The following is a 48,452-nucleotide window of genomic DNA, read 5'->3' as shown; positions in this document are numbered from 1 at the left end:
GCAAGAGTAGTACAGATAGCTGCAGTTAGAGTTGTTTTACCGTGGTCAACGTGGCCGATAGTACCAACGTTTACGTGTGGTTTTACACGTTCAAATTTTGCTTTAGACACAATCGTGTTCCTTCCTAGTTATGATTCGCCGTGATCATTATTGATCGACGACGCGCCAGAAATTGTTATTTTATGCTCCAACGTCCGTTAGCGCAATATTTGGACGGCTTGATCCGGCAAAAAGTCATAAACTTTTTGCCGTTTAACCGTCAATTAGTAACCACGCTCTGCAATGATTGCTTCTGCAAAGGTTTTAGGCACTTCAGCATACTCGTGGAATTCCATTGAGTAAGACGCACGGCCTTGAGTTGCAGAACGTAGGTCAGTTGCGTAACCAAACATCTCAGATAGTGGAACTTGAGCACGGATGATCTTAAGACCAGCCACACCTTCGTCCATACCTTCGATCATACCGCGACGACGGTTTAGGTCACCAACAACGTCACCCATCCAATCTTCCGGAGTAGTTACTTCGACATTCATCATTGGTTCTAGAATCACAGGTTGCGCTTCTAGAGCACCTTTCTTGAATGCCATTGAGCCAGCGATCTTAAACGCCATCTCACTTGAGTCTACATCGTGGTAAGAACCATCAAATAGTGTAGCTTTAATATCTAGTACAGGGTAACCCGCTAGAACACCACTATTCATTTGCTCTTCGATACCTTTCGCTACCGAGTTGATGTATTCCTTAGGAACTGCACCACCCACGATTTCGTCTACGAACACGAAACCTGCACCAGGTTCTGAAGGCTCAAGTTTGATCCACACATGACCGTATTGACCACGACCACCTGACTGGCGAACAAACTTACCTTCCACTTCCGCTTTACCACGAATGGTTTCACGATAAGCAACCTGAGGTTTACCAACGTTACAGTCAACGCTGAATTCACGCTTCATACGATCGACGATGATATCCAGGTGAAGTTCACCCATACCCGAGATCAGAGTCTGACCTGTTTCGTCGTCCGTTTCCACGCGGAATGATGGATCTTCCGCAGCCAGTTTACCTAGCGCGATACCCATTTTCTCTTGGTCTGCTTTAGAACGAGGTTCTACAGCAATCTGAATAACTGGCTCAGGGAATTCCATGCGCTCCAGAATCACCTTGTGGTTCTGATCACACAGAGTGTCACCTGTCGTTACGTCTTTCAGACCGATAGCAGCAGCGATATCACCAGCGCGAATTTCTTTGATCTCTTCACGCTTGTTTGCATGCATCTGAACGATACGACCAAAACGCTCTTTCTTCTCTTTTACCGAGTTGTAAACGCCATCACCTGAGTTTACAACACCTGAGTAAACACGCATGAAAGTAAGCGTACCCACAAATGGGTCGGTCGCGATCTTAAACGCTAGCGCAGAAAATGGTTCGCTGTCATCTGCATGACGTTCAACTTCATTTTCGTTTTCATCGACACCTTTAATTGAAGGCACGTCGGCTGGCGATGGTAAGAAGTCGATCACTGCATCTAGTACCGCTTGAACACCTTTGTTCTTAAACGCACTACCACAAGTGGCCAGTACGATTTCGTTATTTATTGTACGGGTACGTAGCGCTTGCTTGATCTCAGCTTCAGTAAGCTCACCTTCTTCAAGGTACTTATCCATCAGCTCTTCGCTAGCTTCAGCAGCAGATTCAACCATATGGCTGCGCCACTCTTCAGCAAGTTCGATCATGTCTGCTGGAATGTCTTCGTATGTGAACGACATGCCTTGGTCGGCTTCATTCCAGTTGATCATTTTCATCTTGATAAGGTCGATAACACCTTTGAAGTTCTCTTCTGCACCAACGTTTAGTTGGATAGGAACAGGATTCGCACCAAGACGATTCTTAATTTGGTCCACAACGCGTAGGAAGTCTGCGCCTGCACGGTCCATCTTGTTCACAAATACCATACGAGGAACGTGGTACTTGTTTGCTTGACGCCAAACCGTTTCAGACTGAGGCTCAACACCAGATGAACCACAGAACACAACCACTGCACCATCAAGTACGCGAAGAGAACGCTCTACTTCGATGGTAAAGTCAACGTGTCCAGGGGTATCAATGATGTTTACGCGATGCTCTGGGAATTGTGCTTCCATACCACGCCAGAAAGTAGTAGTCGCCGCAGAAGTGATAGTGATACCACGTTCCTGCTCCTGCTCCATCCAGTCCATGGTTGCTGCACCATCGTGAACTTCACCGATTTTATGAGACAGACCAGTGTAGAACAGAATACGTTCAGTAGTCGTTGTTTTACCTGCATCTACGTGAGCACAGATACCGATGTTACGGTAGCGCTCAATAGGAGTTTTGCGAGCCACGATTGAATCCTCTTATTAGAGATAGGGACTATTGCTATAGCTAAAAAACTGTCAGCTAAACAAACTATCTTCGAGAAAAACTGTCTTCGAAAAAAGCTGTCCTCTAGATATAGCAATAGTTCCTAGCATAGGCATAGGAACTAAAGAAGTGCTGCAAGGAACCTTGCAGCACTGAAAAGGTATTACCAACGGTAATGTGCAAACGCTTTGTTCGCTTCTGCCATACGGTGAACGTCTTCACGTTTCTTAACAGCAGTACCTTTGTTCTCAGACGCGTCTAGCATTTCAGCAGCTAGGCGTTGAGCCATAGATTTTTCACCACGCTTGCGCGCAGCTTCAACCAACCAACGCATAGCAAGTGCGTTACGGCGAACCGGACGTACTTCTACAGGTACTTGGTAAGTTGAACCACCAACACGGCGAGATTTAACCTCTACCGCAGGGCGTACGTTTTCAAGAGCTTCTTCAAAAATAGCTAAGTGGTCTTTACCAGACTTTTCAGCCATAGCATCTAGTGCAGTGTAAACAATTTTTTCTGCAGTAGATTTTTTACCGTCAACCATTAGGATGTTAACGAATTTTGCCAGCAATTCAGATTTGAATTTAGGATCTGGAAGGATCTTACGCTGACCAATGACGCGACGACGTGGCATGGAATATTCTCCGTTGTCTTCTTCAGGTTTTATCCAAAACTTTTCAGTTTTATCAAAAAATACAATTAATTTAGTGTTTGGCCTTACTTAACGCTTTCTTTACAGAGAAATATTAAGACTTAGGACGCTTCACACCGTACTTAGAACGACCTTGTTTACGGTCATTTACGCCAGCACAGTCAAGTGCGCCGCGAACAGTGTGGTAACGCACACCTGGAAGGTCTTTTACACGACCGCCACGGATTAGAACAACTGAGTGCTCTTGAAGGTTGTGACCTTCACCGCCGATGTACGAAGTAACTTCGAAACCGTTTGTCAGACGTACACGACAAACTTTACGAAGTGCTGAGTTAGGTTTTTTAGGTGTAGTAGTGTAAACACGAGTACATACACCACGTTTTTGTGGGCACGCTTCTAGTGCAGGCACGTTGCTTTTAACAACTTGCTTTGCACGAGGTTTACGTACCAACTGGTTAATAGTTGCCATTAACTAGCTCCTGATTTACTTGAAAGTAAGCTTTGTGAAAAATCTATCCCAAACCACCGTTGGTAGTTAGGGACGCAAAATTCTATGCAGCAGTGAGAGGTGTGTCAAGAATTAAACGGATCTTTTTTGTTCAATTAGAGCAATTCGTCCGTAAAGCGTTATCGACAGGAAATAACCATTAATCCCAAGTCAGGGATTTCTCTTGTTTTACCGTGAGTTTAACAAAGCCTGAGTCGTTCACTACCGTTACCGACGGGCTGATTCGATTCGCTATCCCACGCGCCTGAATATCGCTCTCTAGCGCAAACACTGAGATATTTTTGACATAGCGGAAAGCTTGATGCTGTGGGTTAGCCGCATACACCGCATCTTCGATGAGCAAAATGTCGTCTTGCTCACTGTACACGACCACTGCCTCTTCTAAGGCAGAGACGGTTTTGATGATATGTAACATGACTTCCTCAGAATGACAGCAGTTTACCTGCTTGTTGCAGTTTCTCTTTTACTTGCTCAACGCATAGTGCCTTCGCATCGATGACCAGGTCGGCTTGAGCTAACCCTCGCTGAGCCAGTGATTCTGAGCACACAAACACTTGTTCGATATCATACAGATCGAACAACTTAAGCATTGGTGCGTAATCTTTGCTTAAAATCGCACTCGGGTCCTGACCCAGTAAAAGCTGGTAAACGCCATCTCCGATGAAAATCACACTGATATCTTCGCAGTAAGCCGAAGCGGCAAGCAGGGCATCAACCCCTTCTCTGCCAGAAGAGCGACCATGCGGCGCACTGCGAAATAGATAAGTTAACTGACTCAAAACTGCACCACTCTGTCTTGGGTTAACATCGCCTCGGCTAAGCTGCCTAAACCGGCCTGAACAAAACCTTCAGCCAGATTATTTTGCACTAAACCGTGCAAGTTGGCCTCTTCCTCACTAATGACACCGCGTCGCAAAGCCGCTGCCACGCAGGTTTCCAGCCGCACATCATGCTCTTGGGCTAAGGTTTGCCATGCTTTACCCAGATCAAATTCATCATTCGCAGGTACGCTAAGTGAGCTGCCGTTTGTCACGCCGTCTTGGTAGAAAAACACACTCACCAGCGTATGACCTTGCTCAATCAGGGCCTTAGCAAATTGATAGGCGCTGCGAGCAGATTGGCTACCGTAAACCGGGCCATTCACAACTAACGTGTAAGTTAATCCACTCACGCTTATTCATCCTCAGTTTTACGCTGACGGATGTACAAATAAACGGTGTGTTTGGAGATATTCAGACGATCAGCCACTCGATTGATGGCGTCTTTAATATCAAAAATACCTTTGTCGTACAGCTCCATGACGATCTGACGGTTCTTGGTATTGTTCGATACTGATTTATCCGCATTAATCTCCTCAATCGTACGCTCAACCGTCTGATCCACTAGCTCTTCAACATCGCTTGCGAAGTTCACCGATGAAGCGGCTTCTTTTGCCTCTTGTGTTGGCATGAATGATTGCAGGACTTGTGAGAATGGCGCATCGAGGTTGACGTTAATACATAGCAGACCGATAACACGGTTCTCGCCGTTGCGAATCGCCACCGTAATCGACTTCATTAATACGCCGCCTTTCGCGCGTGTGAAGTAGGAACGGGAAAAGTTACGCTCAGAACCTTCGATGTCCTTGAGCATTCTGAGTGCTAAGTCAGTAATAGGCGAACCAACCTGACGGCCAGTATTCTCACCATTGGCAATTTTAATCGCAGAGGTATTTAGATCTTCCAAAGAGTGAAGAACGATCTCACAGAACGGGCCAATCAGGCTGGCAATACCATCAACGACCGCTTCGTATGATCTCAAGATGATTTTATCGTGCTCGGTGAATGGCATCACGTGAACGGATTCCATTTCGAGCAGCATCTCCGCATTTATTGTATCTGTAGTTGTCATAAGCCTTCGAGCGAAAAATCAACAAATTGGTGTAAGTTTATCAGAAAATTTGAAAGGCAACCTAGCAAACTCTCCAACTAGTGACCTAGAACAAAAAAGGCCCGTTAAACGGGCCTTTTTCAACAACTTAGCGTAAGTTTTTCAGATTACTCAGCTTTGTCATTCTCAACTTTTAGTAGCTCAACTTCGAATACTAGCGTTGAGTTAGCTGGAATACTTGGCGTGTCCTGGTCACCGTAAGCTAGCTCTGGCGGGATAACGAACTTGAATTTAGAACCCACAGGCATTAGCTGTACGCCTTCCGTCCAACCTGGGATTACACGGTTTAGAGGGAATGTTGCTGGCTCGCCACGATCGTATGAGCTGTCGAACTGAGTACCATCAGTCAGTGTACCTTTGTAGTGCACCTGTACTGTGTCAGTATCTTTCGGCTTCTCGCCTTCAGCTGGAGTAATCACTTGGTAAAGAAGACCAGATTCCGTTTTCACTACGCCTTCTTGCTTCTCAAACTCAGCACGGAAATCATCGCCAGCTTTCTTCGCTGCCGCCGCTTTCTCAGCTGCTTGTACCTGCATCTTATCTGCAACGCGCTTATCCAGAGATTCCAGCGCGGCACGTGTTTCTTCTTCGTTTAGCTCTGCGCCACCTTTAAATACATCTTCGATGCCTTTAAGAACAAGATCTTTGTTTAGATCGATACCGATTTCGCTTGGTTTCTCAATGCTAGCGCTTAGGTAGTTAGCAAATGAAACACCGATTGCGTATGCCGCTTTATCATCGTCGGTTTTAAAGTGAACTGCTTTGCCGGTTTCTGCTTGCACTTGCTCAGCTTGAGGTGCTGATTCTGCTTTTGTTTCTTCTTCTTTCTGACAACCTACCGCTAGCATTACTGTTGCTGCAAGTAGCGACACTTTTAAAACTGATTTCATTAAATTCTCCCAATAATGGCTTCGCCATTGGTTGTTGTGCACAAATCTTCCATGAGACTAGTGAAGACAATCGTTATACCAATATACTAGCTATATGTCTCAAGACACAAACCGGATTATTAGATGTGATGCAAAGAATTTCTCATTTATTCCTATATTTAATTGTCATCACCACGTTAAATGGTTGCTTTTTTACCGAGCAGAATGTGCAACGCTGGCCCCTGGAACCACAAGGCTCGACCAGCTTTGCTCTTAGCCGGGATGGACGGTTCGCCCTGGTTTATTCTCAGCAGAACCACTTGATGCTGTGGGATCTTGAGAAAAATGTGCAATTAGCCCAGCTTGGCGAACTGGATGCCGACGCCAATGTGGTATCCCATATTCGCATCTCAGACAACGGCCGTTATGCGGTGACCGCAGGTCAGATGAACTTTGCTGTATGGGATCTCGGCTGGACGCAAGCCAAAGGCCTGTGGTCGGTTTCAGACGCTTTGATTCGCGCCGTTGATATCACAAGCAACGGCGAACAGGTGCTACTTGGACTCTCAAACGGTAAAGCAATTTACGTCAACTTAGTCACCGGGCGACGTCTTGAGTTCCTTGCTCATCAGGAAAAAGTCAATTCCGTCGCGATATCGCCCAATGGCCGATTCGCACTGACAGGTGGCAATGACTACAAAGCCTACCTCTGGGATACCGAATCCGGCCAGATACTGCGTTCTTTTGAACATGAACAAAGAGTGGTTCGTGTTGCTTTGCAGCGTGACGGGAAACTGGCCATGAGCTCCGATGGCGGTGAGCAGGCGGTAATCTGGGATCTAGAGACTGGAAAAGAAGTGTCGAATCTGAGTAGCTGGTCTCGTCAGCTTATTTTCTCCAGCGCACGATTCTCTGATGATGGCTCGCAACTGGTCACCGGAAGCCCTTCTGGACAGGTTTCCATCTGGGATACTCAAACTGGCAAGCGAATTGATGGATTTGAAGTTGAGCCGAAAAAAGATACTCGCCCTCCTCGCGCGGTCGTGTATGATGCAGCCTTTGATTCCAAACAACGTGTAATTACTGCCACTTCAGCAGGTATAGCTCAAGCCTGGCAGCTAGAGAACGGATCATGACAGAAAAACTTATTCAGCAACTCGAAGCACGGATTAATGACCTTGAGTGTCAGGCTGCGTTCCAAGAACAGACGATTGACGATCTGAACCAAGCTTTATCTCAGCAACAATTGCTGATTACCAAAATGCAGGATCAGATGAAATACGTGGTGGGCAAAGTAAAAAATATGGATTCATCCAATATGGAAGATCCGGCAAATGAGCCACCACCGCCACATTACTGATATTCAGTATTAAACAAAGCCCAGCTCTCGCTGGGCTTTGTTCTTTATAGCCTTTAAATACCTAATCATCGACGTAGATTTTGACACTCAATTCGCCTTGAGTGTTGATGCCAGCCCTGTACATGCCGGAACTGTTCATCGCAAAATGCAGTTCTCCCTCGGCATCAATAGCAATCAAACCACCTTCACCGCCCATGGTTTTGAGATCCCCCTGAATCACCGCTTCACAAGCCGTATGTATGTCTTCTTTGAGGTAACGAATTCTCGCTGCGACATCTTCCGCAACACGCTTACGAATGAAGAACTCACCCACACCTGTCGTTGAAACTGCCACCACGCCATTTTCGGCCACCGTGCCACAGCCAATCAGTGCCGAATCACCGACCCTACCGTATTTTTTATTGGTTACACCGCCAGTGCTGGTTGCCGCAGCCAGGTTCCCATGCTGATCCAGTGCCACCGCACCGACTGTTCCGTGTTTACGATCATCTGGATAGCGGGATTCAGAAAGCGCAAACTCGCCCTTTTCACGCATCGACAAAAGCTGCTCATAACGGCGATCGGTAAAGAAGTAATCTTGTTCGGTATATTGGTGTCCATTTTCAAAGGCGAATGTTTCGGCCCCGTCGCCAACCAACAGGACATGATTGCTCTTTTGCATCACATCACGCGCCAGCTCAATTGGGTTTTTGATATGTCGAATGCCAGCCACCGCACCTGCTGCCAGAGTTTTACCATCCATAACAGAGGCATCCATCTCAACCATTTCATTATGCGTTAACACTGACCCTTTACCGGCATTGAAGTGGGGTGAATCTTCCAGCACTTTGACCGCAGCAACGACAGCATCGAGAGCTTCTCCGCCGTTCGATAATATTTGATAACCAGCTTTTACTGCAGATTCCAAATCCGCCAAAATCGCTTGTTGCAATGTATCGCTCATTTGTTCACGCAGGATGGTGCCCGCACCACCATGAATGGCGATAGAAAATGGTTTGTTCATAACGTTACCAACAACTTAATTAACTATTCAGCACTAAACATCAGATAAACAAAAAGCGCAAGTTGGTCATCAACTTGCGCTTTTATAATTCAGAACCTAGATAGTGTTATCTAGTTTTGGGGCTGCGAATTAGTGAGAACCGCAGCTACCACCGCCACAACAGCCGCCTTCATGATCGTGATCGTGACCATGGTCGTGATCATGACCACCACAGCAGCCACCACCTTGGTGGATGTGACCGTGTTCGATCTCTTCAGCCGTAGCTTCGCGAGTTGCTACTACTTCCACTTCAAACGTTAGTGTTTGACCAGCTAGCATGTGGTTACCATCAACCACTACTTCGTCACCATCTACTTCAGTTACTTCTACAGGGATTGGACCTTGATCAGTGTCTGCCAGGAAACGCATACCAACTTCGATTTGGTCAACACCCTGGAATACTTCTGCAGGAACGCGCTGTACTAGAGCGTCGTTGTGCTCACCGTAAGCATCTTCAGGAGCTACAGTTGCAGAGAACTTGTCGCCAGCCACTTTACCTTCAAGTTCTTTTTCAAGACCAGAGATTAGGTTGTCGTGACCGTGGATGTAATCTAGCGGCGCTTCAGCTGTTGACTGATCAACCACTACACCGTCTTCCAACATGACTTTGTATGCAATGCTTGCAACAACGTTCTTTTCAATTTTCATACTAACTCCAGAGAGATTAACTGACTTAACCAAAATGGGGTTAAGTACCAAGATGGTAGTATTATGGGGATCTATTATCGAAGTTCAATTATTCCGGCTTAAAAATACCGATCATTTCCTGTTCTGAGTGTTTATTTTTCTCTACAGATTGCGGTTTACGCTGCTCAGTGTAATCACACTCAACGCACTCAACCAATTCTATGTTGTTCTCGATCCACCAGCGTAGGGTATCTTGCTGGCTGCACTGTGGACAACTTGCACCAGCAATAAAACGTTTCTTAACTTTCACGCTATTTCCTTATCTTGAGCCTGAGCTCAAGTACTACTTCCAATGATTGGGCGACTGATGATCGCTTTCCATTTCACGACCAAAAATTTCTTCCAGCTCTTTACGAGCTTCTTTCGCTCTTTGAGCGAGTTTCTTATCTTCACTGTGCTGAGGCAGCAAGTCTTTAAGCATAGCATTATCCAGCCTGCGAAAATGTGCTTCTGCCCGCTTTGCTTGATATGGATGCATGCCGAGTTCAACGAGCGTCTGGCGTCCAAGATCAAGGGCACCTAAGAAGGTTTCACGTGAATAGTTCTGCACGCCATGGCTCATTAGCTGATAAGCTTCTACCCGGCTTCGGGCACGGGCGAGTAATTTGAGCTTAGGGAAATGCGCACGGCAGATATCAACGATAGCCATCACCTCATCCGGAGAGTCGGTACAAATCACCAACGCTTCCGCTTTATCAGCACCAGCGGCACGTAACAGGTCAATCTGTGTTGCGTCACCATAAAACACCTTGTAGCCATACTTCCTCAACAAGTGTATCTGGCTGGCATCACTCTCTAAAACGGTGACTTTAATTTTATTGGCATACATCAATCGACCGACAATTTGCCCGAAACGGCCAAAACCAGCAATGATGACCCGAGGGCGGCGATCGACCACATGACTGGTGACGCTTTCTTCCTCTTGATTCAACGTATGCGCAAACCACTTCTTTTGCCCCATCAGTAAAAGGGGTGTGGTGACCATCGACAAACTCACTACGACCAACAGGAACGCCACTTGTTCTTTGGTTAAGATCCCTTCCTGACTGGCTGCAGTAAAAATAACGAAGGCAAATTCACCGCCCTGGCTCAAAATGGCAGCCATGCGGCTACGCGCTTTAGGTCGAACGCGGGCGCAGCGAGCCAAGGCATACAACACCAGCCCTTTAACTATGACCAATGCCAAAACAGCGGCGAGAATTTCTAAAGGTTGTAACGCCAGTAAACCAAGGTTCACAGCCATACCAACAGCGATGAAAAACAGTCCCAGCAGTAGTCCTTTAAAAGGTTCGATGGCGATTTCCAACTCATGTCGGTATTCACTTTCTGCCAACAGCACGCCCGCTAAGAAAGTTCCCAAGGCCATCGACAACCCAAGCTTTTGCATCACTACCGCGATTCCGAGAACTACCAACAAAGCAGCGACCGTGAAAAGTTCGCGTACCCCACTCATCACGACAAAACGAAACAGTGGTCGCAACAAGAAATGGCCGCCAATCAGCAACGCGATCACACTGCCTAATACAGTCAGCGCGTCGAACCAGCTGCCGACATTTTGTTCTCCAGCCAATAAGGGCAATGCCGCTAGCATTGGAATCACGGCTATATCCTGAAACAGCAGAACAGCAAATCCGGATTGGCCGGTTTCAGTACCGTTCAACCCTTGTTCTTCGATCACTCTTAAAGCGATCGCAGTCGAGGACAACGCTAACCCCATGCCGATAACCAAGCTTACTTGCATACTAAAACCAAACAAGCTGATAATGCTACCAATCACCGCAGTGGTCACGACAACCTGAGCGCCACCGAGCCCCAAAATCGGCCCGCGCATCTGCCATAGCTTCTTAGGATTCAGTTCTAAACCGATCAAGAATAGCAGCAGTACAACCCCGAGCTCGGCAAAGTGTAAAATCGCATCGACATCGCTTATCAATCCCAGTCCCCATGGACCAATCAAAACCCCGGCCAATAGGTAGCCCAGCACTGATCCCAACCCAAACCTCTGGGCAAGTGGCACCGCAACAACCGCAGCGGAAAGAAAAACCACACTGCTTTGGAGAAACTCACTGGTGACTGCCATGCTGAACTCCCTGTTCGTTTGACGCGTTCCAATCTTTTAGCGGATCGCCTAGCCATCGACGATACTGCTCCGCGTGCTCATAACGCTCAATATCAGAGACATTCCGCGACCAATAAAGCACCAACGGTTCTAACCAGTGCATTTGACACAGAGCCGCCGTCAATTCAAACGGCTGCAAAATCTGCTCTAGAGGATACTTGTTGTAACCTTTGATGCTGAACGCTTCCTCTTTGCCTCCAGTGGTGATCACACTGCGCCAATATTTGCCTTTCAATGCGCAGCCTTCACCGAAAGCAAAGCCCTTACCCAGCACCCGATCCAACCACTCTTTTAACAGAGCCGGGCAGGAATACATGTAGAGAGGATGATGAAACACGATCACATCATGCTTCATGAGGAGTTCATGCTCGTGGTTTATATCAATAAAAAAGTCCGGATAGGCACCGTAAAGATCGTGCACAGTCACGTGCTCAAGCGGTTCGATTCTTTTGATCATCACTTGATTAGCTATCGAGTTGTGTGGCTCTGGATGAGCGTATATGACCAGAACTCTTGGGAGAATTGACGATGCGACAGTCAAATGGTCGTCCTTGTGGTAAATATTATCCGTTATCAAATTGTTATACTTTTTTGTACAGCATAATGCAATTCACGGTCAGAGATCGACTTTTAACGCCAATACCCCTACTATTCACCGCTAGATATATACCCAAGTGGCTTCAAAAAATAGGTTGAGGTCACTTCGCTATGTGACCAAGCAACGCGCACTGCGCAAAGTGAATGACAACTTTATGATTACCTTCTCTGATATTCAGTTACTGCGTGGCGGTAAACCTCTTTTAGAACAAGCTTCTGCAACTATCCACCCGGGTGACAAAGTAGGCTTAGTCGGCAAAAATGGCTGTGGTAAATCTACCCTGTTTGCCTTGATGAAAGATGAACTGTCCATTGATGCTGGCTCATTTAGCCAACCACAACACTGGGAACTGGCGTGGGTGGCACAGGAAACACCTGCTCTGGAACGCAGCGCATTAGAATATGTCATTGATGGCGATCGTGAATTTCGTGATCTTGAAAAACAGCTCGCAGTAGCCGAAGAAAAAGACAACGGCACACTGGTTGCTGAAATCCACGGTAAGATTGAAACCATTGGTGGTTACAGTATCCGTGCTCGCGCTGCTGAGCTACTTGATGGCTTAGGGTTCAGTCAGGATCAGATGAGCTGGAGTCTGACTCAGTTTTCTGGTGGCTGGCGTATGCGCCTCAATCTGGCTCAAGCGCTGCTTTGTCGCTCTGATTTACTATTGCTCGATGAACCGACCAACCACCTGGATTTAGATGCGGTCATGTGGTTAGAACGCTGGTTACAGAACTACCCAGGCACGCTTGTCCTGATCTCGCACGACCGTGATTTCCTCGACCCAATCGTTGGACGCATCATTCACATCGAGAACCAGCAATTAAACGAATACACAGGTAACTATTCATCGTTCGAGAACCAGCGTGCGCAGAAAATGATTCTGCAACAAGCGATGTACCAAAAGCAGCAGAAACAGATGTCGCATATGCAAAGCTACATCGACCGCTTCCGCTATAAAGCTTCCAAAGCTCGTCAGGCACAAAGCCGAATTAAAGCACTGGAACGAATGGAGAAAGTGTTACCTGCACAGTTTGATAACCCATTCAGTTTTGAGTTCCGTCAACCAGCAGCACTGCCAAACCCAATCATGATGATGGATGACGTCTCTGCGGGTTACGGCGACAATTTAATTCTGGAAAAAATTCGCCTTAACCTCGTTCCGGGTAGCCGAATTGGTCTTCTGGGCCGCAACGGCGCGGGTAAATCAACCCTAATCAAATTGCTTTCCGGAGAACTGAAAGCGCAAGGTGGCGATCTGACCTACTCACAAGGGGTGAAGATTGGTTACTTTGCTCAGCATCAACTAGAAACTCTGCATCCTGAAGAAACTCCACTGCAGCACATGATGCAAATCGCCCCAGATCAAACCGAACAACAACTGCGTGACTACTTAGGTAGCTTCGGTTTCCAAGGCGATAAAGCACTAGAAAAAGTGGCCCCGTTCTCAGGCGGCGAAAAAGCACGTTTGGTCTTGGCATTAATTGTTTGGCAAAAACCAAACCTATTGCTACTCGATGAGCCTACCAACCATCTTGACTTGGATATGCGTCAAGCGCTGACCATGGCACTGCAGACTTTCGAAGGCGCGATGGTGATTGTCTCGCACGACCGCTACCTGCTGCGTGCCACAACCGATGACTTGTACCTTGTCCATGATCGCCAAGTTGCTCCATTCGATGGTGACTTAGTTGATTACTACAAATGGCTTACTGAGCAGCAAAAAGCAGAGCGTAAAGAAGCGCAAGCGGCACAACCTGCCAAAGATTCAGCCAACAGCGCTGCTGCAAAAAAAGAGCAGAAACGTCGCGAAGCAGAATTCCGTAAGCAAACCGCACCAATTCGCAAAACGCTGACACAATTAGAAAATAAAATGGATAAGTTAGGCGTAGCACTAGCAAAAGCTGAAGAACAATTGGCGGATAACTCACTTTATGAAGCCGAAAATAAAGCTAAACTAAATGAAGTGTTGGCACTTCAGGCATCGAGCAAGTCGGAGCTTGAAGAGGTAGAAATGGAATGGATGTCTGCTCAAGAAGAACTGGAGCAGATGGAGCTCGAGTTTAACCAATGACAGATAAACACGCGGAATACACTCTAACCTTAGAACACCTGTGGCAATTCAGTCTGCAGTTTTATGGCGTGCGAGAAGTAAAAGAAGCGTGTTTATCATTGCAAAACAATTATCACGGCAACGTGAATCTGCTACTGCTGCTCCGTTGGCTTGACGAGCAGCAGCTCATTTTCCAAGAAAAAGACTGGCATCTGGTACAGAGCTGTATTGGCCGCAGTGAAACGTTACTGCACTCTTTTCGCGAACTGCGACGTCACCTCAAGTCACAGGTAAACGATGCTTTATATCGAGAAACTTTGCAGTTTGAACTGCAACTTGAGAAGCAACAGCAATCCGATCTGGTGGACTGTATTAACTCCCTCTCCCTGATAGCCAATGAAGGCGATCCACTCACGCTCAGATATTGTCGCCAGCTTGGTGGTGAGCACTTGCAACACGCTTTTGCCATCCCGGTACCAAACATTCATCCGCCAAAACATCCATAAATCTGTAAAATACCTATACTACTTGTAAAGGATTATATTAATAAGTTCTCCAAAAGATGATGGGGAACGTGCAAGAGCAGTAAGGTATGACACAATTTTTTGCAGCCGCAGGGATGAAAAACCCGCATATTCAGACCCTTCTCCCACGCTTTATTCGTAAAAAAGCGCTGTTTACTCCTGTCTGGCAGACACTGGATACTGAGGATGGTGACTTTCTCGATCTCGCCTGGAGTGAAGACCCAAACAAAGAACCCGCTCAACGCAAACCAATTTTCATCCTGTTTCACGGCTTAGAAGGCTGCTTCTACAGTCCTTATGCCAATGGGTTAATGAATGCCTTTGCGCATTCAGGCTGGCTCTCTGTGATGATGCACTTTCGAGGCTGTAGTGGTAAGCCAAACAAAAAGGCCCGAGCATATCATTCCGGAGAAGTCACGGATGCGCGTTATTTCCTGGAGCATCTTGAGCAACGTTTTCCACATAACCCCAAAATCGCGGTTGGTATTTCCCTTGGCGGCAATATGCTGGCGAATTATCTGGCGCAATACCGCGAAGATCCTATATTGAAAGCGGCAACCATAGTGTCCGCACCACTCGATCTAGCCGCCTGTGCTAACCGGATTGAACAAGGTTTTTCCAAGGTATATCGACGTTATTTACTTTCTTCACTCAAACGCAACGCCTTACAAAAGCACAAACTTCTGCATGGCGAACTGGCGCTCTCTTACAACTCGATCAAACGCGTGACGCGCTTGCAAGAGTTTGACGATTTGATCACTGCGCCGCTGCACGGATTTAAAGATGCTCACGACTACTACACCCAATGCTCTGGCTTGAGCAAATTGCAGCAGATCAAACTGCCGACCCTGATTATTCATGCCAAGGACGATCCCTTTATGACCGACGAGGTCATTCCAAAATTCGTCCTGCCAGACAACATCGACTATCGCTTGTACGAACATGGCGGTCATGTTGGTTTTATCTCTGGCTCAGCATTAAAGCCAAAGTTCTGGCTGGAAGAAGCACTACCTTCCTACTACCAGTGCATCGCTGCCGGCCACCTTTCTGCTGTTTCAAAACGTAAGACACAGTAAACTGCAACCCCATCATAAAATTTCGAGGTATTTATGATCATTCCCTGGAAAGACATTCCGCCGGATACGCTGGAAAATCTGATTCGTGAATTCGTTCTTCGTGAAGGAACGGATTACGGCACGGTAGAAGTATCCCTGCAAGATAAGATCGATCAGGTAAAGTCACAATTAGAAAAAGGTGAAGCTGTCATTGTGTATTCTGAACTGCATGAAACTGTAGATATTCAAAGAAAAGCAAAGTATTAATACCTTTTCCTAACGCCCTCACATTTTACCGTACCCCAGTCGATGACAAGCAGTTGTTACGTGCTATAGTGGGTTATCAATTGTGCAGTAGGCACCTGCTGCACCTTAAAGGAACAACTTTCGACAAGGTTTGTCATGTCAGCTAAACACCCAATTATTGCGGTTACCGGCTCATCTGGTGCCGGTACAACTACTACATCTGAAGCCTTCCGCAAGATGTTCAATATGATGAACGTCAAACCGGCATGGGTTGAAGGTGACAGCTTCCATCGCTTTACTCGCCCGGAAATGGATATCGAAATTCGCAAAGCGCGTGAGCAAGGCAGACACATCAGTTACTTTGGTCCACAAGCCAATGACTTTCCCGGCCTGGAAAAGTTTTTCCAGCAGTATGGCGAAAACGGAACGGGTAGCATACGTCGCTACCTGCACACATTTGATGAAGCGGTCCCATACAATCAAATGCCAGGGACTTTCACTCCTTGGCAGGATTTGCCAGAGAACAGTGATGTACTTTTCTATGAAGGCTTACATGGTGGCGTTGTCGATGGCAACGTGAATGTGTCGCAGCACGTCGATTTTCTGATTGGCATGGTACCGATCGTAAACCTTGAGTGGATCCAAAAGTTCGTGCGCGATACGCGTGACCGTGGCCACTCACGCGAGGCCGTCATGGACTCCATTGTTCGCTCAATGGATGACTACCTGAACTTCATCACTCCACAATTTTCACGTACTCATATTAACTTTCAGCGTGTACCAACAGTGGACACCTCAAACCCGCTCAACGCGAAAGGCATTCCAAGTTTGGATGAGAGCTTTGTGGTGATCCGACTTCGTGGTATCAAGAATGTCGATTTCCCATATCTTCTGGCCCTGATTGATGGTTCGTTTATGTCGCGCCACAATACAATCGTTGTACCTGGCGGAAAGATGAGCTTTGCGATGGAGCTGATCGTTAGGCCTATCCTACAACAACTGATAGAAACAGGAAAAATTGGCTAAAAATCTCGCTTTCGTAGTGTTTACTTTTCATACCGTGATCATGTGCACAGTTTTGCGTACAAAATAGCAACCATGGCACGATTAAAATCAAGAAATCATCCTAGAAAAAGGATACTATTTCTTACCGAAACACAAGATAGCTTGCAGCATATAAAAAGTGCTCTTATTCTAGTAAACCTGATTCAGGCTTAGCTAAAATATGGATAGCGCAAGCGTACCCTGCAGAGGAAGTGAGATATTATGGTTCTAGGTAAACCTCAAACCGACCCAACATTAGAGTGGTTTCTTTCACACTGTCATATTCATAAGTACCCATCAAAGAGCACGCTAATTCACGCGGGCGAAAAAGCGGAAACTTTGTACTACATCGTTAAAGGTTCTGTTGCGGTTCTTATCAAAGACGAAGAAGGTAAGGAAATGATCCTTTCTTACCTAAACCAAGGTGACTTTATTGGTGAACTTGGTCTATTCGAGGAAGACCAAGAGCGTACAGCTTGGGTTCGAGCTAAATCTCCTTGCGAAGTGGCTGAGATTTCTTTCAAGAAATTCCGTCAGCTTATCCAAGTAAACCCGGACATCCTAATGCGTCTTTCTGCGCAGATGGCTCGTCGCCTTCAAGTAACTAGCCAAAAAGTGGGTGACCTAGCGTTCCTAGACGTAACTGGTCGTATCGCTCAGACGCTTCTGAACCTTGCAAAACAACCAGACGCGATGACTCACCCAGATGGCATGCAAATCAAGATCACTCGTCAAGAAATCGGTCAAATCGTTGGCTGTTCTCGTGAGACTGTAGGTCGTATCTTGAAGATGCTAGAAGAGCAGAACCTAATCTCTGCGCACGGTAAAACTATCGTCGTTTACGGTACTCGTTAATCTCTGATAAGAGTAACGTAAATCAAGAAATGAAAGCCACCAATGACAACATTGGTGGCTTTTTCTTTAGGTATGGAAAAACATGTTGTTAGCCGAAATGCTAACTGTTGGTGCTCTCAAAGATTTTATCTGCAGAAGCTGCAACGAATCCCGGATAAAGTTCACCATTAGCCATTGGGTAACGTTTAGCAAACTCGTAGAAGCCACCAGGAATAATCTCTGAGCCCTCGGTAAAGTTAACCGGCACTTTATCCGCCATGGTGGAAGACTGCTCAAGCAAAACCTCTGGCGAGCCCTTAACTTCTCCACCTGATTCGTTAATCACAAATCCAGCCTGGCGTAGGTGATCATTCACTTCTTTGACTTCATCGTGCTGGTTTAACTGATTCACACTGACCGTAAAGTGGTTGGCGCCGTAACCATGAGCCGCTAGCCAGGACGCGTATTCACTCTCTTTCGCCAGAGCCTGATAATCAGCAAAACTTAGATCCCACAAGCGACCGCCATGCAAAAATGCACTATCTGCTAGTTTATCTGCATCGACTTGTGCCACCAGCTTCGCAACAATCGCTTGAAGCTCCGGTGAACACTCTTCAACTTTGAGCTCACTGATAAAGACTTTTGGCTGTTTTGGATCTGGGTGCTCGTAGTGCTTAGCAACGAGTTTCTTGCTTTCAAACACATAATCACCACACGCCTTGTAGCCGATCGCTAAGAACGGCTTAGCCAGCGTCTCGATGCCAAGAGGCTCAACATTGAATGTACGCAGAGCAATATGATCGTTGATTAACAGCTCATCTTCCTGAAGAAGCTGATGAACTTTAGCAGCAGAAGGACATAGACGTTGAATGTAGTCTTGCCATAGTGATTCAAATAACACATCAGGGGTCATAACGGCTCCTTGTTACGAGAGGTAGGGTAAGAGTGTTGGCGGCTCCTTCACGGCCTTAACGGCAGAACGAGCAGCCTAACCAGTGATGGAATGTCAGTCAGTCGCACACTCTTTATCATTTTTCGCCTGCTAACCCCATTAAGACTCCATACTTTAATGATGCGTCAGCAGGCCTGGCCACAGTTCATCGCCGTGGCCCTATTATTGAAACTTAAAGCGTGACACCAGGGCTCAATGTCGCTGGTAGTTCAGTCGCGCTACCTTCCATTGATGCCATTGGGTAAGCACAGTAATCCGCGGCGTAAAATGCGCTTGGGCGAAGGTTGCCTGATGCACCAGGACCACCAAATGGCGCGTCACCACTTGCACCTGTCAATTGACGATTGCGGTTTACAATGCCAGCTCGAATGTGGTCAACGAAGTATTCCCATTCTTGGTCATCGGTTGAAACCAAACCAGCTGATAGACCAAAGCGAGTGTCATTAGCCAGTTCTACTGCCTTTTCCAAGCCTTCGTAACGCACTACCTGCAGTAGCGGACCGAAGTACTCTTCATCAGGTAGCTCAGCAATATTGGTGACATCGATAATGCCCGGAGAAACAAATGCCGCTTCACCTGCTTTGGCTAAAACCAGACTCTCTCCACCTAATGACTGTAGGTTTGCTTGAGCATCAAGGATGAACTTCGCCGCTGCCACAGAAATTTGCGGCCCCATAAACGGCGCTGGTTCAGCGAACGGCTGATCAACGCGGATATTATTGGTCGCTTCAACCAATCTAGTAATTAGCGCATCGCCTTTCTCACCAAATGGCACGTACAGGCGACGAGCACAAGTACAACGCTGGCCTGCACTGATGAATGCTGATTGAATGATGGTGTAGACCGTTGCATCTAAATCGCCGTAGTCCTCAGAGATAACCATTGGGTTGTTGCCACCCATTTCCAGCGCCAGCATCTTGCCAGGTTGACCCGCGAATTGGCGATGTAGAATATGACCAGTGTTTGCACTACCAGTGAACAGTACGCCATCGATACCTTTCGCATCAGCCAGAGCAATGCCTGTCTCTTTGGCACCTTGAACCAGGTTAATCACGCCTTTAGGCAAACCAGCTTCTTCCCACAGCTTCATCGCCACCTCACCCGTCCATGGTGTTTGTTCTGATGGCTTAAATACCACGGTGTTACCCGCCAAAATTGCAGGAACGATGTGACCATTTGGAAGGTGACCCGGGAAGTTATAAGGGCCGAATACTGCCATTACACCAAGTGGACGATGGCGCAGGACTATCTGGTTACCTGCTGCTTCACGAGTCGCTTCACCCGTGCGTTCATGGTAAGCACGAATCGAAATGGCAATTTTACCCGCCATTGCAGCCGCTTCAGTGCGAGTTTCCCAAATAGGCTTACCCGTTTCTTTAGCGATCACTTCAGCAATCTTTTCGCTGTTTTCTTTTACTTTTTCTGCAAAAGCAAGCACGATCGCTTCACGTTCTGCGAATGGACGATTTTTCCACTCTACAAAAGCAGCTCGAGCCGCGGCTACCGCTTGGTTAACCTGTTCAGCAGTCGCACCCTTACCTCGCCAAATCACTTCTTGGTTGTACGGAGACAGAGAGGTGAACTCTTCACCCTGACCTTGTACCCACTCACCTGCAATCCAATGTGTCATTGTTACTATCCTTAAAGTCTGTCTTCTATTACTGCGGTAGAAGGCGAACGAAGTCCCCTTCCTCAACCAATAGTGCATCCGCGAGTTCTGGCGCAAGTACGACACTCTTGCTCTCTGCGTCATACGCCGCTTTTGCCGCTGCGGCACGGAAGTTTTCGAACGATGAGTTACACATCAAGAAATCTTGTGTGCTGTTGTGAGATGCGATTTTTACGCGAGCGCGGAATGAATGACGCACCGATTCGATATTACGTATGTCACACTCAACCGTTGGACCTGCATCAAAAATGTCTACGTAACCACGGTTGGTAAAGCCTTCCCGCTCTAGTAACTTCAATGCTGGACGAGTTTTGTCATGAACCTGGCCGATGACAGCCTGTGCTTCTGGGCTAAGTAAGTTGATGTAGATTGGCAGCTTCGGCATTAAGTCAGCGATGAAGCCTTTCTTGCCAATACCAGTCAGATAATCCGCCAGAGTGAAATCAATCGAGAAGAAGTGCTCTTGCAGCCATTGCCAGAATGGAGAATTACCGTTGGCATCAGAAACACCACGCATCTCGGCAAAAATGGTCTGAGAGAAGCGCTCGGGATGTTCTGCCATCATTAAGAAACGACATTTTGACATCAGACGACCATTCAGGCCGTGGCGAAACTTCTCACGCAAGAAAAGAGTACAGATTTCACTGTTACCCGTGTAGTTGTTACCAAAGGTCAGCAGCTTAACAACATTGTTTACGCCTAATTTTGGCGATGAATGCACAACTTTGCTGATGTGGTAAGAATAGAAAGGCACATCCCAACCGATAGATGCTTCGATCCCGGTGGTGCCTGCTACTTCATCCGTTTCAGAGTCAAAACCCACCATCAGGTAACCTTCGTCACCAGGTGCAGTTACGTCATGCTTACCAAAGCTGTACTCTGAGTGTTTGATTCGATTGGTTAACAGTTCTTCGTTAACCGGTAGAGATGTAAATCCGTGACCAGACTCAACCGCACAAGTGTGCAGAGCGTCATAATCTGACATCGCGATAGGGCGAACTACTAGCATCAATACTCCCTCCAGATGCAAGAAAATCCTAACTATATTGATTATATTTTAGGAAAATTCCCCCCGTCAGAGATCCTTGACGGGGGTTAATACGTTGGCGTTTTATTTGTTGTACCGCTTACACTAAAGTCGCGATAGCTTTATCCAGTTTCGCCAAACCTTCTTCAATTTCTTCTTTTGTAATAACCAGTGATGGTGTGAAACGGACTACGTTAGCACCAGCAATCAGTACTAGAAGACCTTCTTTACCAGCAGCGACGAGTACATCACGTGCGCGACCTTGCCATGCTTCGTTTAGCGCAGCACCTAGCAGTAGGCCTTTACCACGAACTTCTGAGAAGATGTTGTATTTCGCGTTAATCTTTTCCAGACCTTCACGGAACATCGCTTCACGCTCTAAAACACCCGCCAGAACTTCAGGTTTAGTGACTTCGTTGACTACTGCTTCTGCGACCGCACAAGCCAGTGGGTTGCCGCCGTAAGTAGAACCGTGTGTACCCACTTTAAAGTGTTCAGCCAGTTTCGCTGTCGTTAGCATTGCGCCGATAGGGAAACCACCACCAAGTGATTTAGCCGTGCTTAGAATATCTGGAGTAATACCAAGACCTTGGTATGCGTAGAAGTGACCTGTACGACCGTTACCCGTTTGTACTTCATCAAAAATCAACAGTGCATTGTGCTTGTCACAAAGCTCACGAACGGCCTGAGCAAATTCTGGAGTTGGAGGCACGATACCGCCTTCACCTTGTAGTGGCTCCATCATCACTGCACATGTGCGGTCTGAAATGTGCGCCTGAAGTGCTTCAATGTCGTTGTATGGTAGGTGTGTTACATCACCTGGCTTAGGACCAAAACCATCAGAGTAAGCTTCCTGACCGCCAACGGTTACGGTAAAGAACGTACGACCGTGGAAACCCTGTTTAAATGCGATAATTTCTGATTTTTCTGGACCATGTACATCAGCAGCGTAGCGACGAGCCAGTTTTAGTGCCGCTTCGTTCGCTTCTGCGCCAGAGTTAGCGAAGAAAACGCGCTCAGCAAAGCTCAATTCTGTCAGCGTTTTAGCCAGACGAAGAGCAGGCTCGTTAGTCATTACGTTACTTAGGTGCCAAAGCTTGTTACCTTGCTCAGTTAACGCTTCTACCATCGCAGGGTGACAATGACCCAGACAGCTCACCGCAATACCACCAGCAAAGTCGATGTATTCATTACCTTCCTGATCCCAAATACGTGAACCTTTACCTTTCACAGGGATCATTTCCATCGGGTTATAACAAGGCACCATTACCTCATCGAATAAACCGCGCTCTACTTTAATTTCCGTTGTCATCGCACATTCCTTCCTAATACCGCATGCCTAGCAGATAAGCGAACTTAATCGGTTCTCTTTACCAGCAAATAAAGTTTTGCATTTAAGCTATTGCGGCATTGTATTTACATTCAATTAACCATTTCAATAGTGATTTATTCTTTTTACATTGACGTAAAACTACCAATAGTCACTACCTGTGATTATTTATGCACGAAGAAACAAGAATAGAGAAGGTTTTTTTTATCAAACCCTGCTAATACAAGGGACAAAAGAAAAAAACGGGCGTGAATAAACAGGATCAGAGTAGTGAAGCGCATAGTTTTGCAGTTCACTATCCCCGACGAAAAGATGAATTATTTGTTAAGAAAAGTGATCGCGATCAGATCATTTTACGCGCAAGAAAGTTTGCCAGCAGCTCATGACCCTGTTCTGTTTTGATAGATTCTGGATGAAACTGTACCGCGTCAATAGGCAGCGTTTTATGTTGATAGCCCATAATCTCATCCATGGTGCCATCCGGTAGCTCTGTCCAGGCGGTCAATTCAAACACATCTGGTAACGTGTCATTCTTGACTACAAGCGAGTGATAACGGGTTACAGTGAGGGGATTATTGAGATTTTTAAACACACTGTGACCATTGTGGCGAATTGGCGATGTTTTACCGTGCATCACCTGTCGCGCGCGTACGACGGTTCCACCGAATGCCTGTGCGATGGCTTGATGACCCAAACAAACACCCAGGATTGGCAACTTACCGGCAAAATGTTGAATTGCCTGTAACGAGATGCCCGCTTCGTTTGGCGTACAAGGCCCGGGAGAAATCACTAAATGAGTTGGATTAAGCGCCTCAATACCTTGAATATCAATTTCATCATTGCGCACTACCTTTACTTCTGCGCCAAGCTCGCAAAAATACTGATAAAGGTTGTAAGTAAAAGAGTCGTAGTTATCAATGATCAACAACATAAGGTGTCGGTTGCTCCCAATCCGTTTGGCAATACTGTCTCAACCACACATTTGTGATAATTGAGGGCGGTATTTTGCAACACCAAGCAAGAAAGGCAAGCTTTTGCGCAATAAAAAAGGCCAGCATCGGCTGGCCTTTGGTCGACACAGCCACCAGAGTGGCTGAGTTGCGGGCAATAAAAGCGATTAATCTTGGTGACGTTGAGAGCCTAATCCAAGCATCGCAAACAGAGCTCCTAAGCCAGGCTAACCAGCATTGGCGATTTTTGAAGGTTTATTGCCAGATGATGGTTTAAGGCTGACTTGATGCTGTGAACTGAACTTCATCGTATTATCCGCAGCGTCAGTGATTTGCTCTTGCAACTGATACGTACCAGGCGCTGGTTTCTTATTAAACTCCAGCGTTACGCTGCGCGCATCAATGTCACCTTGAGTTAATGTTGCGCTCGCGCCGTAATTTCGCGCCTTCGGATTCGCGGCGGCTTTCTTTGCAGACGTAAAGCTAATCGTAGCAACATCTCCCGCTAGCGCATTTGGCGGCAAACGCATAGCTAGGGTTAATTTCCCGCCCGCTTTGGGTAATTTCAGATCGGAATCGGGATAGTCAATCGCAATGATGACTGGATCATGGTCGGACGCCGAGAACGCATCGTTGTACTTCGGCATATCGCCCGTGTACTGACTGCTGTATTCGAATAAGTTACTTTCCAGTGAGTTGATGTGCCAATCTTCAATCGCCACCACTTTTTGTGCCAGACTACTGCTCGCTAAAGCGTGGTCTAAGTTACCTAATTCACCAGAGTAAGTGTACGAGAAGGTATCGTTGCCATGCAGCAGTGTATTGAGGTTATGCAAACCATACCCTTGCTGAATTTGAGTCTTCTCAACCTGAAGATCGCCACCACCAATTGTCGTATACGCCGCAGTGTAGATATCGCGTCCATATTTCTCTTTTGAGTAATCTGTCAGAGTCAGAAGAGGATCTTCCTTGCCGTAGGCATTCAGGTCCCCAAGGACTAGGACATCACCATCAATGTCTTTCAGTGTCTCACCCACAACCTGTGCAGCAGAAACTCGGAAGTTATTACAGTTCCCTTGCAAGTCTTCCGGCTCCGAACCTTCCACTCCTGCTATCCATTCTTCAATACATTCCGAACCTTTCGACTTGAAGTGATTCACGACCACTGAAAGATCTTCGCCGGTTGCCTGAACCGTAAAGGTTTGCAGTAAGCTGTGACGTTGGTATTGGTCATACGCCGGGTTGCCTTCTGCTCCGTCATTGCGGGTGATGGAATTCTCGGCAACATGTTGCTCTGGCGTCATGATGACTTTCGCAGCTTCTTTTGGCGTAACGGATTTGGCACGGTATAAGAGCGCGACCATAATCGCATCGCTACCGAAGAATTCCTCTTGATATTTATCCTGATCAGCGATTTCCACGTAAGTGTAGTGATCGTCTGCATCCGCAATGTCGGCGTTCAGTGCGTCGACTAAGTTCTGTATCGCACTGCCCTCACCAAAACCGTTGTTCTCTATTTCCATCAGTCCAATGATATCGGCATCCATTGTGTTCATGGCTGCTACGATTTTGGCTTGCTGAATTAAGAACTCGTCGTAGTTTGTGGCTCCACGGTTTTGACCCGTTGGATTGTCATTGCCGCTATCTGCAGCCGAAGTGAAATAGTTCAGGACATTAAAACTTGCGACACGCAAATCAGAGTCGGCGATAGCAGGGGCTGCTTTACGTGTAACATCAAAGCCGTCACCAGAAGTGACAAAATTGTGGCTATCAACTTCGTTCGTCGCGATCAAGCGATACTCGTTGTAACTGTAGTTAACAACACCTTGCAGCCCTTCAATACGAGAACCCAAACGAATGTGCTGCTCGGATGAACCGTCCTGATCACTATCTTCACCAAAAGTCGGATAGTAAGGGATCTGACCGTCGGGCGCTTTGCTGTCTGATTCTAAGTACACACGATTGTTAGTATTGTCTTTTGCCAAAGCAACGGCTGCATCACTTTCTGCAGCATGAAGTTGAGTTGGCTTAAAGAGTGGCGCTTGGTAGGACAACATCATATTGTTGCGTCTGGCGTCATAGTCATAGGAGAAGTTGCGGGTAACGAAAAGTTCACTAGCAGATTGAAGCACCACTTGCATCCCTTCATGACGTTCAAGAGCATCGCGCAGCGTCTCCCCGTCTTTAATATTTAATACAGTAACAACAGGGATGTCTGATGTACCCGTTTTGACGTAACTCGCCGCATCGGAAGATAACTGGGTATTACTGTAGTACTCCTGAACTTTACCTTTAACACAAACAACATCACCAGGTTTCAGCTCACTATCCGCAGTGTCAGTATGAATAAACAGACCTTCTGAGGTGTTGTCATTACCATCATTCTCAAGCGCTTGCAGATAGAAACCTTTCGTCAAACCAGTGGTTACGGCACTGACGACACCGGTAACAAAATAATCTTCGGTAGTGATGTAAGGGTAGCCATTAATGAATGGAGAAGAGGCTCCTTCACCCTGGATCTCTTGGATAGATGTGAAAACAGGGGCATTTCCATCAACTTCACAAGCAAATGGTTCTGGAGGCTCAGCAGCATTTAACTCTCCCAGTCCTTCAATATTGTCTTTAGCCAGAACAGTCCACTGATCCGATTGAAAAGTCGCAGACGGCACTAGTGCGTCACTATTGCGTACGAGAGTCGTATCTTGGCCGAAAGACACATCGCCCATTACACCTACGATATCATGCACTTGACCATCTTTGAGTAGAGCTAACGGATCATCCCCATTAAAGTTGGCCACGTTTTTATCAGTAATATCAGCAACAGCTTGTATCGCTGCACTCGCGTCACCGTGAGCAAGCACATAAACTTGGTTTGCTTGTAACGTCACGCCACTTAGGTCAATTTTACTGCCCCAAGCGCCATCTCCATTCAACGATTTTGCCAGTTCAAAGCCAGTGAGTGTAACGGCAGTATCACCAGTATTCGCGATTTCTACCGCTTTATTATAAGAGCCGCCTTCGACGTACTGAGAAATGATAATTTCTGCGTTGGCATTGCCGCTAAGAGCACTGGCGATGGTCAATGCAAGGAGTGAGGGTTTGATTAACGTGTCCATTTTCGTTCCTGAAAGTTATTTGAATTCCAACTAAGCCCTAATTAGAGCCAACCTTTTGCGTTTAATATCAGGTTTATTTATGAAACAAATAAGAAAGGAAAATGAAAATAGAGAAATAAATCACATATGAAAACAGATAAATATGCCACAGCCGCGTATTAAAACAATTTTCGTAATCAATACATAGCATTAAGAAACTTTACAGCAAAAGTCAGATTCATTACTCAGTTTGAAATTTAAATACATGTTAGCGAGCCATCCAATATGGCATACCAAATAGAAATTTTGATATCTTTGAAATAAAAAAAGCTCCATCGGTATGGAGCTTTTTAAAAACCTTAGTGTTTATTGCGATTAATAAGGTCGGGTAACAAAACCGACGACTTCGTAAGCTTTCTTCAGCGTTTCTGCTGCGCGAGCCGACGCTTTTTCTGCGCCTTGCTTCATCACTTCGTTCATGTAAGTACGGTCCGCACGGATACGGTGATACTCTTCTTGAATTGGCTCTAGCATAGCAACAACCGCTTCACCGACATCTTTCTTAAATGGGCCGTACATTTCTACGCCTTTGTACTTCGCTTCAATTTCTTCAAAGCTCATGCCTGTTGCTGCCGAGTAAAGGCCCATTAGGTTCGCGATGCCCGCTTTGTTATCAAAATCATAACGGATACTCGGCGGCGTTTCCGTATCCGTTTGCGCCTTGTTGATTTTCTTAATGATCGATTTAGGATCTTCAAGCAGCGTGATCACGTTCTTACGGTTATCATCAGACTTCGACATCTTCTTAGTCGCATCCTGAAGGCTCATTACGCGCGCGTTAACCGTTGGGATGTATGGCTCAGGAACCGTGAAGATTGGACTCTCTGGCGAGTAGATGTTGTTGAATCGCGTAGCGATATCACGAGCCAGCTCAAGGTGTTGCTTCTGGTCGCTACCTACAGGCACCTGATGTGCACCGTAAAGCAGGATATCGGCAGCCATCAGCACTGGGTAATCAAACAGACCAACGTTTACGTCGTTCGCGTAGCGTGCTGATTTGTCTTTAAACTGAGTCATACGGCTCAGTTCACCCATTTGGGTGTAACAGTTAAGAAGCCAACCAAGCTGAGCATGCTCTGGGACGTGTGACTGAACAAATAGCGTGCTCTTCTTCGGGTCAACACCCACTGCCAGACAAATCGCCAGTGCATCCAGAGTCGCTTCATGCAGCGCTTTTGGATCCTGACGAACCGTAATCGCATGAAGGTCTACCACACAGTATTGGCAATCATAATCGTCTTGCATCTGGTGCCATTGACGTAGAGCACCCAAGTAGTTACCGATACTTAGTTCACCTGACGGTTGAACACCACTCAATACAATGGGTTTGCTCATTAGAATGATTCCTTTGACTTCTTAATCTAATTAAATGAAAACCGTGCAGTTTTTGATGCACGGTTAGCTCAGTGTACTCATTAACAAGTATTTTGGAAGATTTTTTGTCACCCTTATGCAGAAACGGCGACAACTTCCAATAATTCCGACAATTTGTCAGCGACAAAGTCCGGATTTGATGCCGAAATAGGCTCGCCGTGGTTGTAACCATAAGTTAAACCAAATGATGTACAGCCAGCGTTCTTCGCCGCAAGGATATCGTTTTTCGAATCCCCGACCATAATCATTTCACCCGGTTGCACCTGATGTTTTTCCATTAACCAGTTAAGTGCTACTGGGTTTGGTTTTTTCTCTGGGAACGCATCGCCGCCCAATACATCCACAAAGTATTGTGCAATGCCGTGTTGTTCCAGGATATGCGGTACAAACTTAGACGGTTTGTTCGTAACAACAGCAAGGGTAAAGCCCGCTTGGTGTAACTCTGCCAGAGTCTCTTTTACGGTTGGATAAAGATGGCTCAGCTTATGACCACTTTGTTCGTAGAAATCATCAAACAGCTCTCGAGCCTCGGCACGCAGCTCGTCACTCAGCTCAGGATTGATGGTCAGACTTTGACTTAACGAGCGACCAATGAGCACATCTGCGCCATTTCCCACATAGTCACGGACTTGTTCTACTGAAACCGAAGGGTAACCTAATGCCTGAACGGCTTGGTCAGCAGCAATGGCCAAATCTGGTACGCTATCAAGCAATGTGCCGTCCAGATCAAAGGCGATGAATTTTATAGATTGTTGAGTCATAACTTCCCTACACATAAAAATAACAAAGGATGGTTGCCCATCCTGAGTGTCGGTCATTATTGCTGACCTTTTAATTAAGTAATTGGTTACAAGGCTATTATTTTGATGCCAATCGCTGACGAACCGCTTCAAATAAGCAGATGCCCGACGCTACCGATACATTCAGACTTGATACGCTACCTGCCATTGGGATTTTAATCAAGTCATCACACGTCTCTCGAGTTAAGCGACGCATCCCGTCACCTTCTGCACCCATGACGATAGCCAGTGGGCCAGTCAGTTTCGCCTGGTAAATATCGTGTGTCGCTTCTCCTGCGGTACCAACAAACCAGATGCCTTGCTCTTGCAACGAGCGCATGGTGCGCGCAAGGTTGGTCACACGAATTAATGGCACCACTTCGGCAGCACCACATGCGACCTTACTTACTGTTGCGTTCATGGCTGCTGAACGATCCTTTGGTACGATAATCGCGGCCACTCCTGCCGCATCCGCGTTACGCAGACAGGCACCAAGGTTATGGGGATCAGTTACGCCATCAAGCACTAATAACAGTGGGGATTCATGCTGCGCCAGAATCGCATCAATGTCATTTTCATTCAGCTGTTTTGCTGGTTTCACGCGGGCGATGATGCCCTGGTGATTTGCACCATGCGCTTTGTCATCCAGAGTTTTGCGTGTCATTTGCTGAATAGAGACGCCACATACTTGTAAGTCATTCAAGATTGGCATCAGGCGATCATCCTGGCGTCCTTTTAGTACGTACGCTTCGATAAAACGCTCTGGCTCACGTTCCAATACCGCTTTAACGGCATGGATACCGTAAATAAATTCGTTACTCATTATCTAACCTGTTGTTCTGGTTATACCAATCAAGAGAAACCTCATTGATTGGTATTGGTGCCTTCTCCAACCTGATTCCAACCAGATTGGCGCTTCAGCCTACTGCTCATCTCGTTTTGAGTGCTTCGTTTTCTTTGGCTTACTGTGAGGCTTTTTCTTGCTGGCTTTTCTCACTTTAGGCTTCTTTTTTCCTTCAGTGTCACCACGCTTAGATTCATGCTTAGCGCCGTTACGCTTGCTTCCCGCTTCACTTCTTTCCGGACGTTTAGTCGGTTCGATAGCAGGAATCGCACGCGTCGCACCGCTTTCTAGAGATGAAGAACGACTTGCTGTGCGTTTTTTCTCTTTGGCTTTACGTTGGGCTTCCGCTGCTCGTTTCTTAGCAGTCTTACCTTCGCCGCGTAGCTTACGACTTGTTTCGACCAATTCAAAGTCAATTTGCTTATCATCCAGGTTAACGGCCAGTACTTTGACTTTCACCGCATCGCCTAGTCGATAAATTAAGCCAAAGCTTTCACCGATAAGTCTTTGACCAATAGGATCATACTGGTAGTAGTCGTTCGCTAAATTCGAAATGTGTACCAAACCATCGATATGTAAATCGGTTAAGCGAACAAAGAAGCCGAAGCTGGTAACATTGGCAATGACGCCTTCTAACTCGTCACCAACGTGATCTTGCATGTACTCACATTTCAACCAGTCGGACACATCACGGGTCGCATCGTCCGCCCGGCGTTCTGTCATGGAGCATTGCTCACCATAGAAGTCCATGTCATCGAAAGAGTAGTGATAACCACCGGTTGGTGTCCAGCGATCCTGATTTCGACCTTCATGTTTCGCAATCAGATATTTGATTGCACGGTGCAACAATAAGTCAGGATAACGACGAATTGGTGAAGTGAAGTGAGCGTAACGCTGCAACGCCAGACCAAAGTGCCCTGCATTATCGGCGTTGTATACAGCCTGTTTCATCGAGCGCAGCAACATGGTCTGAATTAGCTCCTGATCCGGACGATCACCCACCTGACTCATCAGATGCGCATAGTCTGTTGGTGACGGCTCAAGACCACCACCCAGTTCCAGTCCCAGTTCAGCCAGAAACTCGCGGAAGCCCATCAGACGTTCTTCACCTGGAGTTTCATGGATACGGTATAGCGCTGGTTCTTTGGCTTTTTCTACCAGAGAAGCCGACGCAATGTTCGCCATGATCATACATTCTTCGATCAGTTTGTGTGCATCGTTACGCTCTAGCGGTTCAATGCTCTCAATCTTACGCTCAGCATTGAAAATAAACTTGGTTTCAACGGTTTCGAACTCAATCGCACCACGCTGCTCACGAGCACTTTTGAGCACTTTATACATGCGGTGCAACTCTTCCAGATGTGGAACCAGCTCTTTGTAACGTTCACGCAGTTCTTCGTCACCTTCCAAAATGTTGTGCACTTTGGTGTAAGTCAAACGAGCATGCGAGTTCATCACCGCTTCGTAATGCTTGTAACCAGACAACTTACCGGTATCCGAGATAGTCATCTCACAAACCATACACAAGCGATCCACTTGTGGGTTCAAGGAGCAAAGACCATTAGAAAGCACCTCTGGCAGCATCGGAACTACCTGAGACGGGAAGTACACTGAGTTACCGCGGATAATCGCTTCTTTATCCAGTGCAGAGTCAGGGCGTACGTAGTAACTTACGTCGGCAATGGCAACCCAGAGACGCCAGCCACCACTTTTCTTCTTCTCACAGAACACGGCATCATCAAAATCACGTGCATCTTCACCATCAATCGTCACCAATGGCAGGTCACGCAGGTCAACACGCCCGACTTTGGCTTCTTCCGGAACTTCTTCCGCTAAGTTGGCAATCTGCTGATCAACCTCTACAGGCCATACATGTGGAATTTGATGAGTGCGGATCGCAATTTGTGTTTCCATGCCCGGAGCCATGTTTTCGCCGAGTACTTCAACCACTTGCCCCATCATACCGCGCGAGCGTGAACCGCGATCGGTAATTTCGATCACGACAACATTACCCATGCGTGCGCCCGCTTTGAGTTCATTCGGGATCAGAATATCGTGGCTGATGCGCGAATCATCTGGCACGACATACGAGTAACCGTATTCGAGGAAGAAACGCCCGACAATTTGATCATTGCGCTCTTCCAGAACGCGCACCAAGCGACCTTCGCGGCGACCACGCTTGCTGTTGTCGGTCGGTTGAACCAGTACGAAATCACCATGAATGATGTTCTTCATCTGATGGTGAGGCAGTAAAATGTCATTATCCTTGCCGACGCTGCCTTCTGGACGCACCCAACCGTGACCATCTTTGTGGCCAATTACGTAACCTTTCACCATTTCAAGTTTTTCAGGCAGTGCGTAGCACTGACGGCGGGTAAACACCAACTGACCATCTCGTTCCATGGCACGTAAACGACGACGCAACCCTTCGTATTGCTCTTCGCCATCAAGCTGTAGTGCTTCGAACAAGTCATTGCGGTTCATTGGAACGCCCGCTTGTTCAAGGAACTCGATGATAAACTCTCGGCTTGGGATTGGATTTTCGTAATTCTGAGATTCACGATCTGCGAAAGGATCGTTTGGAATATTGTCTGACATAGGCACGCCTATCTAGCAAGGAAGGTATAGAGCTAGTATATCCGAGTCTCACGATAACCTACAGAATTGCTTTGAAAAAAGAATGACCGGGATCGACTCTCAGCGGCAAGTTGCTTTATGGTCGCTCTAGTAAGATCAAAAGCTCAGAGTTGTCACGGAGTAATTCGTCGATCGTGCAGTAATCCAGTTCAGCCAGGAAAGCGCTTTTGGCTTTCGCTAACTTATCTTTGAGCCGACATGCCGGCGTGATGTGGCAAAAATCTGCACTGCAGTTCACCAAGTCTAACGGTTCGAGATCGCGCACCACACCGCCAACGGTAATCTCCCTGGCAGGTTTCATTAAACGAATACCGCCATTTTTGCCACGTACAGTCTGCACATAGCCCAACTGTCCTAACCGGTTGATTACTTTAACCATATGATTGCGTGACACACCAAATAAATCAGTCACTTCAGTGATATTTGTCAACTCATCTTTTGGCAATGAAGCCAGATAGATCAAGGTTCTCAGCGCGTAATCTGTGAAGCTGGTTAACTGCATATTGCTATCCTCTCTAATAACAAAAGTGTAAATCTATTCTTGATTGAAAGATAGATTTGAGATACAACTTTAAACATGCATTATAAATACAACTTAAATTAGGAAGCCAGTATGCTCAGCAATCAAACCATCGAAATCGTAAAAGCGACCGCACCACTGATCGCCCAAACCGGGCCAAAGCTGACTGCGCATTTTTATGATCGTATGTTTAACCACAACCCTGAACTGAAAGACATTTTCAATATGAGCAATCAGCGTAACGGCGATCAACGTGAAGCACTGTTCAACGCGATCTGCGCGTATGCTGCAAATATTGAAAATCTGCCAGCACTGCTTGGCGCGGTAGAAAAGATAGCTCATAAACATACCAGCTTTTTGATAACAAAAGATCAGTACCAGATCGTCGGCACACATCTGCTCGCGACCATTGACGAGTTGTTTAATCCAGGTCAGGAAGTATTAAACGCGTGGGCAGAAGCATACGGCGTACTGGCAAACGTATTTATCCAACGAGAAGAGCAAATCTATCAAGCGAATGAGGCCTTGGATGGTGGTTGGCGTGGTCTGCGCGAGTTCGAGTTAATCGCCAAACAACCAGAAAGTGAGCACATCTGCAGTTTTATGTTTAAACCGACAGATGGTGACAAAGTCGCACCATTTAAACCCGGGCAGTATTTAGGTATCTACATCAATAGCGATAAATTTGATAACCAGGAGATCCGCCAATACAGCCTTTCGTCAGCCGCACAGAAGAACACATACCGTATTTCGGTGAAACGCGAGCAAAACGGTAAAGTATCTAACTTCTTACATGATGAACTTAACGTCGGCGATAAAGTAAAACTGGTCGCCCCAGCGGGTGACTTTTTTATGGATGTTGAAACTGAGACGCCGGTGGTATTGATTTCTGCTGGAGTTGGCTTAACACCTACCCTCTCGATGCTAGAGAGCTTATCTGAACATCAAGCGCCGGTGACATGGGTGCATGCAACGGAAAATGGCCAGCAACACGCGTTCAAACAACATGTAAGTCAGCTTGTTGATTCGAAGGAAAACATGGATGCAGTTGTTTGGTATAACCAACCTACTGCAGAAGATAAGTATGGTGAGGACTACCACTTCACGGGATTTGTTAGTCTGAAGGAGATCGAAACGGCGCTGAAGCAAAGCAATGTACAAGTATACTTCTGTGGTCCGGTAGGTTTTATGCAGCATGTCGCCAAGCAATTGCAAGAAATTGGCGTTCCGCAAGATCAGTTTCACTACGAGTGTTTTGGCCCGCATAAAGTGATTTAAGGCTAGGCCTTATCCTGTAAAAGGAACCAAGCCCACTCGAAGTGGGCTTGGTTATATGAAATGACAGGCATTGATTTGGGATTTACCAGAACGTATCTCTTCGCTTAGCACGCGCGATGATGTTCTGTGGCATACGCTGTTCGAGGCCATCTCGCAGGATAGTGATACGCTTATGTTGCCTTTGATCTGCCGTTACTGAGTTATATAACCAGCGATAAGCATCTTCATAGTCTAGCGGGCTACCGTAATCACGCAGAAGCAACTCAGCAAGGTGAATACGCGCATTTAGATTTCCCATTGAGGCCGCTTCACGCAAATACGGAATTGCACGTTCTTTGTCTTGCTGAACCAAAGTACCAAGAGAATAGTAGCGTCCAATTTGCTCCAGCGCTGCTGGTAAACCTTGGTGTGCCGCGTTTTCCATGTAGTAAAGCCCGAGCTCCACGTCTTGCTCAACACAAACGCCCCACGCTAGCATATCACCATACAGGAACTCATACGCAGGCAGACTAATTCGAGTCGCACGGGCAACGATATCTTCAACCAGCTGGCAGTTATCAGCGCGCACACGCTGTAAGTGCTTATTCTGCTCGATAAGTTTTATCAGTTCTGCTTCGGTATAGATAGGAACTGGTGCTCCGACATCAGCGGCACTCGCCCCTGATGCTGTCGTAGTCAGCATCAGTAACAGTGAAGCAGCCACTGTTGGTAACTTCATATACGTACTCTCAAGGTGTCTGAAAACGAAGATCGCCGAAAGATCTCCTCTGCTTGATAAGCTTATCGGCAAAGAGCCGCTGAGCTTTAGACAAAAATTGCCTCTCTCCCAAACACTGCGGCAAGAGATTGCCACATTGAGATGTTTGTTCCACAACTTAAGAATTTTCATCAGACACAAAAAAGCCGACCTTTTGGTCGGCTTTTTCAATCTCTAACGAGTATCAATTAAGATTCAAATGGGTGAACCTTGATGATAGTTTCGTTACGGTCTGGACCAGTTGAGATGATGTCTACTGGTACGCCTGTTAGCTCTTCGATACGCTTGATGTAGTCTAGAGCCGCTTTTGGTAGCGCGTCTAGCGACTTAGCACCAAAGGTGTTTTCAGACCAGCCTGGCATTGTTTCGTAGATTGGCGTTGCTTTTTCGAATGCTTCAGCCGCCATCGGAGAAACTTCCATTACAGAGCCATCTTCCATCTTGTAACCTGTACAGATTTTTAGCTCTTCCAGACCATCTAGTACGTCTAGCTTAGTTAGACAGAAACCAGAAACTGAGTTGATCTGGATTGCGCGACGCATTGCAACAGCATCGAACCAACCAGTACGACGTAAACGACCAGTTGTTGCACCGAACTCATGACCAACAGTACCCAGGTGCTTACCAACTGGATCTTGCTTGTCTTTGCCATCGTATAGTTCAGTCGGGAATGGACCTGCACCTACACGAGTACAGTAAGCTTTCGCGATACCAAGGATGTAACCAATGTGACGAGGACCAAAACCAGAACCTGCAGCAACACCACCAGCAGTCGTGTTAGAAGAAGTTACGTATGGGTAAGTACCATGGTCGATATCTAGCAGTGTACCTTGAGCACCTTCGAACATGATCTTGTCGCCGCGCTTACGTGCTGCGTCTAGTTCGTCAGTTACGTCGATAACCATTGAAGTTAGTAGCTCAGCATAGCCTTTCGCTTCTTCAAGTACTGCTTCGTAGCTTACTGGCTCAACTTTGTAGAAGTTCACTAGCTGGAAGTTATGTAATTCCATTACTTCCTTTAGCTTTTCAGCGAACGTATCCATATCGAATAGATCGCCAACGCGTAGACCGCGACGAGCGACTTTATCTTCGTATGCTGGACCAATACCACGCCCTGTTGTACCGATAGCTTTTTTACCACGAGCGATTTCGCGAGCTTGGTCCATTGCAACGTGGTAAGGAAGAATTAGAGGACATGCTTCAGAAATGAAAAGACGATCGCGTACTGGAATACCGCGCTCTTCAAGAGGTTGCATTTCTTTAAGTAGAGCTTCAGGCGATAGTACTACACCGTTACCGATAACACATTTTACGTTATCGCGAAGGATACCTGATGGAATTAAGTGAAGAACGGTTTTTTCACCGTCAATTACGAGTGTGTGACCTGCATTGTGACCGCCTTGGTAGCGTACCACGTACTTTGCATCTTCAGTTAATAGGTCAACAATTTTACCTTTACCTTCGTCACCCCATTGGGTGCCTAGAACGACTACGTTATTTCCCATCTTTCCAAGTCTGATTGCTAGTTAAAAATGGATTCTAGCACCGAATCGGTATTCTTGCAGTCATTTTTTGTTCACAGACTCTGAGTCTTGTTTCATTCGCACATTTCGAAATCAGCATATCGCTGATAATATTTAGCTTTATGAATTTAAATGGGAAGCGTTATGTCTGAATCAATATGGGTAGCAATAGGGCTCGTTTTGATTGTTGAGGGTATCGGTCCACTTATCGCGCCAAATGGCTGGCGCAATATGGTTGCCCAATTGAGTGAACAACCCAACAACCAGCTACGCCGTATTGGTGGATGTCTGGTCGTGGCCGGAGCCGTGATCGCTATTATGATGAGTTAGCAAGATAGCTCCCGAACATACGGAAACAAAAAAGGCTCCTGACGGAGCCTTTTAAATTATTGGTGATCTACCTACTCAGCTTTTGCGCCTTTCGAGTTGTTCATGTACTGGAAGAAGTCACTCTTTGGATCCAGAACAAGGATGTCACTCTTAGAGTTAAACGATTTTTCGTATGCTCTCAGAGAACGTAGGAAGCTGAAGAATTCAGGATCCTTGTTGTAAGCATTAGCGTAAATCTTCGCTGCTTCTGCATCCGCGTCACCACGTGTTACACGAGCTGTTTTGTCTGCTTCCGCTAAGATAGTCGCCACTTCAAGCTCTGCTTGAGCGCGGATAACTTCTGCTTTTTCACGACCTTGAGAGCGGTGTTTACGAGCTACAGACTCACGCTCTGCACGCATACGACGGTAAATAGACTCACTGATTTCATCAGGTAAGTTGATTTTCTTGATACGGAAATCAACCACTTCAACACCCAAATCCTTCATTGCACTCTCACGTGTATCATCCTGTACGTTAGACATGATTTGATCACGTTGGCCATCAATTTCTAACGCTTGCTTCGCTGCTTCAGTCGTTACTACTGCCGCATCTGCGCTATCTGGTAGTACGTCTTTATTACGAGGACCAGAAACGATCTGCTTAATTTCACGAGAACCGATTTCAGAACGCAGCACGTCCGTAACTTTACGCTCTAGCAGTGCTTCTGCTGTCATCGCATTGCCACCGCCTGTCGCTAAGTAGTATTGACCGAAGTCTTTAATACGCCACTTAACATACGTATCGATGATGACGTCTTTTTTCTCAGAGGTTACGAAACGATCTGAACGACCATCCATTGTCTGGATACGTGCATCAAGAGTTTTTACACGATCAAACAGTGGCATTTTGAAATGCAGACCAGGCTCGTAAATTCGAGTTATGTCGTTATTGTCTTTAAGAACACGACCAAATCGAACCACGATACCGCGCTCACCTTCAGGAATCACAAACAGAGACATCAGCAATAATGCCAGTGCGATTACCAATACAGGGATCATTAACTTACGCATTCTTAGTATCTCCCTTGACGTGAACCTGTTGAACGAGACTGCGTGTTCGAGGTGTCTTCTTGCGAAATCTCAGACTCTAGCTGAATATGATCGTACGTTGCAGAAGATTGCGATTTACGCTTAGTGTCTGTTGGACCTTCTTGTCCAGCCAACTTATCAATTGGTAGGTAAAGCAGGTTACCACTTGATTCAGAGTCAATCAGCACTTTAGATGCACTCGAGTAAACCTCTTCCATTGTATCGATGTACAAACGGTCACGCGTTACACCTGGAGCCGCTTGGTATTCCGGTAGAAGTTTTTCAAACTGTGCTACCTGACCAAGAGCTTCGTTGGTTACACGCTCGTTGTAACCTTGTGCCTCTTTCTTCAGACGCTCTGCACGACCCGTTGCCTTAGGCAAGATTTCGTTTTTGTAAGCTTCTGCTTCACGAATGAAACGCTCTTCATCTTCTCGAGCCGCGATAGCGTCATCAAACGCATCTTTCACTTGCTCTGGTGGACGTGCCGATTGGAAGTTCACATCGACAAGTACCAGACCCATATCGTAGCTATCGATGATCTGATTCAGTGTTTCTTGCGTGCTTTGACGAATTTGCTGACGACCACTGGTTAAGATGCTATCCATCAGCGAGTCACCAATAACCGCACGTAGCGCAGAATCCGTCGCCTGACGTAAGCTGTCATCGGCACTGGTTACACGGTATAGGTATTTGTACGGGTCAGCCACACGGTACTGAACATCCATTGCAACCGTTACTACGTTTTCGTCTTTAGTCAGCATTAGACCAGAGGCACGAAGTGAACGAATCGCCTGTACGTTTACCGCTTCATATTCATCAATAAAACGAGGACGCCAGTTAAGGCCAGGATCTACGATACGATCGTATTTGCCTAAACGCAGCACAACACCACGCTCCGCTTCACCGATGGTGTAAAAGCCAGCGAAGAACCAAACCGCAATAGCAATAGCGGCAATGACACCAAAGCCAATTGCACTACCACCACCGCCGATAGAAGAACCACCGCCACCTTTTTTACCAAATTTGCCGCCCAGCTTTTGACTCAGTTTGTTGAACACTTCATCTAAATCTGGCGGACCTTGATCTCGGCCACCAGGACGCTGGCCACCGCGATTATTATTACCCCAAGGGTCGTTATCGCGGCCATTGTTGCCGTTGTTATTTCCAGGCTCATTCCACGCCATTAGAAAGCTCCATCATTTGATATGACGTTATACTGTAGCAGTCCTTTAAGTGACTATAAAGTCAGTCAAAACTGCCCCTTCTCTTTTTTCAAGTCTAGACCAATCTACTTGCTGCATTCGAATATTGATCAACAAGTTACCTTCCTGGTCATATTCTTCACGCTGAATACACTTCATTTGGAAGAATGTACTGCGGAATCGTCCTTGATACTGTGGAGGAATACACAGCTGAAGCTCAACCATTTGTGATGCCAGACGTTCGGTCAGCGCTTCAAACAGGAGATCAATGCCTATCCCTTCCATTGCAGACACCCAAACCGCTCGAGGTACGCCTTCCTCATCACGTTCTATTCGTGGTTGCTGCGAATCTAGATTGTCGATTTTGTTCATCACTAGCAGACTCGGCACTTCATGTGCATCGATCTCTTCTAGTACATCATGAACAGCTTGAATATTCTCACGAAAACGCTCATCACTGGCATCAACAACATGTAACAAAATGTCAGCTTCTTGCGTTTCTTGCAAGGTTGCTTTGAAAGCCGCGACTAAATCGTGAGGCAAATGTCGAATAAAACCAACGGTATCTGCAAGTATTGCAGGGCCAACATCCGCTAACTCAATCTTACGTAATGTAGGATCCAAAGTTGCAAACAACTGATCTGCCGCATACACACCCGCTTCGGTGATGCGGTTAAACAATGTAGACTTACCCGCGTTGGTATAGCCTACGAGAGAAACCGTTGGGATTTCTGCTCGACTTCGGGCGCGTCGCCCTTGTTCACGCTGCTTGGCCACTTTTTCTAAGCGACGAAGAATGGTTTTGATTCTTTCACGCAATAAACGACGGTCGGTTTCCAGCTGGGTTTCACCAGGACCACGTAAGCCGATACCACCTTTCTGCCTTTCAAGGTGCGTCCAACCACGAATCAAACGAGTAGAGATATGACGAAGTTGAGCCAGCTCTACCTGTAGCTTACCTTCATGTGTTCGAGCTCGTTGAGCAAAGATATCGAGAATAAGACCAGTGCGGTCGAGAACTCGACATTTGCACAGTGTTTCGAGGTTACGTTCTTGGGCAGGAGAGAGGGAGTGATTAAAAATCACAATTTCAGCACCATCTAATTGTACCGCAGTAGCAATTTCCTGTGCTTTACCCTCTCCGACATAGTATTTCGGGTGTGGGGATTGACGGCTACCAGTTATCACTTGTAGCGTCTCTACCCCAGCGGAAGAAGCCAGCATTTGGAACTCAGCCAGATCTTCCCATTCACCTTCTTGCGTGAAGTTGATATGAACAAGTACGGCTCGCTCACCGGATTCATAACGGTCAAACAAGCAATCAACTCCTTAGTTTAAAATACTCGATGAAGAATTAATCTTCTGATTTATCTTGTGGACGATCACCTTGTGGACGTTCACCGCTGTGGTGGCTCACTGGACGAGCCGGCACAACTGTTGAGATCGCGTGCTTGTACACCATTTGGTTAACAGTGTTTTTCAAAAGGATCACGAACTGATCGAATGATTCGATCTGACCTTGTAGTTTAATGCCGTTCACAAGGTAGATAGATACAGGGATACGCTCACGACGTAGCGCGTTCAGAAATGGGTCTTGTAGAGATTGCCCCTTAGCCATTTTTATTTTCCTTATTTAATTTGTAGTTGTAATTATTTAGCTAGTGGTGCACTGCAAAAAAAGTACTGCTTTTGCATCTGAGCTAAACGAATCAAAAATGCACTCAAAGTAATTAGCAGCATAGTATAAAACCGCCAATAACTGATCCTTAGAGAGTGCGTTCACGCAAAAACGATCACATTATACACAGCTATCTCAATCAGATGCTATTGCTTCCGAAATGGTTTCGAGAGACTGTTCAATGTTATCACTATCTAACCAAGTTAAGTCATCCCAGCTGCGTAACCAGGTGATTTGACGCTTGGCCAATTGACGAGTTGCACATATACCGCGAAAAATCGCTTCCTCGCGGGTGCAGTCCCCGTCTAAATACTCCCACATCTGCCTGTAACCTACGCATCGAATAGAGGGAAGATCCGGATGAAGATCTTGTCGCGTATACAACGCTCTCATTTCCTCTTCAAAGCCCGATTCCATCATTTTTTCAAAGCGCAGCTCAATGCGACGGTGAAGTTCTGCCCTATCCTTGGGAGCTATTGCAAACTGTTTGACCCGGTACGGCAGGCTTTCACCCTTCGTTTGAGTCAACTCAGTAAGAGTTTTACCTGAAATTCGGAAAACTTCCAATGCCCGAGATAAACGCTGCGGGTCATTCGGATGAATTCTCGCTGCAGATACAGGATCAACCTCTTTGAGTTCATCGTGCAACACCGACCAACCTTTAGTCAATGCTTCTTGTTCAATTTGCTGACGAATTTCAGGATTTGCAGCAGGAAGAGGTGATAAGCCTTCAAGTAATGCTTTGTAATACAACATAGTACCACCAACAAGCAACGGAATTTTCCCTTCAGCAACAATATCATCCATCGCCTGTAAGGCATCACGACGAAAGTCTGCCGCAGAGTAAGACTCACTCGGATCCAAGATATCAATTAATCGGTGAGGCGCTAAGCTTAGTTCGCGTTCGTCAGGCTTGGCGGTTCCAATGTCCATTCCTTTGTAGATCAATGCAGAGTCTACACTGATGATCTCAACCGGGAACTTTTGACGTAATCGAATCGCAAGCTCTGTCTTACCTGATGCAGTCGGCCCCATTAAAAAAAGAGCCAAAGGTAGTTTTTCTGTCATGGTGTTAATTTGGTTATCGTGGCAGAAAAATCAACAGCAGATACGAAAGTAGTATCTTCTAATGGCAACTGGCCATGTCTTAACTGTTCAAGTTCCGCAATAATTTGAATGGCTTCGGAGAGAGTATAGTGGCTCTTCACTTTAGTTACCTGTAAAGCGAGCCAATCGACCAGCGCTGAAAGTATCTGATTCGTAGCCATCTCCTCCTTTACCCACGTTTGCGCGTAAGATAACAGATCTGGCACCAAATTTTGTAAGTTTTGTTGGCGCAGTGGCGCAGGTACACCCATAACCATCAATGCCTTGTCATTTCTGGCTTTCAACTGAATACCGAGCTGGGCGAAATCTTGTTGATAATTCTGTACCCATTTGACCAGTTCGGTATCCAACTTTATCGATAGAGGTACGAGCAATGGTTGTGCTTTTAATGCGCCTTCACTTGGCGTTAACTGGCCTTTTATCCGGTAGAATTCCGCTCGTGGTAATGAAACTAATGCTACGCCACTGTCACTACTCATCAGGACAAACTGCTCATCCACCACAGCTAGTGCTTTACCTAATGCCGTCACTTGAGGCAAATGAGCTTGCTCACTCGATATCGCGACAACCGCATTTTCGATCGGCTTAGGCTCGATGTCTGGCGTTTTCAAAAGCTCATGATAAGCACGAACTTCTTGTTTACTCGGAGCGGGTTCCGCATGACGCTCTTTGCTCTGAGTCGGCTTTGGAGCGGGCTTAGATTCAATCCAATCTGCACGATGATAAGAATCTGACTGACGGGCCTCTCGCACAGACGACTCTAAAGAAGAACGCTCTCGTGGTTTTGCCTCATAGTCACTTCGTCCAGGGTAAGCCGGCGTTTTGTCTACCGCTTGATAAACTCGTTCGGGAACAGGAGAAGAGGCCTTGTCTTCTTTAATCGAGACTTCTGAAATCGAGGCTTCTGAGTCAACATCGCGTTCCTGAATCGGGTGAGACGGCTCGGCGTGATGAAAGGCAGATTCATTTACGTGTGGCTGTTCAATGACCGCACTTTGTACCAGTGCATCTGTTAATGCCTGATAGATAAAATCATGCACCAGTCGCGCCTGATGGAAACGAACTTCATGCTTTGCCGGGTGGACATTCACATCAACCTGGTGAGGATCGAGCTCAATAAACAGAACATACGCGGCAAACTGATCCGGTTTTAAGCTCATTTCATAGCTTTGACGGATAGCGTGATTAATCAACTTGTCACGCATCATGCGCCCATTCACATAGCAATATTGCAAATCACTTTGCTGACGAGCGCCTTCCGGAGTGGTGATCCAACCATGCAGTTTTAAGCCTTGATGCTCCAGCTCAATACGCAGCATGTGACGAACAAACGCATTGCCACAGACCGCAGCAATGCGCTTTTCGGTTTGAAGCGGATTTTTTGCCGCACGATACTGACGAACGATTTTTCCGTTATGGCGAACGTTAATCGACACATCAAAGCGGCTCAATGCAATGCGTTTAAGCAGCTCATCGATATGAGTGAATTCAGTTTTCTCAGTACGGAGAAATTTACGACGGGCTGGTGTATTGAAAAAGAGATCCAATACTTCAACTGTCGTCCCAATGGGATGAGCCGCAGGTTGCAGCTTAACCTGCATCTCACGACCTTCGGAATAGGCACTCCAGGCTTCCTCTTGCACCGCAGGACGCGAGGTCAGTGTAAGTCGAGAAACCGAACTGATACTCGCCAACGCCTCACCACGGAAACCTAAGCTCATGATCGCTTCTAAATCATCCAGGGTATGAATCTTGGACGTCGCATGACGACTCAATGCCAGCCCCAGCTCATCTTTCGCGATGCCTTTACCGTTATCACGAACACGAATCAGCTTAGAGCCCCCTTTTTCGATATCGATATCGATTCGAGTTGCACCTGAATCAAGGCTATTCTCAACCAGCTCTTTAATGACAGAGGCTGGCCTTTCGACCACTTCCCCTGCCGCAATTTGGTTGGCGAGCCTGGCTGGCAGAATTTTAATCGTCATAACGCGTTAAAGCTCACTTACTTATTTGGAATGATCAGAACTTGCCCGACTGCGAGCTCATCTGAACGTAAGCTGTTCGCCTGACGAATGCTCTCCACGCTCACACCGTACTGAGAAGCTATCTTACCAAGGTAATCACCTCGTGATACTTTGTGCTTACGGATCGGTTTATCTTTTACTGCAACGGTGATCTTAAGTTTCTGACCTACCCATAAAGTATCTGATTTCAGACTGTTTTCTCGGCGAATGTCAGAAACCTTCACCTTGTAATGGCTGGCAATTTTACCTAAGAACTCACCCGGCTTAACAGTATGAACGATGCTTTCTGTTTCCACCGTAATCGGTTTGCTCGGTACTTGAATCGTGCCTGTTGAAGGAATTCGAAGTTTTTGTCCCACCACTAAGCCAGTCGATTTTAAACGATTCTCAGACATCAACGTGTTGGTACTGACACCGTATTTGTTCGCGAGCACCGATAGAGATTCACCGCTCTTAACAATGTGCACCATTGACTGAGAAGGTGATGAGAAAACCGTGCCTTCTGGCGGGTTGTCTTTCAGATATTTAACCACCGCTTTTGTGATTGCTTGTGCCAGCTTGTCTTGATGCGCACGCTGGAAGAGTAACTGTTCTTCCGTTGGGTTAGAGATGAAGCCAGTTTCGACCAACACCGATGGAATTTGCGGAGAACGCAACACGGCCAGACTGGTATTAATTGGCTTGGTATTGTGTAAATGCGCAACGCGCCCCATTTCACTTAAGATATCTGTCGCCAGTTTGTAACCTTCTTTTTGAGAGTGGCTAAACTGCAGATCCAGCAAGGTTTGGTTGACGTTGCGATCTTTGGTATTGGTAACGAAAGCGTTGCCTGAACCACCTAAAAGTTCCGATTGTTTCTCATGGTTCTCGACCCAACGAGAAATCTCAGTATTCGCACGACGCGTATTCAGTACGAAGACCGAACCACCGCGAGGTCTCGGAGATGTGAACGCATCGGCGTGGATAGAAATCAACAAATGTGCATCATTTTCACGTGCAATTGCCACACGTCGGTTAAGGTTTACGAAATAATCCCCGGTGCGTGTCAGGCGAGCTTTAACTCCCTGCGTTGCGTTAAGCTGAGCGGCAATCTTACGAGCAATACTCAATACTGCATCTTTTTCATATTTACGGCGTGACGGACCAATCGAACCTGGATCCTCACCACCATGACCTGGGTCAATAACGATCAGCACCTCTTGAGCACGTTGTACCGAACTCATGTCTTTGCTCGTACTGGCTTTTTCTTCTGATTTGGATTCCGACGACGCAGCTTTGTTGCCATGCGGCAGGTCAACAACTAATCGGTGACCATATTGCCCGCCCGGTGTCGGGCTCAGTTTGAAAAGATCAGCCTGGACATTTTTCTTCAGCTCAAAGACCAGGCGGTAAGTACCCGTTTCAGGTGGAGAGCTTTGTCGTACCAGTTTCAAAACCGGACTGTCAGACACCGTCACCGGTAATTTGGCTTTCATGGTGGTGCCTTTCAAATCCACGACTAAGCGATCCGGTCCAGACAATGAAAAATAGGAGTAATCCGCTTCTGAGCCTAAATCGATGACAACACGAGTCTCATCTGGTGAAGGCCAAACTCGGAAACTATTAACGACGTTCGCAAACGCTAAATTGGGGATAATAAGGATAGTAGTGGCGACAAATGTCGCCACTGCTCTAAAATTTAAAAAACTCAACATAGCTCCAATCGACTGAGTAACTGCACACCATAATCATTATTCGCGGTTAGATCGGCGACACGCGCCTCTCCCTGGTAGCGAATGTTCACATCAAGATCAGGCTTCGGCAGTAAACCTTGCCCTTTTTCTGGCCACTCAACCAAACAAATCGCATCATCAGTGAAATAATCTCGAATTCCCATGAACTCAAGCTCTTCAGGATCGGCAAGGCGATAAAGATCAAAATGGTAAACCTGCCACTTATCCAGCTGGTACGGTTCAACCAAGGTATAAGTTGGACTTTTTACGTTTCCTTGATGCCCAAGAGCACGGACAAAACCACGACTGAAAGTTGTTTTACCTGCGCCCAAATCACCATGCAGATAAATTGTCGTTTGTTGAGAACAAAGCTGAGCCAATGCGGTGCCCAGAGCTACCGTTTGTTGCTCATCTTTCAAATTAAAATGTTTCGTGCTCATTGATGCTTCTCTAACTAATGATCGTTGACTATATAAAAATCAAAAGAACAGGAATAGTAAACTGTGTTGGTTTTGGGAAACAAGCTTTCAAATGTCATATATGCGAAAAAAGTAGCCATAAAACTGTATCTTATTAACCGGATGTTCTCTCCAGGCAATATGAGTTTAACTCACCTTTATAAGAATGCTGCAGATAGCAAAAGGTTCCCTTATAAATAAGTGATTATTCTCGCGATAATAAGACAACGCTACACCTTGATGATGATTTTGCTTTCTAGACTTAGCAGAATTACTTCGGCTTTACGCTAGCACCAATGAAAGAGATCCGTTAAGATCCGGCCCCCATTTATCTCGGTGGTACACATGAACTACGAACAACTCGCACAACAAATCAAAATTTGGGGAAAAGATCTCGGCTTTCAAAAAGTCGGCATCTGCGATGTTGATCTTAGTGAACATGAAGTCGCATTGCAGAAATGGATCGATGCGGGCTATCACGGTTCAATGGACTGGATGGCACGTCACGGCATGATGCGTGCGAGACCAAATGAGCTACTACCGGGTACCATACGTGTTATCAGTGCGCGCATGGACTACCTGCCACCAGAAGCGCAATTTGCCTCTAACCTTGCCAATAAAAATCACGCGTACATCAGTCGCTATGCGCTTGGGCGTGACTATCACAAACTGGTGAGAAAGCAGCTCAATAAACTCGGGAAACTAATCGAAGCAGAAGTCGGCCAGTTTGGTTACCGTCCTTTTGTAGATTCTGCCCCCATATTAGAGCGTCCGCTTGCTCAAAAAGCAGGATTAGGTTGGACAGGTAAACACTCCCTTATTTTAGATAAAGAGTGTGGGTCTTGGTTCTTTCTGGGTGAGTTGCTCGTTGATTTGCCACTGCCAGTCGATCAGCCAAGCGTTGACCAGTGTGAAAAATGCAAAGCCTGCATTACCTCTTGCCCAACACAAGCCATCGTTGAAGATAAGGTCGTCGATGCTCGACGTTGTATCTCATATCTCACTATTGAGTTTAATGGCGTCATTCCAGAAGAGTTTCGCAAACCTATGGGCAACCGTATTTATGGCTGCGATGACTGCCAGCTCGTCTGCCCTTGGAATCGGTATGCCGAAATCACTGAGCAAGAAGATTTCCACCGCCGGGATAGTTTCCAAACTCCAGACTTGGTTGACATGTTTTACTGGAATGAAGCTACGTTTCTAAGAAACATGGAAGGCTCCGCGATTCGCCGAATAGGTCACTTACAATGGCTACGTAATATTGCCGTCGCGCTGGGTAATGCAGAATACAGCCAGAGGGTCATAGATGCGTTGACGTCTCGCCAAGGTGAAAGTGACTTACTTGATGAACACATTAACTGGGCACTGGCTCAGCACCTCAATCAAGTTCCTGGACAAGAAACCGAGTCAATTGAGACGAAAAGAAAACGTTTAATCAGAATTATCGAGAAAGGTTTAACAAGAGACGCATAGCGCGTAGTCTATATGCAAAAGATTGAAAATATCTTTTGCATGCGCAATCCTTGACCTCGTTCTCAAATTTGAAATGTGGAAAAAAATTTGAGATTCGGTAAAAAATGGGGCAGATAAAAAAGTTAAACACAATCGTAGTAAATGATTAGGATCAAAAAAACACAATCTAATGATCGTATTTTAACGTATCCGATCCAGGAGAAATCCAATCTTTTCCTTATTTAACAAGGATTTAAATAGAAACTTCGCGATATCTGTAATATCTATCAGACAAAAGATCTTCGTTTACTAACAAAAAATGGCACGCTAAAAACACTTTATCAACTAACTTATCCACAGAACGTCGTATGTGGATAACTCTGTTAATGAAAGATAGTATAACGCTCCGAATACCAGAGTACTCTTGTGCCTTTCGATTCATATTATGTTTTAAACACAAACGAAAACGTCCGACATCATATAATGCGGATTAAACTTTAGTTTTAGGGGATTCATGCTTCACAGCATAATGAAAGAGCGATGTGGATTGGTTGCAATAGCCTGATGAAAATCTGGCAGGGCATCCATCGATGGCTTGAGGGTTATAAAGTTTTTAACCACCCATACTATCGTTTGAAATTGGTTGCGGGAGCTGGATTTGAACCAACGACCTTCGGGTTATGAGCCCGACGAGCTACCAAGCTGCTCCATCCCGC

General features: G+C 46.3%; 46 protein-coding genes. 11 read left to right on the top strand and 35 right to left on the bottom strand.

Annotation, left to right across the window (positions count from 1 at the left end):
• From ACWYU8_RS21355 to fkpA, 9 genes are all read right to left on the bottom strand, one after another.
• Positions 1 to 110 (bottom strand): GTP-binding protein (locus ACWYU8_RS21355; protein WP_457521746.1); only part of this gene is annotated, 110 nt, incomplete at its 3' end.
• Positions 111 to 263: 153 nt separating this feature from the next.
• Positions 264 to 2,363 (bottom strand): elongation factor G, encoded by a 2,100-nt coding sequence (fusA, locus tag ACWYU8_RS21350; RefSeq protein ID WP_457521743.1) that lies wholly within the window; start codon positions 2,361 to 2,363, stop codon positions 264 to 266.
• Between the two features lie 182 nt (positions 2,364 to 2,545).
• Positions 2,546 to 3,016, bottom strand: coding sequence for a 30S ribosomal protein S7 (gene rpsG / locus ACWYU8_RS21345; protein WP_021707400.1), 471 nt, complete (start codon positions 3,014 to 3,016; stop codon positions 2,546 to 2,548).
• A 112-nt stretch (positions 3,017 to 3,128) separates the two neighbouring features.
• Complete coding sequence (gene rpsL, locus ACWYU8_RS21340) at positions 3,129 to 3,503, bottom strand: 30S ribosomal protein S12 (protein ID WP_004399892.1); 375 nt, start codon at positions 3,501 to 3,503, stop codon at positions 3,129 to 3,131.
• Between the two features lie 178 nt (positions 3,504 to 3,681).
• A complete protein-coding gene (tusB, locus tag ACWYU8_RS21335) occupies positions 3,682 to 3,957 on the bottom strand; it encodes a sulfurtransferase complex subunit TusB (RefSeq protein ID WP_457521741.1) in 276 nt (91 codons plus the stop codon).
• 7 nt (positions 3,958 to 3,964) lie between these two features.
• Entirely contained in the window at positions 3,965 to 4,321 is a 357-nt protein-coding gene (gene tusC / locus ACWYU8_RS21330; RefSeq protein ID WP_457521740.1) for a sulfurtransferase complex subunit TusC, read from the bottom strand.
• Positions 4,318 to 4,713, bottom strand: a complete 396-nt coding sequence (gene tusD / locus ACWYU8_RS21325) for a sulfurtransferase complex subunit TusD (RefSeq protein WP_457521739.1) — start codon at positions 4,711 to 4,713, stop codon at positions 4,318 to 4,320. The genes tusC and tusD overlap by 4 nt, the downstream gene beginning before the upstream one ends.
• Before the next feature lie 2 nt (positions 4,714 to 4,715).
• Positions 4,716 to 5,432, bottom strand: a complete 717-nt coding sequence (locus ACWYU8_RS21320; protein WP_444496500.1) for a helix-turn-helix transcriptional regulator — start codon at positions 5,430 to 5,432, stop codon at positions 4,716 to 4,718.
• A 146-nt stretch (positions 5,433 to 5,578) separates the two neighbouring features.
• Positions 5,579 to 6,361, bottom strand: coding sequence for an FKBP-type peptidyl-prolyl cis-trans isomerase (fkpA, locus tag ACWYU8_RS21315; RefSeq protein WP_457521738.1), 783 nt, complete (start codon positions 6,359 to 6,361; stop codon positions 5,579 to 5,581).
• Positions 6,362 to 6,489: 128 nt separating this feature from the next.
• On the opposite strand from fkpA, the gene ACWYU8_RS21310 reads away from it, so the two are divergent.
• Both ACWYU8_RS21310 and ACWYU8_RS21305 read left to right on the top strand, forming a co-directional pair.
• Complete coding sequence (locus ACWYU8_RS21310) at positions 6,490 to 7,476, top strand: WD40 repeat domain-containing protein (RefSeq protein ID WP_457521745.1); 987 nt, start codon at positions 6,490 to 6,492, stop codon at positions 7,474 to 7,476.
• Complete coding sequence (locus ACWYU8_RS21305; protein WP_014233178.1) at positions 7,473 to 7,700, top strand: SlyX family protein; 228 nt, start codon at positions 7,473 to 7,475, stop codon at positions 7,698 to 7,700. Before ACWYU8_RS21310 ends, ACWYU8_RS21305 begins: the two co-directional genes overlap by 4 nt.
• A 61-nt stretch (positions 7,701 to 7,761) precedes the next feature.
• Here the strand turns inward: ACWYU8_RS21305 and ACWYU8_RS21300 are convergent, their stop codons facing one another.
• The 5 genes from ACWYU8_RS21300 to kefG all read right to left on the bottom strand — a co-directional run bounded on the left by ACWYU8_RS21300 (position 7,762) and on the right by kefG (position 12,089).
• Entirely contained in the window at positions 7,762 to 8,703 is a 942-nt protein-coding gene (locus ACWYU8_RS21300; RefSeq protein ID WP_457521737.1) for an isoaspartyl peptidase/L-asparaginase family protein, read from the bottom strand.
• 129 nt (positions 8,704 to 8,832) lie between these two features.
• Entirely contained in the window at positions 8,833 to 9,390 is a 558-nt protein-coding gene (gene slyD, locus ACWYU8_RS21295) for a peptidylprolyl isomerase (RefSeq protein WP_457521736.1), read from the bottom strand.
• 88 nt (positions 9,391 to 9,478) lie between these two features.
• Positions 9,479 to 9,679, bottom strand: coding sequence for a YheV family putative zinc ribbon protein (locus ACWYU8_RS21290; protein ID WP_444496505.1), 201 nt, complete (start codon positions 9,677 to 9,679; stop codon positions 9,479 to 9,481).
• A 33-nt stretch (positions 9,680 to 9,712) separates the two neighbouring features.
• A complete protein-coding gene (kefB, locus tag ACWYU8_RS21285; RefSeq protein ID WP_457521735.1) occupies positions 9,713 to 11,509 on the bottom strand; it encodes a glutathione-regulated potassium-efflux system protein KefB in 1,797 nt (598 codons plus the stop codon).
• A complete protein-coding gene (kefG, locus tag ACWYU8_RS21280; protein ID WP_457521734.1) occupies positions 11,493 to 12,089 on the bottom strand; it encodes a glutathione-regulated potassium-efflux system ancillary protein KefG in 597 nt (198 codons plus the stop codon). The genes kefB and kefG overlap by 17 nt, the downstream gene beginning before the upstream one ends.
• Positions 12,090 to 12,300: 211 nt before the next feature.
• On the opposite strand from kefG, the gene ACWYU8_RS21275 reads away from it, so the two are divergent.
• From ACWYU8_RS21275 to crp, 6 genes are all read left to right on the top strand, one after another.
• Positions 12,301 to 14,220, top strand: coding sequence for an ABC transporter ATP-binding protein (locus tag ACWYU8_RS21275; protein WP_457521744.1), 1,920 nt, complete (start codon positions 12,301 to 12,303; stop codon positions 14,218 to 14,220).
• The gene (locus ACWYU8_RS21270; RefSeq protein WP_457521733.1) at positions 14,217 to 14,705 is read left to right on the top strand and encodes a TIGR02444 family protein; all 489 of its coding nucleotides are present in this window, start codon (positions 14,217 to 14,219) and stop codon (positions 14,703 to 14,705) included. The genes ACWYU8_RS21275 and ACWYU8_RS21270 overlap by 4 nt, the downstream gene beginning before the upstream one ends.
• An 86-nt stretch (positions 14,706 to 14,791) precedes the next feature.
• On the top strand, positions 14,792 to 15,799 hold the full coding sequence (locus ACWYU8_RS21265; protein WP_457521732.1) for a hydrolase: 1,008 nt from the start codon (positions 14,792 to 14,794) through the stop codon (positions 15,797 to 15,799).
• Between the two features lie 33 nt (positions 15,800 to 15,832).
• Positions 15,833 to 16,045 carry a YheU family protein gene (locus ACWYU8_RS21260; RefSeq protein WP_457521731.1) on the top strand — a complete coding sequence of 71 codons (213 nt, stop codon included), beginning with the start codon at positions 15,833 to 15,835 and terminating at the stop codon, positions 16,043 to 16,045.
• Positions 16,046 to 16,180: 135 nt separating this feature from the next.
• On the top strand, positions 16,181 to 17,050 hold the full coding sequence (locus ACWYU8_RS21255; protein ID WP_457521730.1) for a phosphoribulokinase: 870 nt from the start codon (positions 16,181 to 16,183) through the stop codon (positions 17,048 to 17,050).
• 240 nt (positions 17,051 to 17,290) lie between these two features.
• Entirely contained in the window at positions 17,291 to 17,923 is a 633-nt protein-coding gene (gene crp, locus ACWYU8_RS21250) for a cAMP-activated global transcriptional regulator CRP (RefSeq protein ID WP_005381432.1), read from the top strand.
• Positions 17,924 to 18,023: 100 nt separating this feature from the next.
• On the opposite strand, the gene ACWYU8_RS21245 is transcribed toward crp, so the two are convergent.
• The 11 genes from ACWYU8_RS21245 to nsrR all read right to left on the bottom strand — a co-directional run bounded on the left by ACWYU8_RS21245 (position 18,024) and on the right by nsrR (position 33,121).
• Positions 18,024 to 18,815 (bottom strand): 2-oxoadipate dioxygenase/decarboxylase family protein, encoded by a 792-nt coding sequence (locus tag ACWYU8_RS21245; protein ID WP_457521729.1) that lies wholly within the window; start codon positions 18,813 to 18,815, stop codon positions 18,024 to 18,026.
• Positions 18,816 to 19,026: 211 nt separating this feature from the next.
• Complete coding sequence (astD, locus tag ACWYU8_RS21240) at positions 19,027 to 20,484, bottom strand: succinylglutamate-semialdehyde dehydrogenase (RefSeq protein WP_457521728.1); 1,458 nt, start codon at positions 20,482 to 20,484, stop codon at positions 19,027 to 19,029.
• A 28-nt stretch (positions 20,485 to 20,512) separates the two neighbouring features.
• Positions 20,513 to 21,532, bottom strand: coding sequence for an arginine N-succinyltransferase (gene astA / locus ACWYU8_RS21235; protein ID WP_457521727.1), 1,020 nt, complete (start codon positions 21,530 to 21,532; stop codon positions 20,513 to 20,515).
• 118 nt (positions 21,533 to 21,650) lie between these two features.
• Positions 21,651 to 22,862 (bottom strand): aspartate aminotransferase family protein, encoded by a 1,212-nt coding sequence (locus ACWYU8_RS21230; protein WP_457521726.1) that lies wholly within the window; start codon positions 22,860 to 22,862, stop codon positions 21,651 to 21,653.
• 361 nt (positions 22,863 to 23,223) lie between these two features.
• Complete coding sequence (locus ACWYU8_RS21225; protein ID WP_457521725.1) at positions 23,224 to 23,811, bottom strand: aminodeoxychorismate/anthranilate synthase component II; 588 nt, start codon at positions 23,809 to 23,811, stop codon at positions 23,224 to 23,226.
• A 246-nt stretch (positions 23,812 to 24,057) separates the two neighbouring features.
• Positions 24,058 to 26,946: an ExeM/NucH family extracellular endonuclease gene (locus ACWYU8_RS21220; protein WP_457521724.1), complete on the bottom strand. Its 2,889-nt coding sequence runs from the start codon at positions 26,944 to 26,946 to the stop codon at positions 24,058 to 24,060.
• Between the two features lie 354 nt (positions 26,947 to 27,300).
• Entirely contained in the window at positions 27,301 to 28,320 is a 1,020-nt protein-coding gene (trpS, locus tag ACWYU8_RS21215; RefSeq protein WP_457521723.1) for a tryptophan--tRNA ligase, read from the bottom strand.
• Positions 28,321 to 28,433: 113 nt separating this feature from the next.
• Positions 28,434 to 29,120: a phosphoglycolate phosphatase gene (locus ACWYU8_RS21210; protein ID WP_457521722.1), complete on the bottom strand. Its 687-nt coding sequence runs from the start codon at positions 29,118 to 29,120 to the stop codon at positions 28,434 to 28,436.
• Positions 29,121 to 29,217: 97 nt separating this feature from the next.
• Complete coding sequence (rlmB, locus tag ACWYU8_RS21205; protein ID WP_457521721.1) at positions 29,218 to 29,961, bottom strand: 23S rRNA (guanosine(2251)-2'-O)-methyltransferase RlmB; 744 nt, start codon at positions 29,959 to 29,961, stop codon at positions 29,218 to 29,220.
• A gap of 99 nt (positions 29,962 to 30,060) precedes the next feature.
• Entirely contained in the window at positions 30,061 to 32,580 is a 2,520-nt protein-coding gene (rnr, locus tag ACWYU8_RS21200) for a ribonuclease R (RefSeq protein WP_457521720.1), read from the bottom strand.
• 115 nt (positions 32,581 to 32,695) lie between these two features.
• Entirely contained in the window at positions 32,696 to 33,121 is a 426-nt protein-coding gene (gene nsrR, locus ACWYU8_RS21195; protein WP_457521719.1) for a nitric oxide-sensing transcriptional repressor NsrR, read from the bottom strand.
• Positions 33,122 to 33,232: 111 nt separating this feature from the next.
• On the opposite strand from nsrR, the gene hmpA reads away from it, so the two are divergent.
• The gene (hmpA, locus tag ACWYU8_RS21190) at positions 33,233 to 34,417 is read left to right on the top strand and encodes an NO-inducible flavohemoprotein (protein WP_457521718.1); all 1,185 of its coding nucleotides are present in this window, start codon (positions 33,233 to 33,235) and stop codon (positions 34,415 to 34,417) included.
• Positions 34,418 to 34,499: 82 nt separating this feature from the next.
• Here the strand turns inward: hmpA and motX are convergent, their stop codons facing one another.
• Positions 34,500 to 35,135, bottom strand: a complete 636-nt coding sequence (motX, locus tag ACWYU8_RS21185; protein ID WP_457521717.1) for a flagellar protein MotX — start codon at positions 35,133 to 35,135, stop codon at positions 34,500 to 34,502.
• A 227-nt stretch (positions 35,136 to 35,362) separates the two neighbouring features.
• Positions 35,363 to 36,679: an adenylosuccinate synthase gene (locus ACWYU8_RS21180; protein WP_444496525.1), complete on the bottom strand. Its 1,317-nt coding sequence runs from the start codon at positions 36,677 to 36,679 to the stop codon at positions 35,363 to 35,365.
• Positions 36,680 to 36,841: 162 nt separating this feature from the next.
• Between ACWYU8_RS21180 and ACWYU8_RS21175 the strand changes: the two genes are divergently transcribed.
• Entirely contained in the window at positions 36,842 to 37,027 is a 186-nt protein-coding gene (locus tag ACWYU8_RS21175) for a DUF2065 domain-containing protein (RefSeq protein ID WP_457521716.1), read from the top strand.
• A gap of 71 nt (positions 37,028 to 37,098) precedes the next feature.
• Here the strand turns inward: ACWYU8_RS21175 and hflC are convergent, their stop codons facing one another.
• The 8 genes from hflC to tsaE form a co-directional block, all read right to left on the bottom strand.
• Complete coding sequence (gene hflC, locus ACWYU8_RS21170) at positions 37,099 to 38,079, bottom strand: protease modulator HflC (protein WP_457521715.1); 981 nt, start codon at positions 38,077 to 38,079, stop codon at positions 37,099 to 37,101.
• 2 nt (positions 38,080 to 38,081) lie between these two features.
• On the bottom strand, positions 38,082 to 39,284 hold the full coding sequence (gene hflK / locus ACWYU8_RS21165) for an FtsH protease activity modulator HflK (protein ID WP_457521714.1): 1,203 nt from the start codon (positions 39,282 to 39,284) through the stop codon (positions 38,082 to 38,084).
• A gap of 45 nt (positions 39,285 to 39,329) precedes the next feature.
• Entirely contained in the window at positions 39,330 to 40,619 is a 1,290-nt protein-coding gene (hflX, locus tag ACWYU8_RS21160; RefSeq protein WP_457521713.1) for a ribosome rescue GTPase HflX, read from the bottom strand.
• Between the two features lie 37 nt (positions 40,620 to 40,656).
• Positions 40,657 to 40,920: an RNA chaperone Hfq gene (gene hfq / locus ACWYU8_RS21155; RefSeq protein ID WP_444496530.1), complete on the bottom strand. Its 264-nt coding sequence runs from the start codon at positions 40,918 to 40,920 to the stop codon at positions 40,657 to 40,659.
• Positions 40,921 to 41,115: 195 nt separating this feature from the next.
• Entirely contained in the window at positions 41,116 to 42,048 is a 933-nt protein-coding gene (gene miaA / locus ACWYU8_RS21150) for a tRNA (adenosine(37)-N6)-dimethylallyltransferase MiaA (RefSeq protein WP_457521712.1), read from the bottom strand.
• Positions 42,045 to 44,075: a DNA mismatch repair endonuclease MutL gene (gene mutL / locus ACWYU8_RS21145; RefSeq protein ID WP_457521711.1), complete on the bottom strand. Its 2,031-nt coding sequence runs from the start codon at positions 44,073 to 44,075 to the stop codon at positions 42,045 to 42,047. The genes miaA and mutL overlap by 4 nt, the downstream gene beginning before the upstream one ends.
• Positions 44,076 to 44,092: 17 nt before the next feature.
• Positions 44,093 to 45,808 (bottom strand): N-acetylmuramoyl-L-alanine amidase, encoded by a 1,716-nt coding sequence (locus ACWYU8_RS21140; RefSeq protein ID WP_457521710.1) that lies wholly within the window; start codon positions 45,806 to 45,808, stop codon positions 44,093 to 44,095.
• On the bottom strand, positions 45,802 to 46,266 hold the full coding sequence (gene tsaE / locus ACWYU8_RS21135; protein ID WP_457521709.1) for a tRNA (adenosine(37)-N6)-threonylcarbamoyltransferase complex ATPase subunit type 1 TsaE: 465 nt from the start codon (positions 46,264 to 46,266) through the stop codon (positions 45,802 to 45,804). Before tsaE ends, ACWYU8_RS21140 begins: the two co-directional genes overlap by 7 nt.
• Before the next feature lie 363 nt (positions 46,267 to 46,629).
• Between tsaE and queG the strand changes: the two genes are divergently transcribed.
• Positions 46,630 to 47,757 (top strand): tRNA epoxyqueuosine(34) reductase QueG, encoded by a 1,128-nt coding sequence (gene queG, locus ACWYU8_RS21130; RefSeq protein WP_457521708.1) that lies wholly within the window; start codon positions 46,630 to 46,632, stop codon positions 47,755 to 47,757.
• Positions 47,758 to 48,452 lie beyond the last annotated feature (695 nt).

The organism is Vibrio limimangrovi, from assembly GCF_054064025.1.
The sequence above is the reverse complement of the archived record's forward strand: the minus strand, read 5'-3'. Positions and strand labels throughout refer to the sequence as shown.

Coding starts and splice junctions, on each gene's coding strand:
- rpsG (WP_021707400.1), bottom strand. CDS start 3,016: ATGCCACGTCGTCGCGTCATTGGTCAGCGTAAGATCCTTCCAGATCCT.
- rpsL (WP_004399892.1), bottom strand. CDS start 3,503: ATGGCAACTATTAACCAGTTGGTACGTAAACCTCGTGCAAAGCAAGTT.
- tusB (WP_457521741.1), bottom strand. CDS start 3,957: ATGTTACATATCATCAAAACCGTCTCTGCCTTAGAAGAGGCAGTGGTC.
- ACWYU8_RS21320 (WP_444496500.1), bottom strand. CDS start 5,432: ATGACAACTACAGATACAATAAATGCGGAGATGCTGCTCGAAATGGAA.
- fkpA (WP_457521738.1), bottom strand. CDS start 6,361: ATGAAATCAGTTTTAAAAGTGTCGCTACTTGCAGCAACAGTAATGCTA.
- ACWYU8_RS21310 (WP_457521745.1), top strand. CDS start 6,490: ATGCAAAGAATTTCTCATTTATTCCTATATTTAATTGTCATCACCACG.
- ACWYU8_RS21305 (WP_014233178.1), top strand. CDS start 7,473: ATGACAGAAAAACTTATTCAGCAACTCGAAGCACGGATTAATGACCTT.
- ACWYU8_RS21300 (WP_457521737.1), bottom strand. CDS start 8,703: ATGAACAAACCATTTTCTATCGCCATTCATGGTGGTGCGGGCACCATC.
- slyD (WP_457521736.1), bottom strand. CDS start 9,390: ATGAAAATTGAAAAGAACGTTGTTGCAAGCATTGCATACAAAGTCATG.
- kefB (WP_457521735.1), bottom strand. CDS start 11,509: ATGGCAGTCACCAGTGAGTTTCTCCAAAGCAGTGTGGTTTTTCTTTCC.
- ACWYU8_RS21275 (WP_457521744.1), top strand. CDS start 12,301: ATGATTACCTTCTCTGATATTCAGTTACTGCGTGGCGGTAAACCTCTT.
- ACWYU8_RS21270 (WP_457521733.1), top strand. CDS start 14,217: ATGACAGATAAACACGCGGAATACACTCTAACCTTAGAACACCTGTGG.
- ACWYU8_RS21265 (WP_457521732.1), top strand. CDS start 14,792: ATGACACAATTTTTTGCAGCCGCAGGGATGAAAAACCCGCATATTCAG.
- ACWYU8_RS21260 (WP_457521731.1), top strand. CDS start 15,833: ATGATCATTCCCTGGAAAGACATTCCGCCGGATACGCTGGAAAATCTG.
- ACWYU8_RS21255 (WP_457521730.1), top strand. CDS start 16,181: ATGTCAGCTAAACACCCAATTATTGCGGTTACCGGCTCATCTGGTGCC.
- crp (WP_005381432.1), top strand. CDS start 17,291: ATGGTTCTAGGTAAACCTCAAACCGACCCAACATTAGAGTGGTTTCTT.
- ACWYU8_RS21245 (WP_457521729.1), bottom strand. CDS start 18,815: ATGACCCCTGATGTGTTATTTGAATCACTATGGCAAGACTACATTCAA.
- astD (WP_457521728.1), bottom strand. CDS start 20,484: ATGACACATTGGATTGCAGGTGAGTGGGTACAAGGTCAGGGTGAAGAG.
- astA (WP_457521727.1), bottom strand. CDS start 21,532: ATGCTAGTAGTTCGCCCTATCGCGATGTCAGATTATGACGCTCTGCAC.
- ACWYU8_RS21230 (WP_457521726.1), bottom strand. CDS start 22,862: ATGACAACGGAAATTAAAGTAGAGCGCGGTTTATTCGATGAGGTAATG.
- ACWYU8_RS21225 (WP_457521725.1), bottom strand. CDS start 23,811: ATGTTGTTGATCATTGATAACTACGACTCTTTTACTTACAACCTTTAT.
- ACWYU8_RS21220 (WP_457521724.1), bottom strand. CDS start 26,946: ATGGACACGTTAATCAAACCCTCACTCCTTGCATTGACCATCGCCAGT.
- trpS (WP_457521723.1), bottom strand. CDS start 28,320: ATGAGCAAACCCATTGTATTGAGTGGTGTTCAACCGTCAGGTGAACTA.
- ACWYU8_RS21210 (WP_457521722.1), bottom strand. CDS start 29,120: ATGACTCAACAATCTATAAAATTCATCGCCTTTGATCTGGACGGCACA.
- rlmB (WP_457521721.1), bottom strand. CDS start 29,961: ATGAGTAACGAATTTATTTACGGTATCCATGCCGTTAAAGCGGTATTG.
- rnr (WP_457521720.1), bottom strand. CDS start 32,580: ATGTCAGACAATATTCCAAACGATCCTTTCGCAGATCGTGAATCTCAG.
- nsrR (WP_457521719.1), bottom strand. CDS start 33,121: ATGCAGTTAACCAGCTTCACAGATTACGCGCTGAGAACCTTGATCTAT.
- hmpA (WP_457521718.1), top strand. CDS start 33,233: ATGCTCAGCAATCAAACCATCGAAATCGTAAAAGCGACCGCACCACTG.
- motX (WP_457521717.1), bottom strand. CDS start 35,135: ATGAAGTTACCAACAGTGGCTGCTTCACTGTTACTGATGCTGACTACG.
- ACWYU8_RS21180 (WP_444496525.1), bottom strand. CDS start 36,679: ATGGGAAATAACGTAGTCGTTCTAGGCACCCAATGGGGTGACGAAGGT.
- ACWYU8_RS21175 (WP_457521716.1), top strand. CDS start 36,842: ATGTCTGAATCAATATGGGTAGCAATAGGGCTCGTTTTGATTGTTGAG.
- hflC (WP_457521715.1), bottom strand. CDS start 38,079: ATGCGTAAGTTAATGATCCCTGTATTGGTAATCGCACTGGCATTATTG.
- hflK (WP_457521714.1), bottom strand. CDS start 39,284: ATGGCGTGGAATGAGCCTGGAAATAACAACGGCAACAATGGCCGCGAT.
- hfq (WP_444496530.1), bottom strand. CDS start 40,920: ATGGCTAAGGGGCAATCTCTACAAGACCCATTTCTGAACGCGCTACGT.
- miaA (WP_457521712.1), bottom strand. CDS start 42,048: ATGACAGAAAAACTACCTTTGGCTCTTTTTTTAATGGGGCCGACTGCA.
- mutL (WP_457521711.1), bottom strand. CDS start 44,075: ATGACGATTAAAATTCTGCCAGCCAGGCTCGCCAACCAAATTGCGGCA.
- ACWYU8_RS21140 (WP_457521710.1), bottom strand. CDS start 45,808: ATGTTGAGTTTTTTAAATTTTAGAGCAGTGGCGACATTTGTCGCCACT.
- tsaE (WP_457521709.1), bottom strand. CDS start 46,266: ATGAGCACGAAACATTTTAATTTGAAAGATGAGCAACAAACGGTAGCT.
- queG (WP_457521708.1), top strand. CDS start 46,630: ATGAACTACGAACAACTCGCACAACAAATCAAAATTTGGGGAAAAGAT.